Here is a 57671-nt window from a genome sequence, read left to right on the forward strand (position 1 = left end):
GAAGCACTCACATCAGCTACACTGACCCGAGCAGCATAGCTAACCCCCGACGTGTCTACTTTCCGGGGGTCAGGCCCGGCTGTTGGGTTGGTGCGTGCAGGTATGTCGATCAATCAAGCAGCACAGACTGTTGGAATATCGACTGGCTTGCTTCACAGCAGGTTAAAGAAAGCTGGTGTAATCGAAGTGCGGCCTAGACGCGCCCACTTGTCACCTGATGAACGTGCCCAGGCCGTGGAGCGAGTGCTTGCTGGTGAGAGCTGTCAGACAGTGGCTGATGCTATCGGTGTGCATCCTTCTACCGTGTATGGGTGGATAAGGAAGCAGCGGTATGCGAAGTTACGCCGGCAGCGACACCGTCGAACGCCTGATGAGGCGGTGGTGTCTTTGCCAGATACAGGCAAGAAGCTGGGTAAAGATTCTGTTATGCCAGCACCGATGAAAACTCAAGCCGTTGATGGATTTCCTAGCGCCGCTTTAGATAAACAGGGCGTGGTAGGGCGTGGTCGCAGGCTTACTGTTGAAGACCGTGTTGCTATTGAAGCGGGATGTCGTGTCGGTGATTCGGCACGAGCCATCGCGCAGAAAATAAATAGGCACCACAGTGTCGTCGCCCGTGAAATCACCCGTAATGGTTGGAAGATCGTCGATGAGGACAGCACAGAGCAGCTGCGATATAACGCCCACAACGCTGCTGTTTCTACTGCTGGTCGGATGGTGCGGCCAAAACTACGCAAGCTCGATGAAAGCCCAACGCTTCGGGGTGTAATGGTCGATTGCCTTGCCCGCAGGTGGTCACCTGGGCGCATTAGTGCATGGCTTGAGCATGCTTTCAGCGATGATGAAAGCATGCGTATTTCCCACGAAACGATCTACAGTGCCTTATACATTCAAGGCAAAGGCAGCCTGCGAGCCGAGCTTGAAGCAGTCATGAAGACTAAAGACGTACTTATCCGCGGCGGCGCAACACGCAAGCGTCGTGCCCGAAACGCTGGCGTGTTAACCGGTCGCCCTTGGATCAAAGGTGCTGAGATCACCCACCGCAGCCCGGAAGCTGATGACAGGGCTATCCCCGGGCACTGGGAGGGCGACCTTGTTATTGGTAAAGGTGGCAAAAGCGCGCTGATTACCCTAGTAGAGCGCACCAGCCGTTACACCCTGCTTGGACACCTTCCCGATGAGCACAGTTCACACACCGTGGTCGCAACCCTGCAGGACATGGTCAAAGACCTCAACACCGAGCAGCTAAAGACCATCACATGGGACCAAGGCGCAGAAATGGCTGTCACAGCACAAGTCCAGATTAAAGACGGCTGCCAGGTGTTTTTCTGTGAACCGCACTCACCGTGGCAGAGACCAACCAACGAGAACACCAACGGCGAGATCAGGCGCAGGTTCTACAAAAAGGGCACCGACTTTGCCACCGTCACACCCGAACATGTCGCGTGGGTGCAAAATGAGCTCAACGAAACACCCCGACAAATCCTCGGCGCAACCCCACGTGAAATACTCAACGAACTATTCAAGCGTGGCGCATCCACCGCTTGATTCCGCCATGAGTAAATGGCGTTTTCAGCCGTGAAAACGCCTTATGACTGATGCCTTTTGACAGTTGCCTCCAGCATGTCGATGGAGACGCACAGACGATGCCCGCCGTTAGCGCGGAGCGTCCACTCCAAGGCGCGTGGCATCCTCGGCGGCTTGAGCCGTGCCCGGTGCCTCACCGGCGCGGGACATGCGCTGCGAAATCACGCGCGTTACGCCATCGCCGCGCATCGTCACGCCGTAAAGAACGTTGGCCACGTCCATCGTCGGTTTCTGGTGGGTAATGACGATGAGCTGAGAATCCTTACGCAGTTCCTCGAAAAGTGCAATGAGGCGGCGCAGGTTGACGTCGTCAAGCGCGGCTTCCACCTCATCCATGACGTAGAACGGTGAGGGGCGCGCGCGGAAAATCGCCACGAGCATGGCCAGTGCAGTCAGGGACTTCTCACCGCCCGAGAGCAGCGACAATCGTTTGACTTTCTTACCCGGTGGGCGGGCCTCCACCTCGATGCCGGTAGCCAGCATGTCGTCCGGCTCCGTGAGGATGAGGCGACCCTCGCCTCCTGGGAACAGCGTCTGGAAAACCTTGGGAAACTCCGCTTCCACGTCATGCCAGGCGTCCGTGAACAGCTGCAAGATTTGCGCATCCACGTCTTCGATAACGCCAGTCAGATCCTTGCGGGCCTGAATCACGTCATCTAATTGCGTGGACAGGAAGCTATAGCGCTCCTCGAGCGCCTTATACTCCTCCAAGGCCAGCGGGTTGACCTTGCCCAAGGAGTTGAGGTCCTTCTCGGCCTGCTTCAACCGCTTGGTCTCGGCGGAGCGATCGAAGTCCTCGCCCGGGGTGTAGTCCTTGAGCAAGTCCGGGATAGCAATGCCGAGTTGTTCCACGATTTTGCCCTCGGCCTCATCCACGCGCACCTGTGCCTGGCTGCGGGCAATCTCCGAGTTGTGCGCGGAATCGGTCAGGCGATCGAGCTGCTGGCGGGTAGCGGAGACCGCCTGCTTCGCCGACTGCGCACGCCCCTGCAGCACGCCGCGCTGGGTCACTAGCTCATCGCGTTTTTCAGCTGCGCGCTCGAGTGCCTGGGTAGTGCGGGCGGCGAGGTCCTGGGCATGCTTGTTGACGGCCCCCGCCAACCGCGCCTGTGCCTGCCGGCGGGCCATCGCTTGATCGTGGCGGGCCTTGGCCTGGCGCTCGTGTTGGGCTTGGCGCCGCAGGGCCTCTCCCTTGCCGGCTGCCTGGCCTACCTTTTCCTCCGCGCTGCGGGCCGCCAGTTGAGCCTCTACCTCCATGGCCTTGACCTGTTCAAGGGCGGCCGAGGCTGCATCGCGTTCCACCGAGGAAGGTTCATCCGCTTGCTCATCAGCGTCCACGCGCGACAAGCGGTCACGAGCCTCCGCGAGTTCTTCGCGCAGGCGGGCCAACTGCACCTCGATGTCCGTGGCGCGAGCGGCAGCCTTTTCGTGCTCCGCCTTGTTCGCCTCATACTGCTTGAGCAAGCGCTGGTGGTCGCGCTTCCACGCCTCAAGCTCGTGATCATGCTCGCGCAACGCGGCCTTAGCGCTCGCCGCACCTACCCGGGCATCATCGGCGGCTAGCTTCGCTCCTTCCAGCGTGCCTGATAGCTCCTCCAGCTCGTGGGTGGCGGTTTCCAGCTGTTGCTCGGCTTCTGCAATCTGGCCGCTCACCTCGACCGTGGAGACGGCACCAGTTCCGGCCTCGACCCAGCCTTCACCAACCAGCAAGCCCTCGGCGGTGACGGCCCGCAGGCGCGGATCCTCAGCAATGAGCTCGCGGGCCGCGGCATAGTCATCCACCAAAACGACGTCGGAGAGCAGCCGCGTCACCGCCGCCGATACTTCCGGGACCAAGACCATCTGGTCGAGCAACCAGCTAGCACCGGAAGGCAGGTCCGCGTCAAGGCGCCAGGCTGAACCAGTAGGTTCCGTGGAGACGTCGATCAGCGGAGTGCGGCTCGCCTCAGCGAGTTCACCCACGATGTCCATGCTCACCGCACCGGCCTGCGCCTCCGCGAAGGAGCCGAGTGCCGCCGCGACGGCCGTTTCATAACGCGTAGAGATGAACTCCGCGAGAGGTTTAAACCCCTCCCCCAGCTCGAGCGCTTCCGGAGCAGTCTGGCCCAGCGTATCGATCCGGGCTCGCAGGCTGTACACGGTACGCTCGCGCTCCCGCTGGGCATCGCGCAGCTGCTCCAAGCGTTTATCGGCCGCGGCGGACTCGCTGGCCGCGCGTACGTGCGCTTCTTCCAGCGGCTCACGCTCGGCAGCCAGGTGCTCTAGTTTGTCCGCTACCTCATCGGCCTCCACCTGCGCTCCCCTGGTGCGCGCCTTCGTGTTCGCCAGGGTTTCTTCCTGGCGCGCCAACTCGGATTCCGCGGAGCTTACCTGGCCCGCCAGGTTTTCCTCGGCCGCGATGAGGCGGACCACGCCTTCGCGACGATCCGCAATGGCGCGCAGCTGCGCCATATGTTCCTTGTCCGCGGCCTCGAAGGCTTCCCGGCGCTCAGCCACTTCCTCCCGGATCGATTCCAAGCGCTCCGCTGCTTCTTCGGCCGCGGCCAGCAGCTCGTGGTGCTCCTCGTCGGCACGCCGGGCGCGTGCCTCCAGCTCCTCCGGATCCTGGCCGGCATAGGTCACCTGGGATCCGACGTTGCTGGCACGCTCGGCCGCAATACGCTGCGTGGCAGAGATGCGTTCGCTCAGCGTCGATAGCTCGAACCACAATTTCTGCGCGGCCTCCGCGCGCGGCGTGACATCCCCCAACTCGGCCTCTACCTTGAGCTGGATTTCGGTCGCCTCTTCCAGCTGAGCCGTTACTTCCTCGACCTGTTCGGCGAGCACCACCGCGCGCTTCTCCGCATCCTCAAAGGTGGCACGCAGCCTGACCACGCGGTCACCTGCCAAACGCAGGCGGGCATCGCGCAGATCCGCTTGCACAGTGGCTGCACGTTGGGCGGCCTCCGCTTGGCGTGCCAGCGGCTTGAGCTGCTTACCCAACTCATCGGTCAGGTCTTGCAGGCGGTCCAGGTTGGCTTGCATGCCCGTGAGCTTGCGCTGCGCCTTTTCCTTACGGCGGCGGTGCTTAAGCACGCCCGCGGCTTCCTCAATATAGGCGCGACGATCTTCTGGTCGGGACTCCAGGATCTCCGCCAGTTTTCCCTGGCCCACGATGATGTGCATCTCACGGCCAATGCCGGAATCAGAAAGCAGCTCTTGGATATCCATGAGGCGTGCCTTCGCCCCATTAATCTCATATTCGCTCGCGCCATCCCGGTACATGCGGCGGGTGACGGAGACCTCTGAATACTCGATGGGCAAGGCACCATCGGAATTGTCAATCGTCAGCGTGACCTCAGCGCGGCCGAGGGCCTTGCGGTCCCCGGCGCCGGCAAAAATGACGTCCTGCATCTTGCCGCCGCGCAGCGTCTTGGCGCTGCCTTCACCCATGACCCACGCCAGTGCGTCGACGACGTTAGATTTACCCGAGCCATTCGGGCCGACCACGGCGCAGATACCGGGCTCGAATTTCAGGTTCGTCGCGGACGCGAAGGACTTGAATCCTTTGAGCGTGAGCGATTTGAGGTGCATTCGAATAAGTTTAGCGCTCGATGAACCCCGACTCACCGCGCGGGGCGGTCCACTGCTCCACCACGGCGTTCACCACGCCTGGACGGTGGGTGGTCGACGGTTCTTCACGCAGCAAGGCCAGCAGCTTCTCGCAGTCAGCACGCGGGCCTTCAGCAACCACCTGGACGCGGCCATCCTGCAGGTTCGTCGCGTGTCCTGCCAGTCCTAGTTCGAGAGCACGGGAGCGCGTCCACCAGCGAAAGCCCACGCCTTGGACGTGGCCAAGTACGAAAGCTGTGAGGCGTTCATGTCCCGCAGAGGCTGATGCTGTGCCTGCCATCTAGTACTCCCTCAGGTTTGTGCGGTCGCTCAAGTCGAATTCGTGATCGAGACGGCGGCGGTCCTCCGCGCTGCGGCGCGTCACAGGATCGGTACCATCCCAGCACTCGACATTCTGCAGTTCCGGCAGCATATCACGGTGGAAGACGGGATCCAGGCCCTTACGGCGCTGCTCGTTGTAGTTCTTCAGCAGCTTGATGGCCACGCCGCACAGCGGCACGATGGCGCACACGTTGAGCAGCACCATGATGGCGGCACCCGTATCCGCCAGGTCGAACACGGTGCCCAGCGGGGCCACCGCACCGTAGAAGACGAAAGCCAACACGATGAGGCGGAAGGTCCACAGCACCCACTTCTTCCCGGAGAGGTACTCCACGTTGGACTCGGCAAGGTAGTAGTTGCCCAGAATCGAGGAGAATGCCAAGAAGAACAGGATGAACGTGACGAAGTGGATGCCCCACTCGCCGACCACATTGGACAGCGCGTTCTGGGTCAGGGTCACTCCCTCAATTGCGTCGGAGCCAAAGGTCTCGAACTCGGTGCCCAGCAGAATGATGAAGGCAGTAATCGTACACACCACCAGGGTGTCGAAGTACACGCCGAGGGTCTGCACAAGGCCCTGCTTCACGGGGTGGGAGACCGTCGCCGTTGCTGCCGCGTTCGGCGCCGAACCTTCGCCGGCCTCGTTGGAGAACAGGCCGCGCTGGATGCCCTTCAGCATGGCCATGCCCAGTGTCGCGCCAGCAGCCTCACGGAAGCCGAAGGCAGAGCCGACGATGGAGACAAACATGTCCGGCACCTTGTCAAAGTTAAGGACCACCACGATGAAGCCCATGATGAGGTAGGCACCGGCCATAAACGGCACGATGAACTGAGTCATCGAGGCGATGCGCTGAACACCACCGATAATGATGAGGCCAGCTACGGCAACGACGGCAATACCCACGCCCGCCTTGAAGGCACCGGAATCCTGTCCGAAGGAGGCCGCCAAGGAATCAGAGATAGCGTTGGTCTGGAAAGCGTTGTAGAACCAACCAAAAGTAATGGCGATGGCGACGGAGAAAATGGTTGCCAAGGGCTTCCAGCCCAGACCACGGGACATGTAGTAGGCCGGGCCGCCGCGGTAGGTATCCCCCTCGCGGACCTTCCACAACTGGGCCAGCGTGGACTCCACGAACGCAGTTGCGCCACCCAGGATGGCGATGAGCCACATCCAGAACACAGCGCCGGGCCCGCCCACAGAAATTGCTACGGCCACACCCGCGACGTTGCCGGTGCCCACACGCGACGCCGCCGAGATGGTGAACGCCTTGAAGGCAGAAATACCGCCGTAATCGGCGTCCTCATCGACGCCGACCCCCTTGGGCTTTTCGACGACCGCTTTGAACATATCCGGCACCATGCGGACCTGCACCAAAGCGGTGCGGATACCGAAGTAAAGGCCAGCAGCGATAAGCAGCCATGGCAGGACATAGGACCACAGGCTGTCGTTAATGACACCGATCACGGTGCTGAAGATTTCTTGCATACGTTACACACTAGTGACAACCCCCGCCATCGGCCTAGTTGGAGCCTAACTACTTCCCCACCCCACGGCGCTGACAGGACGGGCAATAGTGGGTACCGCGCCCGCCCAACACGGTTTTCACGATGTCCTCGCCGCAGCGATCACAGGGCTGCCCGCCACGCCCATAGGCATGCAAGGAACGGTCAAAATACCCGGATTCGCCGTTGACGTTGACGTACAGCGCGTCAAAGCTGGTCCCGCCAACCTCAAGGGCGGAGCGCATAACGTCGGTGGCCGCGGAAATCACCGCGACGGCATCGCGCTGCCGCAGGGCGCTGGCCTTCTTCAACGGAGAAATCTGAGCCGCCCACAGCGCCTCATCCGCATAGATATTGCCCACTCCGCTGAGCACAGTTTGATCCAGCAGGGCAACTTTCACCGCCGTACGTTTTGCGCGCAGGCGCCTCCCCGCCGCGGTGAGGTCAAAGTCTGCTTCGAGGGGATCGGGCGCGATATGCGCCATGGTGAGCCACGGGCCGAGATGCCAATAGCCAAAAGTGCGCTGGTCGACGAAGCTGATGCGGGTGGCGTCGTCAAGCACGGCGGCGATGCGCACGTGGGGTGAATCCACCTCACCGATCCGCACCTGCCCCGACATTCCGAGGTGGATAAAGAGCACATCGCGGGCAGGATCAGTGCGGTCCTCATCGGCAAACTCCAGCCACATGAACTTGCCGCGGCGCGCCACCGCGGCGATCCTCCTGCCCACGAGCAGCGCGGACAGCGGTGCCTCCTGCTTGCGATTGGCGCGCGGGTGAAGGACATCGACCGCCGCGAAGGATCGCCCCACGACGTAGGGCTCGAGCCCGCGGCGGACGGACTCAACTTCAGGCAGCTCTGGCATCGAGTCCTCGTGGGTTAGTTCTCTTTGCCGGCGGTGCCCTGCACCAGCAACGGGGTCTCACGCAGCGCCTGGCAGGCTTCTTCCGCAGCCTGCTGCTCCGCAAGCTTCTTGTTGTGTCCCGTTCCCCTACCCACGGTCAAACCGGCCACCGTGGCAACGGCATTAAAGGTCTGATCGTGCTCGGGGCCGGTCGAGGTGGCCGAATACACGGGCATCGCTGCCTTCAGCTCGGCGCACAGCTCCTGCAAGGTCGTCTTCCAGTCCATGTGGCGGCCGGATACCACGGCGTTCTCAACCTTGGCGGCAAACAGCCGCAGCACCACCCCGCGGGCGACTTCGAAACCATGCTGGCGGTAGATGGCCCCCAGGATGGCCTCGGTGGTATCGGCCAAGATGGAGTCCTTGTCACGGCCGCCGGTAGATTGTTCACCCTTGCCCAACAGGACGTGTTGGCCCACCCCGATTTCACGGGCTACGTCAGACAAGCCGTAGCGCGAAACAATGGAAGCGCGCATCTTAGAGATGTCGGATTCGGGGCGCGATGGGAACTTTTCGTAGAGCTTGGCCGCGATGGACAAGCCCAAGACCGCGTCCCCGAGGAACTCCAGACGCTCATTGTTGGGCAGGTGACCGTTCTCGTTGGCAAAGGAACGGTGCGTCAGCGCCAAACACAGCAGCTCATCGTTGAGCTCCACGCCGAGCGCCTTGAGCAGCGGACCGTGGTCCACCTCCGCGAATGCTGCGGCAAGTGCCTGCTCGCCGGTGAGTTTCTTCTTCTTGCTCATAGGAATTTCTCCAGTCCGGACCAGCGCGGATCGACGCGCTCTTCTTCCCCGGAGACCCCCGTGGTCACGCCTTCGGGAACATCTACTTCACAGCCATCCTCACACGTCGGCGCGAAAGGAAGCACCAAACCTGCCTCATCGATCACGGTCTGCAGGAGGTCAAGGACACCGTCCTCAATCTCGGGGATCTCATCGCCGGAACCGCGATCCTCTTCCTCTGTTTCATCCCCGCTGATGAAGGACTCATCCGCGGAGAAAACCTGGGATACGTGGAGATCTAGTGCTGGATGTAGCTCAGCTAAGCAGCGTGCGCATTCGCCGCTGAGGGTGCCGGTGATATCAGCGTCCACCAACACGCCGGAGCCCAACGGCGTCAAGGTGGCGTCCACCTTAACCTCAGCACCTTCCGGGATGCCGATCATTTCCACGCCGATGCGCTCGGGGGCGGGTCCGGTTTGCACGCGGTGCTCAGGCAGCGCTTCAGCCCCTTGGCTGCGGAGCAATTCCGTCACGTCGAACTTCAATGGTGATTTCATAACGCCCACCAGCTTACCCTGTGCTGACCCACGCGCCCTAGACTGGCAAGCGCCTGAATGTTGGGTCATAGCCGCTTAAGCGCTTGCCCACAAGGCTCGATTCTTGTGCTTGTGGCTTTTAGCCTAAAACTCCATGAGCTACACCGCGACCGACACGGCGTCTCTGGGCGCCACGGCACGTGAACTCGCGCTCAGCTTTCCCTTGCAGTGCCTTGTCCCCGCCGTAGTCCTGGCCGTCGTGGGAGTGACCTGCCGCCGCCTCATCACGCGAGTCCGCCCCAGCATTTTCGGCGATGCCGGCCTCTCCCTGCACCGCGCGGCCCTCGCCAGTGCCCTTGCGGGATTGGCCGTGGGCGCGGTGTCCTTTCTTCCCCTGCATTTTGGGCCTATCGTCATACTCTCATCGGCGCTGTTCTCGCTGTGTGCCGCGCTCATCGCGTGGAGCGCACGCGAGTCTTTTTCTGCCGCCGGCATGGGGATTGGTGTGATGATGCTGACCGTCGGTGCGGTCGATGTGGTGCTGTTGCTTGTCGACGCCGCCTGGGGCCCCATTCCCGAGCCCCACACCACGGGCACGGACTTCGGCATTATGTGGGTGCTTTATGCACTGCCGGGCCTCGTCGCCGCGGGATTGGCCGCAGCCCTAAGCACCATGTCGGCCAAGGAAGCCGCCCGAATTCGCCGCGCGGAACAGGCGCGCGCTGCGGCACAGGGCTCTACCTCGCTTCACTCGACCTCGCTTCGGCAGAGCCGAAGCGTCACCACTAGGTAGTTGCCCGTGCCTTAATTCAACAATTCAGCTTAGTAATCACGGGGCGCACGCGGTGCACGGCGCACAGGCTCCCGGGTCTCGCGCACAGCGCTTCGTCCCTCACCATGTGATTCACCGCGGGAACGCACGCCGGCGCCCCGCCGCAGCGCGGAGCGATCGTTGTTGACGGTACGCAAGAGGTCGGACAAGGTGGTCTCGAACTCCCCGAGCTTGGCATCAACAAATTCATCGCACTCGGTGCGCAGGCGGTTGGACTCAGAGTGTGCGGTCTCCACAATGCGGTGCGCCTCATCGTCGGCGCGGCGCACAACCTCGGATTCGGAGACCAAGCGGTCCTGCTCGGCTTGGCCTGCCGCGACAGCGCGCTGGTATTCCTCATCCGCCTGGGCGCGGGTGCGCTCGGCGTCGGAACGCGCGTTGTCCACGAGGTTGGCGGCCTCATCTTCCGCCTGGGCCACCAAGGTGGTGGCGCGGTGTTGAGCGTCGGCAAGCATGGCATCTGAGTCCTCACGCGCACGGGCAACGGTGTCATCGGCCTCGGCGGTGGCCTCAGAAATAATCTGCTCCGCGCGCTCCTCAGCACCCTGGAGGATCTCGTCCTGCTTGTCTAGGACGTCCTGGGCGTCATCCATTTCAACGGGGAGGGCGTTACGGAGATCGTCGAGAAGCGCCAGCATTTCGTGGCGCGGAACCATGCAGTTGGAGGTCATGGGAACGGCATAGGCCTGTTCCAGATTGCGAACAAGTTCATCGAGGGACTCAAATACGCGGTACATGGCACCAGCCTATCCAAGCGCACACACACTGCGACGTATCCCACGCGGGAAGAAATGGCAAAACCTCCCCGGTAAGCGAGGAGGTTAAGCGCAGATACAGAGATAAGGAAACGGCTAGATTACGCCTTGGGCCAGCATGGCGTCGGCCACCTTCTTGAAGCCGGCAATGTTGGCGCCCGCCACGTAGTCACCTTCCAGGCCGTATTCCTTGGAGGTCTTGTCGATGTTGCGGAAGATATTGGACATGATCTCATGCAGGCGCTGGTCGGTGTACTCGAAGGACCAGGAGTCGCGGGATGCGTTCTGCTGCATCTCCAGCGCGGAGGTTGCCACACCGCCCGCATTCGCGGCCTTGCCCGGTGCAAAGGCGATTCCGCTCTCCCCGAAGTAGTGCGCGGCTTCCGGGGTACACGGCATGTTTGCACCCTCAGCAACGTAGCGGATGTGGTTCTTTACCAGGAGCTTGGCGTCATCGCCGTCGAGCTCGTTTTGGGTCGCACACGGCAGGGCAACGTCGGCGCTGACCCCCCATACGTTGCCGCCCTCGTGGTACTCCACGCCCGCGCCAGCCTCGCCGGCGTAGGTGGAAATGCGCTCGCGGCGTACTTCCTTGATGTCTTTGAGCAGCTCCAAGTCCACGCCGTTCGGGGTCGTGATGTAGCCGGAGGAATCGGACATCGCCACGACGGTTCCGCCGAGCTGCTGAACCTTCTCGGCGGCGTAGATAGCAACGTTGCCGGAGCCGGAAACAATGACCTTGGCGCCGTCGAAGGACTCGCCGTGGGTCTTCATCATCTCCGAGGTCAGATACACCAGGCCGTAACCGGTGGCCTCAGTGCGCACGAGGGAGCCACCCCAGGTCAGCCCCTTGCCCGTGAGGACCCCGGACTCGTGCTTGTTTTCTAAGCGGCGGTACTGGCCAAACAGGAATCCGATTTCGCGGCCGCCCACGCCGATATCACCGGCCGGCACATCGCGGTACTCGCCGATGTGGTTGTGTAGCTCCGTCATGAAGGACTGGCAAAAGCGCATGACCTCGGCTTCGGACTTGCCCTTCGGGTCGAAGTCAGAACCGCCCTTGCCGCCGCCGATGGGCAGGCCGGTCAGCGAGTTCTTAAAAATCTGCTCGAAGCCAAGGAACTTGATGATGCCCAGGTTCACGCTCGGGTGGAAGCGCAGGCCGCCCTTGTACGGGCCAAGGGCCGAGTTGAATTGCACGCGGAAACCGCGGTTGACCTGAATCTGGCCGTTGTCATCCACCCACGGGACGCGGAAGATGAGCTGGCGCTCAGGCTCGCACAGCCGCTCGACCAAGCCATAATCAGCGTAGTGAGGGTCCTTGTTGAGGACGATCTTGAGGGAATCCAGGACCTCAGCGAGCGCCTGGTGGAATTCCGGTTCACCAGCATTGCGCTTGAGAAGCTTGCTGTAATAGTCGGAGATTTGCTGGTCGATGGACATGGCAATCCTTTCATTCGGCACCGTGTTTAGCAGCTGGTGCGTCATTCATTGAACAACCGACAGTTTTCTATCAATCGACCTAAATTGCAAGACGAGCGTACGGGGAAATTTTTTAAAGGCAGGTCAGAGGGCGAAAATTTTTTCCCGCTTCCGCTTCCATATACTCATGAACATGCGCATACTTGTTGCCCCCGACTCATTTAAAGGCACCGCCACTGCCGCCGAAGCCGCCGCCGCCATTGCTTTGGGCGCGCGCCGCGCCCTCGGCTCTTCCCCGCACGCCGCTACAGCACAGGTAACCACTCTCCCTATGGCCGATGGTGGCGAGGGTACCGCGGAGGTACTCGCCAGCGCCGCCGTTCACCGCAACGACACGGCGGGCCAGACCATTACGCTGCCCACCACCGATGCCATCGGGCGGCTGACTGAGGCCAGCTACCAGCTCGTTGGTGACACGGCCTTCATCGACGTCGCGGCGGCCACCGGCCTGCCCGCTGTCTCCGACGCCCTCGATCCGCTCCACGCGGATTCCTATGGCACGGGAGTGCTGCTTGCCGACGCCGAATCGCGCGGCGCCAAGCACATCGTCTTGGGGCTTGGCGGCAGCGCCAGCATCGACGGCGGCCTCGGCATCCTCGCCGCGCTCGGCGCCGCCGCCCACGATTCCCGCGGCTACGCCCTGCCCAAAGGCGGCGCCCCGCTGGTCAACCTCGATCACATCGACACCGCACAGCTCAACATGAAGGCGGCGATGATGGACTACACCTTGGTTACGGACACCCGCGCCGTGCCCATCCAGGCCGCGACGATGTACGGCCCTCAAAAGGGCGCCGAGGGCGAACAGGTGGCGCTGCTCGCCGGCGCGATGCTGAAGCTATGCGAGGTCACGGATACCGACCCGCAAGCGGAGTTCTTGGGTGCCGCCGGCGGCATCCCCATCGCCTTAAGCTGGCTCTCACGCACACTGTGGGGCACGGCAGAGCACTGCCGCATCGTTCCCGGCGGGCGCTATGTGGCCGATGCGCTCGACCTGCCCGCGCGCATCGCCGAGGCCGATCTCGTCCTCACCGGTGAGGGGCGCTTCGACGAGCAATCGCTCACAGGAAAAGTCGTGGGCACGCTGGCGGAGATGACCGGGCCGCCGACGCTGGGCATCATCGCTGGCTCCGCTACGGCACCGGCGCCGCAAGGCGCACTCCTAGAGGAGCTCGGCGGGGATGAACGCGGGGACGTCGCCCAGCGCTTGAGCGCCGCAGCCGAACGCCTCGTCCGCAGCTTTCTACAGAGCTAGCTCTCTTCGGGGCTAAACCTTCTCTGCAGGACTAAGGGGTTACCTGCACCGCCCACGGGAAGATGGCCGGGCGCTCGTGGGCGAGCTCATCCTCCAGCAACACGTGATCCTTCGGCAAGACCGAATGCGGAGTTAACAGGCGCGCGAGGACCATGGTCAGCTGGTTAACGGACCCCTTCACGCCATCGACGTCGATGGCGTAGCGGTAAACATTTGCGTCTTCGAGGTCACGTTCTTCATGCTCCTCCCGGTAGGTTTGGCGCAGCTGCTCTTCCAGCCCCTCCGGGAGTGCGGGCTCGTGCACGCGAGTAACCTCAGCAGAGGCCAGCGAGTTATTGTCCACCAGCTTGTGGGTGGCAGTACTAAAGATTTCGGCCACACGCTCGGCTTGGGCATCCGGCACCAGAACATCAAAGTGAATCAATGGCATGTAGGTAACCCTACCCAAACTTGGAGGACAGTAACTATGGCAGATCCCACACTTTCCCGTCTGACCGAGCTCTTAGTGGACGATTCCGTCGATCTCAGCTGGCAACGGGCCTTCTACGAGGATCTGCATGCCCACCCTGAGCTCTCCCATGAGGAGGAACGCACCGCCGGGCGGATTCTGGAACAACTAGAAAACTACGATTGTGAACTCGTCACCGGCATCGGCGGACACGGTATCGTCGCTATCTTCCGCAATGGGGATGGCCCCACGGCACTGATGCGGGCCGATTTCGATGCCCTCCCTGTAGCCGAGGAAACCGGCGTCCCCTTCACCTCGACCAACGGCGCGATGCATGCCTGCGGGCACGATGTGCACGCCACCGCGTTGCTCGGCGCGTGCGCGATTCTCGACGCCCACCGCAACGCCTGGCGCGGCACCTTCCTAGCACTGTTCCAACCCGCCGAAGAATCATCCATGGGTGCCAAATACATGATCGCCGACGGGCTCACCGAGCGCGTTCCCGCACCGGAAGTGTGCTTCGGCCAGCACGTCATGCCGGGCCCCGCCGGGCAAGTCCAATCCACCGCCGGCCCCATCCTGGCCGGCTGCGACTCCCTTCGCATTCGCATCACGGGGCGCTCGGCGCACGCCTCCATGCCGCACGAGGCCATCGACCCCTCCTATGTGGCCGCCATGGTGATCACGCGTCTGCAGGCCATCGTCGGCCGCGAAGTTCCTCCCCATGACTTCTTCGTCATCTCGGTGGGCGAGCTACATTCGGGTGATAAGAACAACATCATTCCAGGTGGCGCCGAGCTAGTGCTCAACACCCGTTATTACAAACCGGAATTGGCCGAGCGCGTCTACGCCTCCCTCGAGCGCATGGTGCGCGCCGAGTGCGAAGCGTCCGGGTGCCCGGCAGCACCGACCTTCGAATACTTCGCTCACGGCGAGGTCACCGATAACGACGCTGCCACCCACCAGGCTGTTCGCGCCTCCTTCGATGAGGTCTTCGGCGAGCTCTCCGTCACCGCCGCGCCCTCCACCGTCTCCGAGGACTTTTGCTATCTCCCGCAGGCCTGGGGCGTGCCTTATTACTTCTGGTTCATCGGCTCCACACCGGAAAACCTCCTCGACAACCCGCCCGTTAACCACCAGGCCACCTTCCTACCGGACTATGAGCCCACGATGCGCTCGGCCACTCGCGCCGGGGCCACCGCCGTTCTGTCTTTCCTTGGATGCTAAGCCTCTGTGCCCAACGCCACTCGGCATCACGGTCTGCGTGAAACGTTGGTCAGTGTCCTGGTCTGCAGGTGCATACAGAACTGGTTAAGCTTGGGAGTTGGTATTTTTCCGCATTTATATGCCTAAAGTGAAGGGATTCTCATGAGCCAACCCCAGCACTCCGATTTCCAATCCGCAGTTCCTGGACACGTGCGCGCCGCAGCCGGCGTCTCCCCATCTCGTGCGACCGACCGCAAGTTTTGGTCCGGTCTGTCCTCCTCGGTGATGGAGCAGATTGCAGACAATTGGGAGGCCACCCGCAGCGCCTACGCCGCCACTCGTCAGCAGCACTACTTCTCCGCTGAGTTCCTGCAGGGCCGTGCCCTACTCAACAACCTCACCAACGTCGGTCTCGTCGATGAGGCCCGCGCCGCTACCAAGGCTGCGGGCCACGAGTTGGCTGATGTCCTCGAAGCCGAGCACGATGCCGCACTCGGCAACGGCGGCTTGGGCCGCCTCGCCGCCTGCTTCCTCGACTCCGCCGTCACCCAGGACTACCCGGTGACCGGCTATGGCCTCTTGTACCGTTACGGCTTGTTCCGCCAGTCCTTCGACAACGGTTTCCAGCGCGAGGAGCCGGATGCATGGATGGAAAACGGCTACGACTTCATCATTCGCCGCGCTTCCGAACAGCGCTTGGTCCACTTCGACGACATGGACGTGCGCGCCATCCCCTATGACATGCCGATTACCGGCTATGGCACCGATAACGTGGGCACCCTGCGCCTGTGGAAGTCCGAACCCATCGATGAATTCGATTACGATGCCTTCAACTCGCAGCGCTTCACCGAGGCCATCGTCGAGCGCGAGCGCGTCATGGATATCTGCCGCGTGCTCTACCCCAACGACACCACCTACGAGGGCAAGGTCCTGCGCGTTCGCCAGCAGTACTTCTTCGTATCGGCTTCGCTGCAGCAGATGATCGATAACTACATCGAGCACCACGGCGAGGACCTCACCGGCTTCGCTGAGTACAACTGCATCCAGCTCAATGACACCCACCCGGTGCTGGCCATCCCGGAATTGCTCCGCCTGCTTCTCGACGAACACGGGATGGGCTGGGATGACGCATGGAAGGTCGTCACCGAGACCTTCGCCTACACCAACCACACTGTGCTGGCTGAGGCCCTGGAGAGCTGGGAAGTGTCCATCTTCCAGAAGCTGTTCTGGCGCATCTGGGAGCTGGTGGAAGAGATCGACCGCCGCTTCCGCGAGGACATGGCCCAACGCGGCTTGGATCAGGGCCGCATCGACTACATGGCCCCGGTATCCGACGGCCACGTGCACATGGCGTGGATCGCCTGCTATGCCGCGTACTCCATCAACGGCGTCGCCGCCCTACACACCGAAATCATCAAGGCGGACACGCTCTCCGAGTGGCACGAGCTGTGGCCGGAGAAGTTCAACAACAAGACCAACGGTGTGACCCCGCGCCGCTGGCTGCGCATGTGCAACCCGCGCCTGTCCGACCTGCTCACAGAACAAGCTGGCTCCGATGCCTGGGTCACCGATCTGACCGAGCTGGCGAAGCTGGCTCCTTTGGCTGAGGATGAGAAGGTACTGCGCCAACTCATCAATATCAAGCGCGCCAACAAGCAGGATTTCGCCGCCTGGATTGACGCGCACCAGGGCGCATCCGTAGACCCGGATTCCATCTTCGACGTCCAGATTAAGCGCCTGCACGAGTACAAGCGCCAGCTGATGAACGCACTCTACATCCTGGACCTGTACTTCCGCATCAAGGTCGACGGCGAGACCGTCCCGAAGCGCACCTTCATCTTCGGTGCGAAGGCCGCCCCGGGCTATGTCCGCGCCAAGGCCATCATCAAGCTCATCAACGCCATCGGTGACTTGGTCAACAACGACCCAGCCACCAAGGACGTACTCAACGTGGTCTTCGTTGAGAACTACAACGTCTCCCCCGCCGAGCACATCATCCCGGCCGCTGACGTCTCCGAGCAGATTTCCGTCGCTGGCAAGGAAGCTTCCGGTACCTCCAACATGAAGTTCATGATGAACGGTGCCCTGACCTTGGGCACCATGGACGGCGCCAACGTGGAGATCGTCGAGGCAGTGGGCGAAGAAAACGCCTACATCTTCGGTGCCCGCAACGAGGAGATCCCGCAGCTGCGCGCCGAGTACAACCCGAGTGAGCTCTACAACACGGTTCCGGGCTTGGCACGCGTCCTCGACGCCTTCACCGATGGCACGCTGGGCTCTGAAAATGCGGGCATGTTTGGTGATCTTCGCTCCTCGTTGCTCGATGGATTTGGCGAGCACGCCCAGGACACCTACTACGTTCTTGGGGACTTTGCCGACTACCGCGAGACCCGCGACCGCATGGCAGCCGACTATGACGCTGATGAGTTGGCATGGGCCAAGAAGGCATGGCTTAATATCTGCTACTCCGGCCGCTTCTCCTCCGACCGCACAATCGCCGACTACGCCAACGAGGTGTGGAAGCTGGCCCCGACTCCCATCGCCAACGTCTAGGTAGACGGGGTTAATAGGCGCGCTAGTGCCTATTAACCCTTAGATGGGTAGTCCTTCAAGGCTCCTTCAAGGCAAAAGTGCCGCCCCACTCAATTACCCCCTTCCGCCATTGCGGGAAAGAGGCCGAGTGAGGCGGCGTTGCCTTACTGCGCGAGAGCCCTACTTATCGCGCAGCGTCTGACCCAGCTCGTGGACCTGAATCATGTTGGTGTTACCGGAGATTCCAGGAGGCGTACCGGCGATGACGACGATCATGTCGCCTTCCTTGTACTTATCCATCCCCAGCAGCGCCTCATCGATGGCTTCCATCATGTTATCGGTGGACTCCACCGATTCACTCAGGAAGGTCTCGGCGCCCCAGGTCAAGGCCAGCTGCGAGCGCACGGCCGGGTGCGGGGTAAAGGCAAGCAGCGGCAGCGGCGAGTGCAAACGAGCCACGCGCTTTGCGGTATCACCGGAGGTGGTGAACGCTACGATTGCCTTCGCGTTAAGGCGCTCAGCGATATCGCGTGCGGAGTAGGACACGACACCGCGCTTGGTGCGCGGAACGTGCGTCAGCGGAGGAACGCGGCCACCCTGCTCGGCATTCGCGACGATCTTGGACATGGTGCGCACGACATTCTGCGGGTCGATGCCCACGGACGTCTCGCCGGAGAGCATGACTGCATCGGCACCGTCGAGCACCGCGTTGGCAACGTCGGACGCCTCCGCACGGGTCGGCCGCAGATTGGAAATCATGGAATCGAGCATCTGCGTTGCCACGATTACCGGCTTGGCGTTCTCACGCGCAATCTGGATGGCTCGCTTTTGGAACAGCGGAACCTGCTCCAGCGGCACCTCGACGCCGAGGTCACCGCGGGCAATCATGATGGCATCGAATGCCAGCACGATGGATTCGAGGGCATCGACAGCTTCCGGCTTCTCCAGCTTGGCGATGACCGGAACGCGGCGGCCTTCCTCATCCATAATCTCGTGGACCTTGTCCACGTCGGCCGGGGAACGCACGAAGGACAGAGCAATCAAGTCCACACCAAGCTTCAAGGCGAAGCGGAGATCTGCGATGTCCTTTTCCGACAGAGCCGGGACGGAAATGTCCATGCCCGGCAGGGACACGCCCTTGTTGTTCGAGACCGGACCGCCTTCGGTGACCTCACAGACGACGTCGTTGCCATCGACTTCCTTGCACACGACGGCGACCTTGCCATCGTCGATAAGCAGGCGGTCACCCGGCTTCGCGTCCTTCGCCAGGTTCTTGTACGTGGTGGACACGCGGTCGTGCGTGCCTTCCACGTCCTCAACAGTGATGCGGACGATCTCGCCGTCCTTCCACATCTCTTCACCGTTGATGAAGCGACCCAGACGGATCTTCGGACCCTGCAAGTCCGCCAACACACCGACGGCGTGGCCGGTCTCATCGGTGGCCTCGCGGACCCAGCGATAGTTCGCTTCATGATCCGCGTGCTCGCCGTGAGACATGTTCAGACGTGCCACGTCCATGCCCGCTTCAACGAGGCCAAGGATTCCTTCCTTGCTTGCTACCGCGGGACCCAACGTACAAACGATTTTGGTTCTTCTATCCAACATGGAATGCCTTACTCACATCGGGAGCTTCTAACGGTTCCCAAACTACCCCGGTTTACTGGTCTCGGCCACTACGAATGACGCTCATAGCACGTTTTCAAGCCTCGTCCCGAGTGCTCTCCAGGGCCGAGCAAAGCCCTAAATATTCGGCAACAAACGGGAATAACCGGGCACATCTGGGCATTTCGTACTCATCATTCGGAACCTCAGGCTTCCGAATAAGAGCTCAAAAACACCGTGTGTGATCCCGGCTACTTTTTCTGTTTTCAGCGCCTAAAACAGGCAGACGCTACGAAAGCTGTACCTAATTAAAGCCTGCGGAGCCACCATTCTTCTCAACTTCCGCGGCACGAGCGGGATCCACTTCCTCCGGTGACTCCTGCCCACGTGGCAACCGGAAGTACACGATGAGCGCAACAACGAAGCAGACCACCGAAACGATGACGTTGACGCGCAACCCGAAGATGTGCGTGGCCTCATCAGCGCGCATGTTTTCTACAACGAAGCGCCCCGCCGTGTATCCGGCAACGTACAGCGCGAACACTCGGCCATGGCCGAGTTTGAACGCCTTGTGCGCCCACAGCAGGAACACACACACCGCCACATTCCACAGCAGTTCATAGAGGAAGGTCGGATGCACTGAGGTCACTACTTCCCCGGTCGAGCGTCCGCTGATTGGTGCGTACGCGCCGCTGTCATTTACTCGGTAGTAGATGTCCAAGGCCCACGGAACCGTGGTTTCACGGCCGTAGAGCTCCTGATTGAACCAATTACCCAAGCGCCCGATAGCTTGGGCCAAGACAAGTCCGGGCGCGACGGCGTCCGCAAATGGCCCCAATGGGATGCCTTTAATCTTGAACATGATCCACACCGCTATTGTGCCTAGCGCCACTGCGCCCCAAATGCCGAGGCCGCCGTTGGTAATCTTCAGCGCATCAACTGGATTGCACGTGGAACAGAAGTACTTTTCGTTATCCGTAATCACGTGGTAGAGGCGCCCACCAATAATTCCGGCCGGTATCACCACCAAGGCCGCATCCCACACCACATCCGGGTTTCCACCGCGGGCGGTATAGCGGCGCAGCGTCATCCACATCGCAACGAGGATGCCGACGATGATGCACATGGCATAAGCGCGAATTGGGACCGGACCTAGATGCCACACGCCTTGCGGCGGAGAGGGAATGTTGGCGAGATTGTAAATTTGCACGGGAAACAGTGTGCCTGAAAATAACGCCCACTACAACGCGTCTAGCTCCTGCGCGAAGGGCACGCCGGATGCTGGCCGGTAGCCACCAAAGAACGCGCCAAGGCCATGGGGTCTTGGGCAGCCATGATGGACTCACCGACCAAGATGGCATCAGCGCCCTGAGAAGCATAGGACAACACGTTTCGCGGGCTATTGACCCCACCCACCGCGATGCGCGTCATGCTCTCAGGAAGACCCGGCGAAATAGTAGAAAAGGCCTCCCGATTAATAGCATCGGAGGCCAAAGACCACGCGTTGATCGCCACGACAGTTCCTCCTGCCTTAATGACGCGATCCACCTCAGCGCACGTACGAACCTCCAGGATGGCGGTCATGCCGAGAGATTCCACGCGGTCTAGGAGAGACTCGAGGCGAGCCTGGTCGAGCAGCTCTACCTGCAGGGGAATCGCATCCGCCCCATAGCATCGCGCCTCATGGATCTGATAGGGATCAACGATGGTGTCGCGGCATAGCATCGGTATGTCAACGGCGGACCGGGCCGCCCGCATGTCTTCGAGAGAACCGTGGAAGCGGCGGCGATCCGTTTGGCAGGCCATCACATGCACTCCGGCTTCCTCCAGGCTATGCGCCAGCGTTGCCACGGACTGCGGGCTCTCCAAGTGCGCAATTTCACCGCCATAAGGTACGGCGCGCTTGATTTCGGTAATGATAGAGCATCCCGGACGCAGCAAAGCCTGTGCAGCATCACGCGGGGCATCCATGTCTCGGGAACGCGCCTTTACTTCCTTGAAGGGAACGCGGGCCTCCCGCGCGGCGACATCAGCTAGTACGCCGGCCACGAGGTGATCGACGGCAATCGGGGTAGGCATGGAGCACCTCCCTTCCCCGAAGGAAACTCAATGAAAGAAACAGGATGGAGTTCGAGATCACACTTAGGCTAGCGCGCTCTTACCTCCAACCAGAAATCCGGGGTCCCCTTCTATCAGCGCAACACCCCGTGGTGGAGATGAGACGAGCCGGTAGCTCGTGCCGCCGCCTCCCCTAGGTGGCGCGAGGATCTGTGGGGTCGATATCGGCGTCCAAAGCGTCCCACATCACGCGGCCAGAATCCTGGGAGGTTTCTAGATCTTCCTGCAGGCGCTCCTGCCGTACAGCTGGTGTCTCATATTTGGCGGAGCGGGGCTTATCGCCTCCCGGGTTGCTGGCCACCATGACCGCACCAAAGAGCGCGAGTGCAGCGCCGACGAGGGCGAGGACAGGGCCGGCAGTCGAGGCATCCGCGGAGAGCACCGTGGCCCAGTCAGAAATGGTTGTGGACTCCACGGAGGTATCATTCGTGCCTCCCTGCAGCAGTTCCTCGGCGCGCTCCGCCTCCGGGCCGGCGGTCAGCAACGCAACAGGGCGCCATCCCGCAGCCGCCGCGGCAAGTGCTGTGAGGCCAGATACGATTCGGCGGCCGGTGCGCCGTAGCGCGAAGGCCGCAACACCGCCAGCGAGGACCACAACGCTCAACGCGATGAGCTCGAGGGACCACAAGGAACCCGATAGCTCCGCAACGCTGGAGCCGGCCTTATCATCCTCAACCGCAGCCTTTACCCACGTCATGCGGGAAGACAGCCACAATAGGATGGCACCGACAAACATCAACAAGGGCCCAATGCGCTTAGCCATCATTCTCCTCCCCTATGAGATCACGTGCATCGAAACAGGTCCGGTCACCGGTATGGCATGCCCCGCCGCGCTGACGAACGGTGAGCAGGATGGTGTCACCATCGCAATCCAAGCGCGCGCCGACCACTTCTTGGGTGTTGCCGGATGTTAGGCCTTTGATCCAATACTCGCGGCGGGAACGTGAATAGTAGGTTCCGCGGCGCGTCGCCAACGTGTAGGCCAAGGCATGGTCATCCATCCACGCCAACATGAGCACCTCACCGCGCTCCGACTGCACAATGGCTGGAACAAGCCCCGACTCGTTGCGCTTAAGTTGCTGAGCAATCTCATCACTCAGCTCATAAGCCCCGACAGCCGTTGGGTCGGTGGTGGGGTTGCCACTGTTCCTCGTCACTGTCGCACCTCCTTGCCTGCCGCGGCTAGCGCCTGCTTGACCTCGGAGATCTCTACTTCTCCGAAGTGGAAAATGCTGGCGGCCAGCACCGCATCTGCCCCAGCGTCGACAGCCGGTGAGAAGTGCTCGGCCTTTCCCGCACCGCCGGAGGCGATGATCGGAACGGAAACTTTCTCGCGCACTGCCTCGATCAATTCGATATCGAAGCCCGCCTTGGTTCCGTCGCCGTCCATGGAGTTCAGCAAGATTTCGCCGACGCCCAATTCCTCACCGCGCTTGGCCCATTCCACGGCATCGAGGCCCGCAGAACGCGTTCCGCCATGCGTGGTGACCTCGAATCCGCTGGGGAAATCTGCAGCACGGCGCGCATCCACCGACAACACAATGCACTGCGAGCCAAACACATCCGCGAGCTCGCGCAGTAGCTCTGGGCGCGCGATGGCAGAGGAGTTGACGGAGACCTTATCGGCGCCGGCACGCAGCAGTTCGCGGACGTCGTCGACAGACCGCACTCCACCGCCAACGGTCAGCGGGATAAAGACCTGATCGGCTGTGCGGCGTACGACGTCAAGCATGGTACCGCGGCCGTCCTTCGACGCTGACACATCGAGAAAAGTCAGCTCATCAGCACCCACGCGGTCGTAATGGGCGGCCAACTCGACTGGGTCGCCGGCATCACGCAGGTTTTCAAAGTTAATGCCTTTGACCACGCGGCCATTATCAACGTCAAGGCACGGGATCACTCGCACGGCAAGAGCCATGGTGACAATCCTCCTAAAGCTCAAAGCGAAATGAAAGGCAGCTCGAATCGAACTGCCGATTGATGTAATTCAAGTCCGGTATGCGGCGCCAGCGACGAGCACTAGCGTCCTAGGCAAGCCAAGCGCCTATCAACGGCTTCCGCGGGGGTTTCGGGCGATGGCATCCAAGATCGTGGCATGCACCTGCGGGGTACCGCCCACGAATCCCTGTGAATGCGCGGTCCACTCGTTGCCTTCTGGATCACTCACACGGCCACCGGCAGCCTTGATCATGAGAGCACCCGCCGCGTTATCCCACGGGTGCGGCGAGAAATTCACCGCGCCGTCAAACACGCCTTGAGCCACAAAAGCATTATCCAGCCCCACGGACCCGGTCATGCGGGGACGCAGCCCGGTCTCCCGGAGATCATTGAACAGGCCCGTCGGCAGGTGCGAGGAGCAGCCCACGTGGCCACGAGCCTCGTCGAATCCCTGGGCTTCTTCGCCACCACCGAAACCAGTGGAGGGGCCGCCGCTGGTTCGCAGCTGCATGCCCTGCGCCGCAACGACGCGGCGGTGTAGCAGGGGGAAATCCGCTACTGCAACAACCGGCTTTGCTTCGTGGATAAGCGTGACAAGAATGCCGCAGCATGGATTCCCGGCTGAGTAGTTCGCGGTTCCGTCCACGGGATCCACAACCCACACCGTCTCTTCAAGGCTGCCGCCTGATTCTTCACCGAGTACCGGGATACCGGTGAGCTGGTTCAGCGTCAGTCGCAGCTGCTGTTCAATCAGCAAATCCACCTCTGTGGCAAAGTCCCCTTCGCCCTTGAAACGCGCGGGCGCTGCACCGAGGCCCCGGCGGAAGAGATCATCAACCTGGTCCACCGCTGCTTCTGCAAAGGCCACGAGTTCGCGCGGATCCGACGCGGAGGTTCCTGACATCGGGGCCATTGGCCTACCTCTCCTCGATCGGGTCAATGTATTCTTCGCCCGGCAACGGAGTAACTTCCGCAACCGCCGCGAGCGCCTCCTCCAGTGTGAAGCGCTCCTCATAGAGAGCCTTGCCGATGATGGCGGAATCAATTCCCTCATTTTCGTAGAGGGCCAATTCACGCAGATCATCAAGGGTGGAAATCCCACCGGAGGCTGTTACCTTTGCCTCCGTGGCGGCCGCAACCTCACGCAGCAGTTCGATGTTGGGGCCTTGCAGCGTCCCGTCCTTGGACACGTCCGTCACCACGAAGCGAGTGCAACCAGCGGCGTCAAGGCGCTCGAGCACCTCCCAGAGGTCGCCACCATCGGAAACCCAGCCGTTACCGCGCGTGCGCCACTCGCCGTCCACCATCCGGACTGCGAGATCGACCGCGATGCGGTCACCATGCTCTGCCAAGACCTTGGCAATCCATTCGGGGTTCTCCAAAGCCGCGGTACCAATATTGACGCGGCGGGCTCCGGTGGCGAGTGCACGGGCCAAGGAGTCATCATCCCGGATACCTCCGGTCAGCTCCACGTTAAGGTCCACGCTCGTGGTGATCTCAGCGAGCAGCTCGTGGTTGGAGCCGCGGCCAAAGGCTGCGTCCAGATCTACTGCGTGCAGCCACTGCGCGCCTTGGGCCTGCCACTTAAGGGCGGCCTCACGCGGCGAGCCATAGGGCTTTTCAGTTCCGGCCTCTCCCTGATCAAGGCGAACCGCCTGACCGTCGACGACATCAACCGCGGGCAACAGTGTAAAGCTCATGGTGGGTAGTCTACCTTTCGAGTGGGCTCTTTAAAGCGTTCCAATCCAGTTCTTTAGCAGCTGCGAGCCGACGTCACCCGACTTCTCCGGATGAAATTGCGTGGCCCATAGCGCACCGTTTTCTACCGCGGCGACAAAACGGTCACCGCCATATTCGGACCACGCCACCTTCGGCGGCTCAGTGATTTCAGTCTCGAGCTCCCAGCTCCGCGCGGCATAGGAGTGCACGAAGTAGAAGCGATCCTGCGCGCTCACGCCATGGAACATAAGGCTATCGTCGGGAAGCTCAACGGTGTTCCAGCCCATGTGGGGCAGAACTGGCGACTGCAAGCGGGTCACCTCCCCCGGCCACTCACCACAGCCTTCCGTAAAAACGCCGTGTTCTGTACCGGACTCAAAGAGAATCTGCATACCTACGCAGATACCGAGAACTGGGCGGCCGCCAGCTAGGCGTTGGCCAATGATCCGTGGGCCCTGGGCCGCACGCAGGCCTTCCATGCAGGCGGCGAAGGCGCCTACGCCGGGCACCAACAGGCCATCGGCTTCCACCGCCAGCTTCGGGTCTGCGGTCACCGTCACGGTGGCACCGACCCGTTCCAGTGCGCGCACAGCCGAGCGGACGTTGCCGGCACCATAATCAAGGACAACTACGTCGTGTGAGCTCATCGTGGCTCCTTTCCGGGCCTCCTCGGCCTTCTAATCCTGCGCAAGCGCGTTTGGATGTCATTGAGTTCGCTCACGCGGGTCTTACCCAAAGCTAGGTCAGCAGCAGTCATGAGCAAGCCCACCGCAATGATGGCGGCACCTGCGGCAAAAGCGCCTTTGTATCCTGACATCGCCACGACGGCGCCAAGGACCGTCGAACCAAGGCCAGTACCACCGTCGTAGAAGATGTTCCACACCGCGGAACCCTCGGAGAGCCGCTCGCGTGGGAGGCGGTCAAACATCGACAACAGCGCCTCATTTTGAACGATGCCGAAGCCAGCACCGTAAATGACCGTACCGAACACGAGCAGCCATACCGACCACTCTTGCCACAGCACGGCGGCGATGAGTCCCACACCCACAACCGAGGAAGCCTGGGCCGGAATCATGAGTGTGCCAGGCTTGCCCACCCGGTCCGCCACGACACCGGCGACGTAGCGCGCAATCATGCCCGCGCCACCAATCACGGACAGCATGAAGCCGCCCAAAACCGCTCCGCGTTCAGGATCCAATTCGCGCACGGCCGGTGAAATGAAATTCGAGGCCACGCCGTAGCTCACGGAGAAGCTCATCAACGCCAGTGCCGGCACGAGCACAAGCTTCCACATTGGGGCACGCGGAGTGGTATCCGATGGGTCCGGCACTCCCACCGGGGCAGCCTTGATCTGCGGTACCAGGATGCAGGTGAAGAAACCCAGAAGGCCGAGGCCGGCGGCCAAGAGGTACACCACGTTATAGTTGTACGCTGCGGCGACGGCAAGGCCGACGGGCAAGAAGGCCATCTGTGCCGCGCCGATAAAAAGGCCGAAGATTCCAGTGGCCTTGCCCAACAAGCGCCGCGGCGTGATTTCCGCGATGAGCGCGTTTTCTGACACCGTCAGGGCACCAAAGCCAATACCGCGCAGTGCGGAAAAGCCTAGGGCGATTGGGGCGGCGTCGCCCAGCATGTGGCCCAACGCCGGCACGCCCAAGAGCAGCGCCGACGCCGCCATGATCGGCCGGTAGCCAAAGATGCGCAGCAGCATCGGAGTCGCCATTTGGGTGAGCACGGTGGCCAGCATGAATACGCCGGTTGTGGCGCCAGCCAGCGTGGCCGATCCGCCGGAATCCAACACAGCCAACGGCACCACGGGTAGCAAGACTGACCACGCACCGAAGGCGGAAACCACCGCGATCATGGTTTCCTTGAAGCCGGCAACCTTCCACACACTCTGAGGGGCGTTATCTGTCACTTTGCCGCCAATCCTGCCGAAAAGATGTCGAGGAACCAGACCAACGCGGCGGCCACGGCGACCGCCGCGAGCGCGCCCGCGACCACAGTCAGCAATACTGAACCGTTCTGATACGCCGCCCACGCGCCACCGACGAGCAGACCGGCGACAAGAAAGAGAATGAGAACCATGACATTCATAGCGTCTTAGAGTGCTCCCTTCGTCGAAGGAACTCCGGTTACTCGCGGATCCCGCTCAGTTGCCTGGCGCAGGGCGCGGGCCACTGCCTTGTACTCGGCTTCCGTGATGTGGTGCGGATCGCGCCCATAGCGCACGTTGACGTGCAGAGTCGTCGCCGAGTGTGTGGCAAAGGTTTCGAAGAAGTGCCGGTTGATCACCGTGGCGTAGTGCCCGCCAATAACCTGCCACTCCAAATTCTCCGGCTCGCCATTCATGACAAAGTAGGGCCGCCCAGAAATGTCAACGACGGCCTCCACCAGCGTTTCATCCATGGGCAGAAGCTGGGAACCGAAACGGCGGATGCCGGACTTATCCCCCAGTGCTTCGAGGAAAGCGCGGCCAAGAACAATCGCGGTGTCTTCCACCGTGTGGTGGGCATCGATATCGATATCGCCCTCGGCATGGACCTTAAGGTCGAAGGAGCCGTGAGTGCACACAGCGTTGAGCATGTGGTCAAAGAACGGCAGCCCCGTTGAAATATCCGCCTGGCCGGTGCCATCGAGATTGATTTCAACGGAGATCTTTGTCTCCCCAGTCACGCGCTCTGCGCGGCCAATGCGGTCGCCTAAGTCGTGGCGTGTAGCTTCACCAGCGCTCATTGTCCCACGCTCCTTCTTTTCATCATGAGCCTTTGTCTGGGCTCAAGTTTCAGTTCTCAGTTAGTCATCTCTACTGTATCTGCCAAGTCCGCCGCGGCCGAAAGGAAGGCGTCATTCTCTTCGGGCAGCCCAATCGTGGCGCGCAGGAGGCCCGGCACGCCGTTGTCTCGGATCAGCACATCGCGGTCGAGGAATCCCTGCCACACCGCGTGTTGGTCGGCAAAGCGTCCAAAGGAGACGAAGTTGGATTCGCTCGGCACCACGTAATAGCCAAGCTCCTGAAGGCGGGCGACAACCCGATCCCGCTCCGCCGAAAGCTTCGCCACGGTACCCAAGGTCTCCTCCTTGTGAGCAAGAGCCACGGTGGCCGCGATCTGGGATAGCACGGAGAGGTGGTACGGCAAGCGGACGAGCATCACGGCTTCCACGAAAGCGGGATCCGCCACGAAGTAGCCCAAGCGCCCGCCGGCGAAATCGAATGCCTTGGACATCGTGCGCGAGACCACGAGCTTGGTCGGGTACTTCGCCAGCAGTGTTGTAGCTGACGGCGAGGGCGAGAATTCCATGTAGGCCTCGTCCACGATGACGATGCCCGGCGCGGCCTGCACGATCTTCTCCACTAGTTCGATCGGGGTGACATCACCGGTGGGGTTGTTCGGGGTGGTGATGAAGACGACGTCGGGGCTGTGCTTGGCGACGGCCCCCAAAGCCGCCTCCTCATCGATGCGGAAGTCCTCATCGCGCGGGCAGGAAATGAATTCGGTCTGTGTACCTGCGCACAGGATCGGATGCATGGAGTAGCTCGGCGTAAATCCCAGCGCGCTGCGGCCCGGCCCACCGAAGGCCTGCAGCAGCTGCTGGAGCACCTCGTTGGAACCGTTGGCTGCCCACACGTTCTCCACGCCCACGGTGACACCGGTCTGCTCGCTGATGTATTCCGCCAGCGCCGTGCGCAGCTCGACGGCATCGCGCTCCGGGTAGCGGTTGAGTTGGCGTGCGTGCTTCTCGACGGCCTCCACCATGTCCTTCACCAGCGCCTCCGACGGCGGATAAGGATTCTCGTTGGTATTGAGTTGGTTGGTTACCGTCAGCTGCGGGGCGCCATAGGCGCTGGAACCACGCAATTCTTCACGAAGGGGAAGATCCTTCAGCTCAGCCATGGTTTAAGCTTCTCCTTTCTGGGCATCTGTGTCTTCGGCGAATCGTGCGGCGATTGCTTCGCCGTGGGCGGGCAGCGCCTCCGCTGTGGCGAAGGCGATAACGTTCTCTGCTACCTCGCCGAGTGCCGCGCGGTCATACTCGATGAGGTTTACTGGGCGAAGGAAGGTGTGCGTCGACAAGCCGGCGCTAAACCGCGCGGTTCCAGAGGTTGGCAAAACGTGGTTGGAACCCGCGGTGTAATCACCAAGAGGTACGGGCGAATAGTCGCCAACGAAGATGGCACCGGCGTGGCGAATGCGCTCCGCAACTGCCCGGGCGTTCTTCGTGTGAACCTCCAAGTGCTCGGCGGCATAGGCATCCGCGACGGCGATTCCCGCCTCAAGGTCCTCAACCACGACAATGCCCGACTGCTCACCGCGCAGCGCCTCGGCGGCGCGTTCGGCATTGGCGGTGGCGGTATAACGCTGCGCTACCTCCGCGTTCACGGCGGCGGCAAACTCCTCTGAATCAGTAATGAGCACGGAAGCAGCCATGGGATCATGCTCTGCCTGGGAGATGAGGTCATAGGCCACGTAGACGGGGTTGGCGCTATCGTCTGCCAAAATGGCGATCTCCGTGGGCCCGGCCTCCGCATCAATGCCCACCACGCCCTGCACTGCCCGTTTAGCGGCGGCAACAAAAACGTTGCCTGGGCCGGTAATGATATCGACAGGCTCCAGTGCTTCCTCACCGGTAACCGGTTCATCATCGCCATAGGCCAACAGCGCAATGGCTTGCCCGCCGCCTACTGCCCACACCTCGTCCACGCCGAGCATGTGGCACGTGGCCAGCACCGTCGGGTGCGGCAGTCCGCCAAACTCCTTTTGTGGCGGGGAGGCCACGACCATCGCCTCAGCGCCCGCTTCCTGGGCGGGGACGGCGTTCATAATGACGGAAGATGGATACACCGCCTTGCCGCCCGGGACGTACAGCCCCACCCGCTCGATGGGGTGAAAGACCTCGGTGACCGTTGCCCCCGGTGCCAGGGTGGTCGTGTGCGAATCCGGCCTCTGGTCAGCGTGGACAGCACGCACGCGTGCGATGGATTCCTCGATGGCTGCCCGCACTTTCGGGTCCAGCTCTTCGGCTGCTTTCTTTAGCTCCTCCTGAGGCACTCGCACCGCGGCCGGGCGTATACCGTCAAATTTTTCGCCGAAGTCGAGGGCGGCCGCCGCTCCGCCGTCACGGACCTTCTCCACCATGGGGATAACAGTGCCCATCACCGAGGACACGTCCGTGCCGCCTCGCGGCAATACTCGGCGCAAACGGGAGGTAGTAAGTGCCTCTCCACGCAGGTCGATGGTTCGTAGCATGCTGGGACCTCTTTTTATAATATGCAGTGGTTTCTATACCTTCCCATTACTATACCCGGACCGAAAAGCCAGCGAACCGGCAGGTGCGGGTTATAGAATGTGCCACTAGTAACACATTCCGGCATCCCGAATCGGTAGAGGGAGGTGGCGAAATGAGCAACGGCGCCGACGGCCTGGACCGCCAGTCCCCGTCAGACCTGCTCGCCCGCGTCGAACGCCTCACGCGCCGGGAAAACCTTGACTGCATACGGGTAACCGCACACGAACTCCTCTTCCCGCACTCGCCACTCGGGGAAACCCGCGCTTTCATGGACACTGAGGGCGAGCCGATCCTGCGTTTCTACACCACCCACCATGGCATTCTTGGTTTCGGCGATATCCCCAGTCTCAGCGAGTTCGTCAACGACTGGAACCACGACTGCCTCTCGCCGCACCTCGTGCTCAACTATTCCTCCCCTACCGAAGTCGAAGTGTGGGGTCACTCCTTCCTCGTGGTGCACCAGAAACCCACGAGCGCCCAACTCTCCGCTTCGGTAGTGCCAGCGCTCCACAACGCCGCGGCCTGCCTCGAAGAACTGGCTAAACATTTCCCCGTTCTCACGCTTCCCCGCCCGGCAGTCCCGGAAGAACAGACAGAACTCGACGGCCCCGTCGCCAGCGTCGATACGGCCCGCCTCGAAGCTCTCTTACCCGCTCTGGGAATTTCGCGCTTCCAATCAGATGGCGATGAAGCAGTTTATGCCTGGATCAATGACGTCCTCTTTGCCTTCGCCATTGACTCCGGCCCAAGCCTCATCATCAAAGGCCATTGGGACCCGAACCTACAGGGCAGCGAGTTCTCCAAGATCTTCCTCATTTGCAATGATTGGAACCGGAACAATCACTCGGCCTCGGCCTTCTGCCACTCCAACGTTGACGGGCTGCAGGTGCGCATTGATTACGCGGTCATGACGGGCGCCGGGCTTTCCGACGCCCAACTGATAACCGCCCTCGGCCGCGGCATCAAGCACGTCCTCCACGGCATCGACGACATTTCACGCGATGCCGTGGGCTCCTCCCCCGTCGCGTGGCCCTAGCGCACGTCGACCGCTGCCTCATTTTCTTCCGTTTCACTTTCGAGCGCCACGCTGGGCGGCTCAAAGAACAGCGCGGACCAGTAGACAAACATGGCCATAAATGGTCCCACAAGCCACGCGATGCCGGGCGAAAACTTCGGCACGAACTCCACGAATTCCCCGGGGTTCTCCGGAACATCAGTGGCCGTCGCCCCACCGAAGACATAGAAGGACGCCGCACCGGCCAAAGCCGCCAGCGCCACCCACAGCAGCACACCGACGCCACGGTAGCGCTCTCCCCAACGGTGGGCGATTGCTCCCAAGGCCATACCGAGGACTCCGGTGATCAGCACGAAGGTGATATAAGAATCGAATTGCACGTCGGCAACGTTACGCAGGACATAGCCGCCATCCTCCATGCGATGGCCCTCCAGAGTAGGCCGCCACAGCCCCCAGACAGCGCCAACAGCGGAGAAACCAAGGAGCGCTAACGCGAGCAACCCCGCGCCGAATCCAATGGCGCGGGGTATATGAAAGCTAGGTGCACGCAGTGCAGGCACGATAATCTCTAGCCGCAGAAGGTCCAGTTACCGTTCTCGCGCTTGAAGCGCATGGTGGAGCTATCCATGCCCTGGCTGGTGTTGACGTTCACGGTCGCGGAGGCGTCATCGCCGTTAACCACGACATCGTTGATGGACTCAACGCCGGTCTTGGACCAGTCGAAGCCCTCCATCTGGGAGGTGTCCTGGCCAGCTGCGGCCATCATGTCCTTGAGCTGGTTCATCGGCACATCCGGGACCTGGTTGTAGTCCACCTGGTCGAGGCCGGAGTTCGGATCATTACGCACGGCCGCGCAGGTGTGCTCCGGAAGGTACTTCACAAAGGAGCGCATGGTCTGCTGCTCATACATGCCACGTACCAGGGTGTTGATGCCGTCGATATCCTCCTGGCCTGCGGCCTCGCCCTGAACCGGTTCGACCTTTGGCATGTTCTGGAACGGGTCAGCACCCTCTTCGAAGGGGTTGGCCACGGCTTGGTCGCCGCCCTCAGGGTTCCCTCCCTCCGGCTTCGGAGCAGCGCTCTCGCCGTCCTTATTCTCTTCCCCCTCCTTCTTATCCTCAGAAGTCTTCTCTTCCGTCTTCTTCTCAGACGTCTTTTCCTTGGACTTCGTCGTCGTGGTGGTCTTTGCCGCAGAGGAAGCGGTGTCGCCTGCGTTCTCGTCATCGGAACCACAAGCAGCCAAGGAAAGCGGTGCAACGAGTGCAACAGCGATGAGGGACTTCTTGGCAGGTGTCAAAAAGGACAAGGGATAACTCCTCAAATTAAATAGAGAGCGATAGGTGAATCCACGCTAGGCGTGGTGGTTGCTCTTGGGCATCTCCGACAACCCTAACAAGGGCTGTTTGAAGAAATCATATTTTACACCTTGAAGCTTCCTGTGAGCCCCACTAGGGGTTTCTTGCGCCGCGTAGAGTTGGTCGTGTGCATCTATCTCGCGACGCTATCGTTTCCACTGCCCTCGAACTCTTGACCCGCTACGGGCTTGCCGACGTCACTATGCGTCGCGTCGCTACCAACCTCGACGTGGCCCCCGGCGCCTTGTACTGGCATGTAGCTAACAAGCAATCGCTCATCGCCGCCATGACCGCTGAGATCCTCTCCCCCGTCGCGGGTGAAACCACGGCGGAGTTGGTCAGCTCGCTACACCGGGAGCTGCGCCGCTGGCGCGATGGCGCCGAGGTAGCCATTGCTGGCGCCGCTTTCCCAGAGTCTTCAGTCAGCGCTGACTTAGAAGAGCTATTCACTACGGCACTGCAGAAAGAAGCCCCCGATGCATCGAAGGAAGATAGTGCCGTCGCCGCCCGCACGCTGATCCACTACACACTGGGCGCTACTTTCATGGAGCAATCCCGCGAGCAGCTCAGTGGGGCGTCGTCCAGCGAGGCGTCGCCAAGCACGGTCTTTCCCTCTCCAAGTATCTCAAGCACCGCGCCCGTGGACGCCACCTCTGTGCGCGCCGCGGAACTCATGGTTGCCGGTTTAAAGTTACTGCGAACCGATCGCTGCGAATAGAATTGACTAAGCTGAGCCTCATGACTGAGACCCGTGCTGATCTAACGCCATCTCGCCAGGTGTGGCCTGGTTCCCCCTCCCCGCTCGGCTCCACCTTCGATGGAGCCGGAACTAATTTTGCTATCTTTTCCGAAATCGCGGAAAAGGTTGAGCTCTGCCTCATCGACCACGATGGCAGCGAAGAGCGCATTGAGTTGACTGAAGTCACCGCCCATGTCTGGCACGCCTACCTCCCCAACGTCAGCCCCGGACAGCGCTACGGTTACCGCATCCACGGCCCTTATGAACCGGAGCACGGCCTGCGCTGCGATCCCTCGAAGCTACTTGTCGATCCTTATGCCCGCGCCTTCGACGGTGATTTTGACGGCGATGCCTCGCTGTACTCCTACGATATCTTCGCTGAAGAGCCTGGCACCGGGCGCAACGAAGATGATTCCTTGGGCCACACGATGCTGTCGGTGGTCATCAACCCCTTCTTCGAGTGGCACGGCGACAACCGGCCGCATACCCCGGATAACGAAACCATCATCTACGAAGCCCACGTCAAGGGCATGACGATGACGCACCCGGATGTGCCGGAGGAGCTGCGCGGCACCTACGCCGGCATGGCGCACCCAGCGATCATCAACTACTTCAAGGACTTGGGTGTGACGGCCGTCGAGCTGCTGCCGGTCCACCAGTTCCTCCAGGATGACCGTCTGCGCCAGCTGGACCTGCGCAACTACTGGGGTTATAACACTTTCGGTTTCTTCGCGCCGCATGCGGACTACGCCTACGCCAAGAAGCCAGGCGAGGCAGTGGCTGAGTTCAAGGCTATGGTTCGCGCTTACCACGAGGCAGGGATTGAGATCATCCTCGATGTCGTCTACAACCACACCGCCGAAGGCAACCACATGGGGCCAACCATTGCCTTCCGCGGTATTGATAACCATGCCTACTACCGCTTGGTCGATGACAATCCCGAGCACTACATGGACTACACCGGTACCGGTAACTCCCTGAATGTCCGTCACCCGCACTCCCTCCAGCTGATTATGGATTCGCTGCGTTACTGGGTGACGGAGATGCGCGTGGATGGCTTCCGGTTCGACCTCGCGTCCACTCTGGCGCGCGAACTCGATGATGTGGATAAGCTCGCCACTTTCTTCGATTTGGTCCAGCAGGACCCGGTGGTCTCCAAGGTCAAGCTCATCGCCGAGCCCTGGGACGTGGGCCATAACGGCTACCAAGTTGGCAACTTCCCGCCCATCTGGAGCGAATGGAACGGCAAGTACCGCGATACCGTCCGTGATTTCTGGCGCGGGGAGCCGGCGACAATGGGTGAGTTTGCCTCACGCCTGACTGGTTCCTCCGATCTCTATGCCAACAACGGCCGCCGCCCCACCGCGTCTATCAACTTCATCACCGCGCACGATGGCTTTACGCTTCGTGATTTGGTGTCCTATAACGAAAAGCACAATTCCGAGAACGGTGAAGACAATCGCGACGGTGAGTCCCACAACCGCTCGTGGAACCATGGCGTGGAAGGGCCGACTGACGACGAAGAGATTAAAAAGCTCCGACGCCGCCAGGTCCGCAATTTCCTCACTACCCTCCTGCTATCCCAGGGCACCCCGATGCTGTGCCATGGTGATGAGCTGGGCCGCACCCAAGACGGCAATAACAACGTGTATTGCCAGGACAACGAGATTTCCTGGATCGATTGGTCGATGTTGGAGCAGGAAAAGAACGTCGCCATGCACGGCTTTACCAAGCGCCTGATCAACATCCGCAAGAACCACCCGGTGTTCCGCCGCCAGCGTTTCTTGGCTGGTGGCCCCTTTGGCTCTGAGGTGAAAGATCGCGATATTGCCTGGCTCGTGCCCTCCGGCAAACTCATGACCCCGCAGGACTGGGATTTTGAGTTCGGCAAGGCCCTCATGGTCTATCTCAACGGTAACGCGATTACGGAAACCACTGCCCGCGGTGAACGCATTACGGATGATTCCTTCATCATGATTTTCAACGCTCACCACGAAGACATCGAGTTCACGCTGCCCAAGAAGGACCTGGGTGCTAGTTGGAGGCTCATCGTCGACACCTCTGATTCCGGTGGCTATCCGGACGAGGAGAAGCTCATCGCAGCCGAAGGTTCCATCGTGGTACAGCCGCGCACAACGCTGATCCTGCGCCAGACTGAGCCCCCAGTTTTCGACGACAGCGATGACTCTGCGCAATCCGCTGCCACGGCAGAAGAAAGCCGATAGCTAGACTGCACTCCACCGTCTGCTGTCCACCATTAACCCCGTCCTTGAAAGGAAACCGTGTCCTATACCGCCCACGGTGCTGTCATTGATGTCACCACCGATGCACTCACCGTCCAACGCTCCCAGCTAGCCGCTTCCCTTGGCGCCCCAGCCCGCGAGGCTCTCTCCTTAGCTGATGCCACGGGCGTGGAGTGCACGGAACCAACGGAGACAGGATTTGGGCAGGTCATAGTGCGCGGCACGAGCGATTCTGCAGGGACCGTTGGGGACACGATCATCCGCTTCGCCCCCGGCCAAGACGCGGCCGCATTCGCCCGCGCGGTTGAGGCAGCGCTACGCGGCGAAGCACCGGCTGCCAGCAGTGGTGTGCAGGGGCTCAACTTCACCGCCGTCGATGTGGAAACCGCCAACGATAACTGGGGCTCAGTCTGCCAGATCGGTGCGGTCCGCTTCCGCGATGGCGAAGAGACCGAGTCCCGCACGTGGCTGTGCACTCCCCCACCGGGGCTCGCGCACTTCGACGAGGTCAACATCAGCATCCATGGCATCACAGCGGAGGACGTCGCTGAGGCTTCACCTTTCGCTGATGCCGCCGCCGAGCTCTTCGAGTTCCTCGGCACAGACACGCTAGTAGCCCACAACGCGCAATTCGATTCCACGGCCCTGCGCAGTGGCCTCAAGAAGGCCGACGCGCCGGTGCCAGAACTTCGCTTAGCGTGTTCCCTGGCACTGGCCCGCGACGCCTCCCGTGCAGGCGTCATCGACGTGGCCAACCATAAACTTCCCACCGTTGCCTCCTACCTCGGTGCCGAGGATTTCCGCCATCACGAGGCCACAGCCGACGCCCGCGCGGCGGGCGAGATTGTCAGTGCCCTAGCGCAGCGCTTTGGTCACTCCGGAAGCATTGAAGACTTGTTCACCACCCGTGATTTTGCGCTGGGCACGTTGAGCGAGGACTCCGTCATCCCGGTCCTGCGCGCCAACACCGCTCCCCTCTCCGCTGCCGACTTGGGCGCTGGTACGGATTTCCGCGACAAGACGCGCATGGCGGGTACAGCCTCGGGCTCGAAGAAGAAGGGCTCCGCCGCTAAGGAGCGCCGTGGTGCAGCCCCGTGGCAATCCGTATCCACTCCGGACACCATCCCGGATCCCAATCCTGATGCGGATCCGGAAGGCGCGCTATTTGCTCAGAATGTCACTCTCACCGGTGACTTCGAGCCTTTCGACAAGGGCCTTTTGTGGTCCAAGATTGCTGAACGCGGCGGCCAGGTGGGCAAGAATGTCACGAAGAAGACCACCATCCTGGTTGTGGGCCAGTGGGCTACCAAGACCTCTAAAGAAAAACGCGCTGAGGAGCTGCAGGGCAAAGGCCAGGACATCGCGATCTGGCAGACGGACAAGCTGTTAGAGGAGCTGCAACTTGATGAGGCTCCGCCGTTCTAACCTGCGTAGCTCTTGAGCACGGAGGCGCTAGAACATCAAGGCTCTAGCGCGTGGTGGGTTTTCTACGAACTAGTGGGAACCTGTGGGCATAAAGCCCAGTCCAATAAGGGCAAGGAATCTGCACTTGCCTACCTTTCGGAGTAAAACCACCATGACCATCGCGCTGCCCACCTCCCTCCGCATCGACCACCTGCTCCCCTCGCTCTGCCCGAGCGAGGAGCTCAACGGAATCAAGCTCTGTGATGATGGCTTCGGTGATTCACCTGCTAGCCTCCAGCTATCGCGGACGCTATCGATGTCCTTGGTCCACGGCACAGGCGCCGAAGCCAAGCGCGTGAGCCAGCGCGCTGTGGACGATATGGGTTTGACCGTGCGCCAAGCTTGGGATGCTGCCGCGCTGAATCTGCAACGCCGCGCACTGACGCAGCAGGGGCTGCGCTTCTTTACCCGGCCTGCCGAACTCGGACTGGGTAGAACGGAAAAGGGCCTAGAGGTGCGGGTGCATCGCTGCGCTGTCTCGTCGTGGTTGGCTCACCCGCAGGCCTTCGTTATCCTGGACAATCATCTGCAGCGGCTTAGCCAGGCTCGGAGTATTACCTACCTCGTGCCTGATGCGCACACTCTCTACGCGCTGCTCAACATTTCCCCGCAGCGCGCCACGGAACTGGCCTACCGCGCGGCCGAATTGCGCCCGCGCCATCGACCACCGCTGAGCTTGCAACCACTAGTATTGGCTAACGGCTTTCCGCTGGAGGTGTAGACACACCTCCATACTTCCTCCGCTGTGGCCGAAAGGAGTCACGTTCTTAAGATGGCTGAATCACCCATGTCCCGCCTGAGCAACCAGTACCATTCCTGGGTACACGCGCATCCCACCGCGGCGCAGGACTTCCGCGATGCCATCGAGGACTTGCTTAACGACGCCGGCATTATCTTCGACCGCGTAGCGACCCGCGTGAAGCTGTGGCCTTCTCTCAAGGCGAAAGCGAAGAAGCGCCGCGACAACGGCGAGCTGATGTACCCGAAGCCGTGGGAAGATATCCACGATGTTTTGGGCGTGCGAATTACCGTCTTCCATTCCACGGTTATCCCGGAAGCACTGGAGGTTTTGGGAGAAACCTTTACCGTGCTGCGCTCGGTGGACAAGGCGGCGGAAACGCGGATTTCTGGTGGTTTTGGTTATGGCTCGCACCATTTGGTGCTGACGGTGTCCGAGGACAGCGCCGCCACACTGGAGGAACTTGAGCCTTATATCGGCTGGACCTTTGAGATTCAAATTCGCACAGTGCTGCAGCACGCCTGGGCGGAATTTGAGCACGATATCCGGTACAAGCAGGGCCCGAACCCGCCTTCCCCGCAGGTGGATCGCCTCTTCACACTGGCTGCGGGCCTGATTGAGCTGGCGGACCAGCAATTCGATGAAATCGCCGCACTCAAAGCCCCCAGTTCTGAGGCAGGCGATGACGTGGAAATTACAGCCGAGACCCTCCCTGGTGTCCTCGCAATTATTCTGGGCAGCCGCTTCCCTCGTTCACGCTCGGAGCATTATCGCTTCCTTGCCGAGTTGCTCGACAACAACGGCATCACACGCTTGAGCCAGCTCAAGCAGCTGCTCGACGATGACGCCATCGCCCACGTGCACGATGCCATGCGCTACCGCTTCCGCCCGGGCCAGGTCAGGCTTATCGACGACTTGCTGCTCAACAAATTCGGTGCCCAGCACATCGAAGCCACGGCCGAGGCCGGTGACCGCAAAGACCGCAAGCGCCGCTTGAATGCTCGGCTGAAGGCCTTAAAGAACTTCCGAAATAATTAGCGGAATCCACCGCGGAATTTCTCCATCTGCCGGCGCTCCTTCTTCGTCGGGCGGCCGGCACCGCGCGGGCGGACCGGGACGGAGGGCATGAATTCCTTCGGCGGTGGCGGCGGGGCGTGGTCGATGTAGCAGGTGCGCGCAATCGGGGCGCCGACGCGCTTGGACACGGTGGCGAGCACCTCAAGGTCATGCTCGTGGTGGTTGCGCCACACGCGCACGCGGTCACCAGGAACGACCTGCTGCGCGGGCTTGGTGGCGTTGCCGTTGAGTTTGACGTGCCCGGCGCGCACCGCCGTGGCGGCCTCCGAGCGGGTCTTGAACATGCGCACGGACCAGACCCAAGCATCAATGCGCACGGGCCGCCCGTCGGGCTGATTCACCATGGGCTTTTATAGGTTGTGGTTCTCGTTCACGATCTTCTGGAGTTTGACCCAGTTGTACGCGCCACCCACCACGGCCACGATGAGACCAATCGCCATCCAGGTCCAGAATCCGGTGAGTGCCCAGCCTAGGAGGACACCGCCGGCGACGCCGCCCACGACGCAGATAGCGCCGTTGCGTGCGTGGGTGCGCACGGCTTGCTTGCGTTGCTCAATGGGGTTGTTGGGGCGTCGCTGCATAGTCATGGGGCTTATTCTACATGGCCAAAAACTCGCGGCCTTCTCGCGGCCTTAAAGCTCCACCCAGGCAGTTCCAGCTTCCTTCGGCTCTACCCCACCCTGGGTCAGCGCCGCGAGCGTCGCCGCGAGTTCCTCCTCGCCGCCAGGCTCCACAGACACGGTGAACGTCACCTCCTGGCCGTAGGCAGTATCCACCATGTCGACGCCGCGGTTGCGCAGCTCCGCCTCCAGCCGGCCGGCCTCCGCATGGGAAACCTCGACGGTATAGAGCTCACGCAGGGCACGCGTGACATGCTCAACCTGCTCCATCGTCTCGCTCACGGCGCCGCCATAAGCGTGAACGAGCCCGCCTGCGCCCAGCTTGATGCCACCGAAGTAGCGCACCACGACCGCGCAAATATCAAGCAGGCCGGAGCCTTTCAGAACATCGAGCATTGGTTTACCCGCCGTGCCGGAAGGCTCGCCATCATCGGAGGAGCGCTCCACGGGATTCGAGCCGTCCACGTGGTAGATGTAGGCCGAGCAGTGGTGGCGGGCATCGGGGAAGCGGTCACGGGCGGCGTCGATAAGCGCGCGTGCTTCCTCTTCCGTCGTGGCGCGACCGATGAGGGTGATAAATCGCGAGCGTTTAATCTCAATCTCGTGCTCGACGACGTCACCGGCAACGGGGCGCTGATAGCTCTCCAGCATTATGCGACGAGGAAGTCGTACTCAGGCGTGCCGGGCTGAAGCTGCTGGCAATTGAGCTTCGATTTCTCCATGCGCTCCAGCAGTCCGTCGATACCTGCGGCGTTGCCCAGCTCAATGCCCACCAGCGCAGCACCGGTCTCGCGGTTATTGCGCTTGAGGTACTCGAACAACGTGATGTCATCCTCAGGACCGAGAACATCCTGCAGGAAGTGGCGAAGCTGACCGGGCTCTTGCGGGAAGTTCACTAGGAAGTAGTGCTTCAGGCCGCGGTGTACTAGGGAGCGCTCCATGATTTCGGCGTAGCGCAGCACGTCATTGTTGCCGCCGGAGATAACACAGACCACCGTTGAGCCTGGCTGCAGGTTGAGCGTGCGCAGGCCGGTCACGCTCAGCGCGCCGGCGGGCTCGGCGATGATGCCTTCGTTCTGGTACAGGGCCAACTGCTCCGTGCACACAGCGCCTTCGGAGACGATGTCATAATGCAGGCGTCCCTGGTTGGCTTCCAATACCTTGAACGGCAGGTCACCAATGCGTTTGACGGCTGCGCCATCGACGAAAGGGTCGACGGTGTCGAGCGTTACCGGCTCGCCGGCAGCGAACGCGGCGCTCAGCGATGCCGCCCCGGCCGGCTCAATGCCCACCACCGCTGTGCGCGGGGCCATGTCAGCGAGGTAAGAGGTGATGCCGGAAATGAGGCCTCCGCCGCCCACGGGGACCACCACGGTATCGAGGGATTTACCGATGGACGACAGCTGAGAGACGATTTCCGCAGCGACGGTTCCCTGGCCGGTAACGGTATCGCGCGAATCGAAAGGCTCGATGAAGAAGGCGCCGCGCTCCGCTGCATCCGCATGCGCGGCAGCTGCTGCCTCATCGAAATTGGCACCGGTGACTACGAGTTCCACGAAATCACCGCCGTGAACCAAGATGCGGTCGTGTTTTTGCTTCGGGGTCGGTTCCGGCACGTAGATCTTGCCGTGGATTCCCATGGTGCGGCAGGCATAAGCCACTCCTTGGGCGTGGTTGCCAGCAGAGGCGGTAACGATGCCCTGTGCCCGTTGCTCTTCGCTGAGGTTTGACATGCCGTAGATAGCCCCGCGGATCTTGTAGGAGCGCACGTCTTGCAGGTCCTCGCGCTTTAAGTACACCTCATAGCCGGTCTCCTGGGACAGTCGCGGGCAGTATTGCAGCGGAGTCGGGGCAATCTCCGAGCTAATTCGCGATTGGGCCAGTTGGATATCAGAGGCGTGGATTGGCTCGAAGTCTTGCGGGGTGCTTGTCATGGTGGCTCATTTTAGCGCCCCGCCTTTCTCCCGTCGCGCATTACCTAGCATTCGACCGATTCACTGAACGTTTACCTAGATCTCGCTTGGCCGCAACGCTCTGTTCCCCAAAAGTGTCATGGGCGGCACGTACGGTGGTGCGGAATCTTTTTCGTCTCGCTTCAAGGAGTCTTTCTCAATGTCTCGCTCTGTCACCTGCCGCTCCCTCGCACTCTGCGTGGCGACCGCAACCAGCCTCAGCGTGGCCGTACCGGCCTCCTCGGCCGCGATTGTAGACAACGCCATCGAGCACTCTGCCGCAGACGCCAGCCTCAAGCTCACCCCGGTTGGCACCTATGAGTCCGGGGTTTACGCGGAGTCGGCTGCGGAGATCGTGGCCTTCCACCCAGCCTCCAAGCGTATCCTTACGGTCAATGCGCACGCAGGTCAGATTGATGTTCTCGATGCATCGGATCCAACCAAGCTTTCCTTGCTCGGCTCGATTTCTGCCGGTGAGGGCAAGGAGATCAACTCCGTCGCCGTGCGCCCCGATGGCCTAGCTGTAGCCGCCGTCCAGCAGGCGGACAAGACCGAGGACGGCGAGGCACTCTTCTTCAACGCCGCGGCCGAGGACCTGGCTACCGCTGAGCTAGGCCGCGTCATGGTGGGCTCTTTGCCGGATAACGTCCACCTGACCGCCGATGGTGGCTATGCTCTGGTGGCCAACGAAGGCGAGCCCTCGAATGAGCTCAACGCCGAGGGCACCGACTACGTCACGGACCCAGAAGGTTCCGTCTCCGTTATCAAGCTGCCACAGACCGTTGAGGCCCCAACCCAGGCAGATGCCCGCATCGCTGGATTCACAGCTTTTGACGGCCAACCGCTGCCGGAGGGCGTGCGTGTCTTTGGTCCCTCCGAGCACGAGGCCAAGCCTTCCATCGACTTCGAGCCGGAGTACATCACCTCCCAGGATGGAAAGGCTTTCGTGACGCTGCAGGAAGCCAATGCAATCGGTGTCATCGATATTGAGTCCGCCACCGTGGAAAAGATTCTGCCGGCCCACATTGCGGATCACTCGCAGGTGCCGCTCGACTCCTCCAACAAGGATGATTCGGCTGAGCTGCGCACCATCCCGGTCAAGGGGCTGTCCATGCCGGATTCCATCGGCGCTTTCACCGCCGGCGGCCAGACCTACTTTGCTACCGCGAACGAAGGCGATGCCCGCGAGTGGGGTGTCAAGGAAAAGGACGGTGGTTCCGGCGTCTACACCGATGAGGTCGAACTCAAGGACCTCATCGAGGACGGCAAGGTGTGCGAGGGCGCGCTGGGCGACGTCAATCCGGACGAGCTCGCCGACAAGAAGCAGGCCGGCAACCTGAAGCTCAGCAACGCCTCCGGGTGGAATGAAGAGAAGGGCTGCTTCGATGAACTCTATGCCTACGGCTCCCGGTCTTTTAGCATCTACGATGCAGCAGGCAACGTTGTCTTCGATTCCGGCGCCGAGTTTGAGAAGATCACCGCTGAACTCAACGAACCAGGTATCTTCCACCACAACGCCGACAATGAAGAGGCAACGTTTGATGATCGCTCCGATAACAAAGGCCCGGAGCCGGAGGCGCTGACCATCGGCACCGTCGGCAAGCGCACCTATGCCTTCATCGGCGCCGAGCGCGTCGGCGGCGTCTTCGTCTACGACGTCACTGACCCGGCCAACGCCACCTTTGTCACCTATGTCAATAACCGTGACTTCTCCACCGATGAGTTCGCCGCTGCTGGCGACTTGGGCCCGGAGGGCTTCGCCTTCGTCGACAAGGCCGACTCTCCCAACGGCGAGCACCTGCTCATCGTGGGCAATGAGGTCTCCGGAACCACCACCGTCTACAACGTCGAAGACCTGCTCAATGACGACAACAATGCCGATGACCAGGACGACGAAGGACAGAGTAGCCAAAGCTCCCTCTCCTCCACGTCGACCATCGTCGCTGGTTCTGTCATCGGAGTCATCGCCGCAGTGGCTGCCGCGGTAGGCCTGCTGAACACTCCGGGTATCCGCGAAACCGTCCTCAGCCTTGCACCGGCGCCGCTGCGTGAGCAGCTGGAGAAGTTCCTATAAAACCTATCTTCACTAAGGGGAGGGCTGCTACATTGAAGTGGGCTTGAGGCAAACCCTCCCTTTTCTCGCATCCCTTCGCACCCTTTCCAAGGAGAACCCCTGATTATGCGCCTTTCCACCTCACTAATCGCAGTGTGTGCTACGACGATGGCTTTGGTCACACCGCTGGCCACAGCCGCTGAATCTGCTGAGAGCAGCCAGTCCTCCTCGTCCTCCCAAAGCCAAAGCTCGTCCGGCGGAAGCTCCCAGGGCCCTAACGGCGGAAGCTCGATGAACGTTGGTCGAATCGACACCTCTGATCTTTCCGAGGAGTGCGCAAACGAGGTACGCACGGCGCGCGAGGAGCATGAAAAGGCGGTTGCCGATGGCACCGCGGGTTCTTCCTTCATGGGGCCGCAGGAGCTGGGGCTCGGCATCCTTAACGGTTATGGTTCCTCTGGCATGCCAGCAGAGCCAGACTGCGTCCAAGCGGAAAAGGACGCCGAGCTGGAGAAGGAATGGGACGAGATGCCCGAATGGGTACAATCCGCCCGCCCCAATGACACAGCCGAAGAGGTCTTTGCGTGGGTCGGCGGCACGATCGCTCTGGTCGCCGTCGCTATTAATGCGCTGACCGTGGTCGCACAATTCGACCCATCCGTTCTCGATGGTCTGCGAGCCTTCCTGAAGAGCCAGGGCTTCTACTGGGATAACTCCCAGAAGAAGGAAGGCGAGAAAGCGGCTGCGAAGTAACCGCCTCCCCACCAAAAATTAAACGCGCGAACCTGCTCGGTTCGCGCGTTTATTTAGTTTGCTCGCTGGTTCAAGGCCGCTCGCTGATTAGAACAGCTCTTCGGTGGCAATCTGCGCACCCTCCACGAGGGACTCCAGCTTGGCCCACGCGATCTGGTGGTGCAGACGGCCGCCGAGACCACAGTCCGTCGATGCAATCACGTTTTCTGGGCCGACCAGTTCAGCGAACTGGATGATGCGGTCTGCTACCAAGCGTGGGTGCTCCACAGCATTGGTGGAGTGAGAAACCACACCCGGGTAAATGACGGTGCCCTCCGGCAGCTTGTGATCCTTCCACACGCGCCACTCGTGGGCGTGACGCGGCGAGGCACCCTCGAAGGAGAAGCCGCCGACCTTGGCCTGCAGGATCTCCTCAATGATGTCCTCGAACGGAATATCCGTCACGTGCGGGCCATGCCAGGAACCCCAGCAGATGTGCAGACGGGTCTGCTCACGCGGGATGTCCTTGATGGACTCGTTGAGGATCTCAATGCGCTCGCGCAGGAAGGCCTGGAAGTCCGCGACCGTCGGCTCCGGGACCACGGAGTCCCAGGCCTCAGCCAGGTCCGGGGCGTCGAACTGCACCGTCAAGCCGGCATCGGTGATGGCCTTGTACTCCACCTTGAGCGCCTCGCCACACGCACGCACGAGATCGGACTCATCCTCGTAGTACTTGTTGGGCAGGCGGGCCGCAGCGCCCGGGGACAGTGCGGCGACGAAGCCTTCGGTGCCGTCGGGGAGGGCGTCGGCAAGCAGCTTCACGTCAGCCTCGACCTGCTCCTGGCCGATGTAGGTAACCGGACCGGTGAATTCTGGGTTTGCAACCTTCTTGCGGCCGGTAAAGATACCCGAATCCGGATCGTTGTAGGCCTCCGCGAACAGGGCGCGGTCGCGGCGGTCCTTCATCGAGGAGAGGCGAATCTTGCCTGGCTCGGAGCGGATCTTGTCACCGATTTCCCAACGGTCCTTGTCCGTCATGGTCAGACCACCCAGGCGGGTAAAGGAATAATTCCACCAGGCGCCATAGTCCACGGCGCCGGAGGTGATGTGGCCGTATTCGCCCTCGTTAATAATGTCGATGCCGAGATCGACCTGGCGCTTGACGACGTCTGCGACCGAGCGCTCCAAAATCTCGTGGAACTTCTCATCAGAGATGGTGCCTGCAGAACGCTCGAGGTTAGCGTCCAACAGCTCCTGCGTGCGCGGCAACGAGCCGACGTGGGTGGTACGGATCTTATTGACCATGAGGAAACGGTCTCCCTTTCAACTAGACTGTGCTGTCTAGCGTAACCCACGGGCGTAGCACAGCCCGCTTCATTCTGTACTTTTATTCAGCACGCGAATGCGGGGTGTCACCTCAGCCGAGAATTCCGGCGCCCATCGTCGCTTTGAGATCACCCATGAGGTTGCTGGAGCGCTCCACACGCAGATGTTCGCCGAGGACCATCATGGTGGACTCTTCGCCGTCGACAAGCGTGAGGTACACGTCGGACTCACCCTTGTTGTTGACCAAGACCTGCTTCAGCCGCGCAATGTTGTCCATCGTGCACTGATCCGTGCGCATGGTCAGGCGCAAAGGAAGGCCGGCACCGTTACCGGGACCCAAGTCAGGAACGCGAATGTCGGAGCAGAACAGGGACATGCGCTCATCGCGGATCTTCACCTGGACCTTGGCCAGGATGATGTTGTCTTCTGCGATCTGCGGGGCCACCAGGGAGTAGACCTGATTGAACACGAGGATATCTACCTGCGCGCCGTTGTGGTCCTCGATGCTCACAATGGCCCAGGGCGAACCATCGCGCTTGGAAAAGCGCCTGTCCACACCCGAAATGATGCCGCCAATCACCAACTCTTGGCCGTTGCCCACCTCACCGTTGAGGATCTTCGTAATCGGTGTATCGGTCTGCGCGTTCAGGGCTTCCTCAAAACCATCGAGCGGGTGGCCGGACACATACAGGCCCAGCATCTCCCTTTCCAAAGCCAGCTCGTGCTTGCGGTCCCAGTTCTCGTCTGGGATATCGATGGCGAAGGCGGAGACAGAGTCACCTTGTTCATCGCCACCGCCGAATCCAGCGAAGAGATCGAATTGGCCCTTGTCAGCTGCCTTCTTAGTCGTCTGGACCGAATCGACGGCGTCTTCATGAATGAGCATGAGGCCCTTGCGCGGGTGTTCCAGGGAATCGAAAGCACCGGCCTTAATGAGGGATTCGGTGACGCGCTTCGAACAGGCCGCCAGCTCAATCTTGTCCAGGTAGTCGGAGAAGGATGTGAAAGCACCCTTCTCGCGGCGGGTCTTCACGATGGAATCCACCACTTCCCCGCCGACGTTGCGGATAGCGCCCATGCCGAAGCGAATATCCTCACCCACGGCCTGGAAGGTCTCCACCGACTCGTTGACATCTGGGGAGAGCACGCGGATGCCCAGATGGCGGCAGTCAGCCAGGTAGATGGCGGACTTGTCCTTCTTGTCACCCACCGAGGTCAACAGCGCGGCCATGTATTCCGGCGCATAGTAGGCCTTGAGGTAGGCCGTCCAGAAGGATACCAAACCATAACCCGCGGCATGGGACTTGTTGAACGCGTAGGAGGCGAAAGGCTCAATGGTGCCCCACAGAGCATCCATTGCTTCCTTGGAGTAGCCATTGTCCTTCATGCCGCCCCAGAACTTGTCATACTGCTGGGCCAGCACTTCTGGCTTCTTCTTACCCATGGCTTTGCGGAAGCCATCTGCCTCACCGGCGGTGTAGTTTGCCACTTTCTGCGAGATACGCATGATCTGCTCCTGGTACACGATAAGACCGTATGTCTCATCGAGGATCTCCTTGAGCGGCTCCTCCAGCTCGGGGTGGATCGGGGTAATTTCCTTGCGGCCGTTCTTGCGGTCTGCGTAATCCCAGTGCGCGTTCACGCCCATCGGGCCCGGGCGGTAGAGCGCAAGCGACGCCACAATGTCCTTAAAGCCAGTCGGCTTCATGCGCTTGAGCAGCTCCTGCATGCCGCCCGAGTCGAGCTGGAACACGCCCAGAGTATCGCCGCGCGAGAGCAGGTCATAGACCTTTGAGGCATTCGGGTCATCGGCGTGCAGGTCTTCCAGGTGGACTTCCTCGCCGCGGTTTTTCTTGATGTTTTCCAGGCAGTCACCAATCACGGTGAGGTTGCGCAGACCCAGGAAGTCCATCTTCAGCAGGCCGATGGCCTCACAGGCCGGGTAATCCCAGCCGGTGATGTAAGCGCCATCGGCTGGGCGCTTCCACATCGGGATGTGGTCCATGAGCCGGACCGAGGCCATAATCACCGCGCAGGCATGCACGCCGGCCTGACGGACCACGCCCTCGAGGCCGCGGGCGGTCTCGTAGATCTTCTTGACGTCCGGGTCAGTCTCGATCATCTGCCGGACCTCGGTTGCCTCCGAATAGCGCTCGTGCTCTGGGTCCATGATGCCGGCGAGCGGGATGTCCTTGGCCATGATCGCGGGTGGCAGGGCGCCGTTGATGCGGTCCGCCATCTGGAAGCCCGGCTGGCCAAAGTGCACTTTGGCGGAGTCCTTAATGGCCTGCTTGGTCTTCACGGTACCGAAGGTGATCACCTGGGCAACCTTGTCCTCGCCCCACCGCTCGGCGGCGTAGGTAATCATCTCGCCGCGGCGGCGATCATCGAAGTCGATATCGATATCCGGTGCGGACGGACGCTCCGGGTTCAAGAATCGCTCGAAGAGCAGGCCATGCTCGATAGGGTCAATGTTGGTAATCGTCAGCGCGTAGGCCACGAGCGCACCGGCCGCCGAACCACGGCCCGGACCAACGCGAATGCCGATGGAGCGCGCGTGCTTGATGAGCTCGGCCACGATGAGGAAGTAGGAAGGGTAGCCCTTCATATCGATGACGCTGATCTCGTACTCAGCACGATCGATGTACTCCTGCGGCACATCCCCACCGTTGAAGCGATCCTTCAGTCCCTCCATCACCTCGTGGGTTAGCCAGGAGGTTGGGGTGTAGCCCTCGGGGACGTCGGCAATCGGCATGCGGTCATGGGTGTGCTCCTCCCAAATCGCGCCATAGTCCTGCACCCGCTCGGCAATCCACAGGGTGTTATCGCACGCCTCCGGCACCATGTGATCCCACAGCTCACGCATCTGTTGAGCGGTCTTGATGTAGTAGCCGGTGCCGTCGAACTTAAAGCGATCCGGGTCCATAAACGTCTTGCCCGTCTGCACGCAGAGCATGGCCTCGTGGGAAGGCGCCTGGGATTCCAGCACGTAGTGGCAGTCATTGGTCACCAACGGCGGCAAGTCCAGCTTACGGCCGATCTCCAACAGGCCATCGCGCGTGCGCTTCTCGATGTCCAGCCCATGGTCCATGAGCTCCAAGAAGAAATTGTCCTTGCCATAGATGTCCTGCCACATGGCGGCTGCTTCCAGCGCTTCGTTGAACTGGCCCAGGCGCAGGCGGGTCTGCACATCGCCGGAAGGGCACCCGGTGGTCGCGATGATGCCTTCAGCATGCTCGGCAATCAGCTCCGCGTCCATGCGCGGCCACTTGCCCAACTGCCCCTCATAGGAGGCCAGGGAGGAAAGCTTGAACAGGTTGCGCAGGCCGGTTTCATTCTCCGCCAGCATGGTCTGGTGGAGGTAGGCGCCGGAAGCGGAAACGTCATCGCGCTTCTGGTCCGGAGTTCCCCACAGCACGCGCTTCTTGTTGAAGCGCGATTCCGGTGCCAAATAAGCCTCGATGCCAATGATGGGTTTCACGCCAGCGCTGGTCATCCTTTGGTAGAAGGCATTGGAACCATACATGTTGCCATGGTCTGTCATACCGACGGCAGGCATACCTTGGCGAACCACCTCATCCGCCAACATATCCACCTTTGCCATGCCATCCAGCATGGAGAATTCGGTGTGGTTGTGAAGGTGAACGAAGGAGGAGTTTTTGGCCATGCGGCTCATCTTAGCGGGGACGTCAAACTTCGCCCGTAGGTCCTCGCTGAGGTACATTTTCTTAAATGTTCTACACCATTGCTGCCTATCTCATGTGGGGCTTCTTCCCAGCGTTCTTCCCGCTGCTGCGCCCCGCTAGCCCATTTGAGATTTTGGCCCACCGCATCGTGTGGACCGCCGTTCTCGTCACCGCAGTGTTGCTGGTGACAGGTGGCTGGCGCGAGCTGAAAGCGTTCAGCTTGCGCACTTGGGGGTGGATGCTCGCCTGTGGCGTGGCCATCACCATCAACTGGGGCACCTATGTCATCGCCATCAACAGCGATCACGTGGCCGATGCCGCACTGGGCTATTTCATCAACCCTCTTGTCTCCGTGGCCCTCGGCATTATTTTCCTCAAGGAGAAGCTGACGAAGGCGCAGGTGGCGTCGGTCAGCATCGCCTTCATCGCAGTGTTGTGGCTGACCTTCATGACCGGTCAGGCCCCCTATTATTCGCTGGCTTTGGCCTTCAGCTTCGGAATCTATGGTTTGCTCAAGAAACGCATCACGGTTTCCTCGATGGGCTCGGTGGCCGCGGAAACCTTGGTCATGCTCCCGTTCGCGCTGATCTACCTGGGCTACCTCCAGGCACAGGGCGAATCCACCTTCACTACCGAAGGACCTGGGCACATCGCACTGCTGGTTACCTCCGGCCTCGTCACCGCTCTGCCGTTGCTGTGCTTCGCGCAGGGCGCTAAGCACCTGCGTCTGTCTACCCTCGGCATGCTGCAGTACATGACCCCCATCATGCAGATGCTGTGGGCGCTGTTTGTCACCCAGGAACACATGTCCACGGAGCGTTGGATCGGTTTTGCCATCATCTGGGTAGCGGTCATCATTTACCTGGCGGACTTGGTGCGCATGGGCCGTGCTTCTCGACGCCGCGCCCGCCTCCACCCCGCAGAGAAAACAACCCCCAGCCGGGACTAGCGGCGCTTCAGCTCTTCGCGCGCCTCCCGAGCCCGGGCACGCCGGGCGGATTCCTCGCGCGCGTTGAGCGCCCACCGCGGCATGAGGATGGCCATGGCGATGCAGTAGATGGCCACCACGACGAGAATGCCGAAGGTGAGTTTGTCTGCTCCCCAGATCCCCTGCGCAATGGCGGCCCCGGAGGCGATGAACGCGCCCGCCCACATCAAGAGGTAGGCAAAGCGGTAGTTCGGCGGCCACTCGGAGGTATTGGGAAACAAACGCATGTCTTCTCCTTGGCAGTTCTAGCGGTTCTCATTCTGTCCGACGTTGGTGGGCGGGCGCACGCCGAAGGAGCCCCACGCGGCATCCTCGGGCGCGGCCTCCACGGTATCGACCCGCGGGTCGGAAGCGAGGGCGCGTAGCTGACTCCCACCGGAATACACCACGACGGCGTCGACCTTCGCTGGGGCTTCCTCCCCCATGTCACCGGCATGATCGGCCACGCGGGCCAGGACGGTATCGATGACGTCGGCGCGCTCGGCTCCTGCGACGGGTTCGGGAACGGCGATGGGGGCAGCCAGCCCGATCACGATGGCATCCATGCGTTGGATTGGTCTCAGCGCATCGGAGACCTCCTGTGCGCTCAGCGGCTCGCTAAAACCCACCAGCGCATAGGCTGGCTCGTCCGCCTGCGCTAGTGAGGCCTCCGCGCGTTCGCGATATTCAGCGGCAGTCTCGGTTCCATCCGGCCCCAGCTGGTCTCCTTGCAGCGCCGTGCGGGGCTGGGTGCCAAGGAGGCCGAAAGCGAGAACCACCACCAGCGCCAGCACCGCCAACAGCACCAGCGCCGCGGCCCGGCGGCGCCGATAGATGCGCTGGCGCGTGCTCCGCTGCGGGCTCATCCGCGCAAAACCTCCACGGCGTGCTTCAAGTCCTCGGGATAAGGTGCGGTGCATTCAAACCACTTGCCGGTACCCGGGTGGGTAAATCCGAGCTCTACCGCATGCAGCCACTGGCGGTTAAGTCCCACGCGCTTCGCCAAGTTCGGGTCACAGCCATACATCGGATCGCCCACACAGGGATGCCCGGTGGCGGACATGTGGACGCGGATCTGGTGGGTGCGGCCGGTCTCCAAGTGGACTTCGAGGAGGCTGGCCTCGCGGAAGGCCTCCAACAACTTGTAATGTGTCACCGCCGGTTTGCCATCATCGACGACCCCAAACTTCCAGCCCGCGGAAGGATGACGCCCGATCGGCGCATCAATGGTCCCCACGATGGGATCGGGCAGGCCCTGGACCACGGCGTGATAGGTCTTCTTCACGGTGCGCTCACGAAAGGCGTTCTTCAATTGGGAATAGGCCCGCTCGCTGGCGGCCACCACCATGACGCCGGAGGTGCCCACGTCGAGGCGGTGGACGATACCTTTGCGTTCGGTAGGTCCGGCGTCGGCAAGCGCATAGCCCGCCGCCCGCAGCCCGCCAATGACGGTGGGGCCATCCCAGCCCAAAGTCGGGTGCGCCGCAACACCCACCGGCTTGAATACACAGATGACGTCCTCGTCGCCATAGAGGACATCCATGCCCTCCACCAGTTCCTCCTTCGGGATGAGCGGTTCCTCAGGCGCTGGCATCATGACGTCAATCCAACCGCCGGCGCTTAAACGCTCGGATTTGCCCACCGCCACGCCGTCAATTTCTACATCGCCCGCCGTGCACAGCTGTGCAACTCGGGCTCGGGAAATGCCCAGGAGCTTGGCCAAGGCGGCGTCCACCCGCATGCCATCGAGCCCTTCGGGTACCGGTAACCTACGGCTTTCGCGCATTACACTCCCCCGTTTCCTGTTCCTCCGACTTCTCGTTCATCTCTGCCCAGAACATCGCGATGATGAAGACCACGACGCCACAGGTGATTGCCGCGTCCGCGATATTGAACACGGCGAAGCTGCCCACGGAGATATAATCCACCACGTGGCCGAACCAGAACCCTGGCTCACGGACCAGACGGTCGATAAAATTGCCCAAGGCGCCGCCGGCGATCATTGCCAGCCCGATGGCCTGCCACTTGTCATGAATGCGCGGGGCGGCGATTGCTACACCAACAACGAAGGCGAGTTGGATAGTGGTAAACAGCCACGTCGAGCCTTCCCCTCCCATAGAGAAGGCGGCGCCGGGGTTAAAGAGAAGGTAGAAGCGGAACCAGTCACCGATTACCGGTAGGGCTTCGCCTTCCGTGAGGATGGACAGCATCAGTGCCTTCACGGCTTGGTCGACGGCGGCCACACCGAGCACCACCGCAACCATCACTCCGATATAACTCCTTGCTTTCACTCGTTCCATTCTAAACAGGCTCATCCGGTAATTTGGAATGCGTGTTTCGTGTGAGAGCTCTAGCAGTCCTGTCCGCCACCGTCTTGGGAGTCAGCGGCGCGCTCGCCGGCTGTTCCTATTCCCAGCCGGCCAAGCCAGTAGAGGAGCCAGTGGGCTTAGGCCTCGATGCCCCGCGCGTCACCCTCCTAGAACCCGGTGACGACGCAAGCCGCGTTGTGGCTTATAAGGATCTCGATGCCACTCAGGAGCTGACCTATGAGGTCGCCACGGGTTTTGACCAGCAATTGCGCAAGGACGGTAGCTCGGCTCCTGCACCAGCGTCCAAGGACAAGGTCGCCCTTCCGCTACAGGCCTCGGTGGAGGCTGCCACCGAGAATGTTGAGGGCCAGTTGCCGGCCAGCCGCAACGCCTTCGTTACCGTGGGCAAGCCTAAGGCCGAAGGCGCGGACGTCTCCTCCGCCGAGGGCTTCCAATTTGGGTGGCGCGGCACGGATAGCGGGCAAATGAACTCGCTGCGCCTTGCCGCCCCGCAGGCCGCAACCGACGAGGCCCGCAGCACTGTGGAGCGCGCCATCACCAGCCTGACCTCGCTGCCCATCGTCTTCCCGGATGAGGAAATTGGCTCCGGTGCTCAGTGGGTCGTGGAATCGCGCGTTACCGGCGAGTCCACACTGCTGCAAACCACGACCTATACCTTGGATAAGCTCGACGGGGATATCGCCACGCTCAACGTCGAGGTTGAGCAGCGGCCATCCCTGGGCGCGCTCTCCTTCGACGGCGCTGACGCCCCCGAGGAGCTGCGGGGCAAAGAGCTCAAGGTCATGGACACCACGTCGACGTCGAAGGGCACGGTCACCGTTGATCTGACCAAACCACTTCCCACAGCCGGCGATGTCTCCGTGACTACTGCCATTTCTTATGGTGCGGACAGCTCCGATCTTCGCGTGGTGCAAACCAGCGCCACCGATATGACGTTCACCACCGACTAGTCCGCTGCGCGCCGCGCCTGCCCCGCATCAGGCAACCGCGCGCCGACCTTCGGACAGCACAGCGCCCGCCACCCACTGGCTCTCAATCCAGTGTGGTGGCAGGCGCTGAAGCTTGAATCCCAGTCTTACTGAGCCGGGGCGTCGGCTGGGGCCTCAGCGCCTTCTGCCGGGGCGTCGGCAGGAGCTTCGGCACCTTCAGCGGGGGCGTCGGCAGGCGCCTCTGCGCCTTCCGGTACGGAATCAGCACACATCTCCGGCACCTCTTCCGGCGGGACGATGTTGGTGACCAGGACACAGGCCCACGTCTTGGACAGCTTCCACGTGCCGCCCTCGTTGATGAACTCCACCTGGTCGGCGGTCTGCTGCTGGCCGTCCGGGGTATTGATGTGGACGGTCGCGAGCGCGGAATCCGGCACGAGGCCCGGGATGACCGGGGCAACGACCTCGAAGGTGGCGCCGGACTCGGCCTGGGACTGCGACATGACGTCGAAAAGCTCCGGCGCCGTCTCGCTGCCCTGGACCAGCTGGACCTTCTCTTCCTGCGGAAGGTTCGGGTCTGCGGCCTTGGTCAGGATCTCATTGAGCTGCTCCACGGTAGGCATCTCGGTGGAGGCCACCTGCGATGCGGAGGTTTCGCCCGAAGGCTTAGCGGCGGTGCTGTTCTCGGTGTCTGCATCCTCGGAAGACGAGCAGGCAGCCAGGGCAGTCGCGGCGCCCAGGGCCACAACGGCGGCGCTCAGCTTGAAGGATTTCACAAATACTCCTCACGTAGGGGATCGTGGTTTATCCCTTTTACTTTAGCGTCCACGACCGCCGCCCTGGGGTTCCCGCGCAGGTGCGTGCCTGTAGTAGCCTGCTGTCATGACTTTCGCCCTCATCGCCACCGGTGGCACCATCGCCTGCACGACGGTCCGTGACGGATCCCTGGTCCCCACCGTCAGTGGGCAACAGCTAGCCCAATTCCTCGACGCTGAAGTCGGAACACACGACATTGAGGTGGTGGAATTCCGCGCGCTGGATTCCAGCTCGATTACTTTGGCAGACCTCGATGAGCTACTGCTGTGTGCGCGCCAGCACCTTGCGCGCCCAGAGATTGATGGCGTCCTCATCACGCACGGCACCGATTCCATGGAGGAAACCGCGCTGGCGTTATCCCTCTTCGACCTCGGTGAGGGGCCCATCGTGCTCACTGGCGCGCAGCGCGCCTTCGACCACCCGGCTGGTGATGGCCCGCGCAACCTGCGCGATTCCTATGAGCTCCTGTGTTCCGGAAAGGCCGGCGTGTGGGTGCAATTCGGCGGCAAGACCATTCCCGGACGCGGCGCGCGCAAGTGGCATACTTCGCAGCTCAACGGCTTTGAGGAGCTACCGGTGGGTGACTCCGCTCTGGCGCCGTTGCCGCTCTCCCCCATGGCGCAACACCCCGTTGAGATCATCGCCGCCTACCCGGGTGCCGGCGCCGCGCTTGTCGACGCCTCCCTCAACCACACCCATGGCCTCGTCATCGAAGCCATGGGCTCGGGGAACATGGGTGAAGAGATGGGAGCTGGGGTTGCCCGCGCGCTGCAAGCGGGCGTGCCCGTGGTGATTAGCACCCGCACGCCCTACGGAACTACCAAGCTGGCCTATGGCGGCGCAGGTGGCGGTGCCACCTTGGGCGAGATGGGTGCGGTAGCCTCCGGTGGATTCCGAGCCGGCCAAGCCCGCATTATGCTCGCCGCGGCACTCGCTACCGACACACCGGTGGCAGAGATGTTTAGCACTGCCCCCTCCGCCACTGCTTATACCGCGGGCTAGCTATCCTCGCGTGGCGGTTCCTCCCCAGCGGTGTCAGTCACAGGATCATCGGCCTCGGTGGCGTCGCCTGGCAGCGCCCCCTCCCACGCCAGTGAGTCCAATGGATCGGCCGGGTGGAGATCTTCATCCTCAGCCGCAAAAGAGCGCACAAACCCCGGGCCCGTAGCGCGAGTTTCAAAGCGCACGCTGACCACCCCATGGCCGGCGCCTTGAATCCAGCCGTGTCCAAACTCGGGGTGGTGGACGTCCTGCGTAGCGTGCCAGCGGCGCATCGAATCCGATCCCGCTTCTCCCAGCGTTTCCGACTCTGCTCTGGGCTCCGTCTCCGTTTCCGGCGCGCCGGGCAGGTGGTCGCTGACGCCAGTCTCGTAATCCGTATCCGGAGCTGGACGCACGACCTCGCGGTCGAGCTCAGGAAATAGCACGTCTTGGCGGGCCTCCTCCAAACCCGAGTAGCTCACCCCGACCAGCCTGATGGGCCCGAGCTCCTCCGGGTAGCGCGCCAAGCTCAAGGCCTTAGCCTCGAGGACCTTCAGGTCATCCGTGGCATAGGGCAGCGTGGCCGAGCGGGATTCGATGTGGAAATCCGCCATCCGCAACTTCACCGTCACCGTGCGCGCGCCGCGGCCGTCCTTGAGCAGGCGGGAATGCGCGCCCTGCGCCGCGCGGATTAGTGCCGCATCCACCTCCGCCGCCGTGCGCAGGTCCGTGGGGTAGGTGAACTCGGTGGAGATTTGTTTAGCAATCGCGCGCGGGGCGACCGGACGCTCATCAATCCCTTGGGCGAGCTTCCACAGCTGCACGCCCACCACGTTGCCCAGTGAGATCTCGACTTCCTTGCGGCTCATCGCCGCCAGCTGTCCGATAGTCTCCACGCCAATGGCTGCTAGCTTCTGCTGGGTGACTGGGCCCGCTCCCCAGAGCTTGCCCACCGGCAGCGGGTGTATGAGCTCATCGAAGCGCTCCTGGGGCACGATGAAAGTCCCGTCCGGTTTGGCCTCCCCTGACGCAATCTTCGCGCTTTGCTTGCCTGCACCGGCGCCGATGGAGCTGGGAAGGCCCGTCTCAGCTCGAATCACTCGGCGCAGATTCTCCGACCACTCACGGACTTCGGCGGGCGTGGCTCCGGCGAGTGCGGCCGGTTCCATGAAGGCCTCGTCGATGGAGAGCTGTTCGATGACCCCCGCATGCTGCGCAATAATTCCAAATACCCGGCGCGAGGCCGCCACATACACCGCCCGGCGCGGCTGCACCACCACGGCTTTATAGCCCACGAGCTGCTGCGCGCGGAACATGGGCATTGCGGAATGAGCTCCATATGCGCGGGCTTCATAAGAGGCACCGGCGACGACGCCGCGTCCGCTCGTTCCACCCACCAACACAGGCCGGCCGCGCAAGGTAGGGCGGGTGAGCTGCTCCACCGACGCAAAGAACGCGTCCATGTCGATGTGAAGAACCCAGCGTTGCATGTGCTCCAGTTTAAACACCGCGTGTCCGTCACCCATTATTCATGTTTCTTTACCACCTTCGTAACCCCAACGCCCCCATCCGCTTACTTTACCGCCCTAACCTTTTTCGCCGTGACTTCTCAACTCTCGCCCCAACAACCTGCCTCCCAGGCCCACGTGGTCGTTACCGGCATTAAGCGCGAGTTCGCGGACAACACTGGTCTCCATGCCACTGACCTCGTCATTAACTCCGGCGAGTTCATCTCCATCCTCGGCCCCTCCGGTTGCGGTAAGTCCACGCTTCTGCGCTGCATCGCAGGCCTGGAAACCCCTGATACTGGAACCATTACCTTCTCCGATAAAGAAGTGTTCGGCCCACACACGAACGTTCCCGTTAATAAGCGCAACCTGTCCATGGTGTTTCAAGATCTGGCGCTGTGGCCGCACATGACTGTGGAGAAGAACATCGAGTTTCCCCTCACCACCGCGGGTAACAAGCTGTCTTCAGCGGAACGCGCAGAACGAGTGCGCACGTGCATGGACATGGTCGGCATCACCCCGAAGGCACAAGCTCGCCCCAATCAACTCTCCGGTGGCCAGCAGCAGCGCGTAGCCATCGCCCGCGCACTTGTGTCCAACCCGCAGTTGCTCCTAATGGATGAGCCACTCTCTGCGCTCGATGCTGCCCTGCGTGTTCAGATACGTGCCGAGCTCACTGCCTTGGTCCACGACTTAGGCCTCACGGTCATCTACGTCACCCATGATCAGTCCGAGGCTCTGTCCATGTCGGACCGCGTCGTCGTCATGAAGGACGGC

53 protein-coding genes and 2 pseudogenes (1 of these 55 running past the window's edge) are annotated in these 57671 nt (G+C 61.5%); 18 read left to right on the plus strand and 37 right to left on the minus strand.

Features of this window, described 5'->3' with window-relative positions; translation table 11 throughout:
- Positions 1–102: 102 nt before the first annotated feature.
- Positions 103–312 (plus strand): annotated as a pseudogene (locus QP999_RS10780) (helix-turn-helix domain-containing protein); the annotation flags it as partial.
- A gap of 19 nt (positions 313–331) precedes the next feature.
- Positions 332–1548: pseudogene (locus QP999_RS10785) on the plus strand (IS30 family transposase).
- A 108-nt stretch (positions 1549–1656) separates the two neighbouring features.
- Here QP999_RS10785 and smc read toward each other — a convergent pair.
- From smc to QP999_RS10815, 6 genes are read right to left on the minus strand one after another with little or no spacing between them, the layout of a single operon-like run.
- Entirely contained in the window at positions 1657–5160 is a 3504-nt protein-coding gene (smc, locus tag QP999_RS10790) for a chromosome segregation protein SMC (RefSeq protein WP_070526891.1), read from the minus strand.
- Between the two features lie 10 nt (positions 5161–5170).
- Positions 5171–5479 (minus strand): acylphosphatase, encoded by a 309-nt coding sequence (locus QP999_RS10795; protein ID WP_070526888.1) that lies wholly within the window; start codon positions 5477–5479, stop codon positions 5171–5173.
- Entirely contained in the window at positions 5480–7006 is a 1527-nt protein-coding gene (locus tag QP999_RS10800) for an alanine/glycine:cation symporter family protein (RefSeq protein WP_070623157.1), read from the minus strand.
- A 49-nt stretch (positions 7007–7055) separates the two neighbouring features.
- Positions 7056–7889: a bifunctional DNA-formamidopyrimidine glycosylase/DNA-(apurinic or apyrimidinic site) lyase gene (mutM, locus tag QP999_RS10805; protein WP_070533235.1), complete on the minus strand. Its 834-nt coding sequence runs from the start codon at positions 7887–7889 to the stop codon at positions 7056–7058.
- Positions 7890–7903: 14 nt separating this feature from the next.
- On the minus strand, positions 7904–8674 hold the full coding sequence (rnc, locus tag QP999_RS10810) for a ribonuclease III (protein WP_070596874.1): 771 nt from the start codon (positions 8672–8674) through the stop codon (positions 7904–7906).
- On the minus strand, positions 8671–9210 hold the full coding sequence (locus QP999_RS10815; protein WP_070519975.1) for a YceD family protein: 540 nt from the start codon (positions 9208–9210) through the stop codon (positions 8671–8673). The genes rnc and QP999_RS10815 overlap by 4 nt, the downstream gene beginning before the upstream one ends.
- 133 nt (positions 9211–9343) lie before the next feature.
- Here QP999_RS10815 and QP999_RS10820 point away from each other — a divergent pair, with 133 nt between their 5' ends.
- Complete coding sequence (locus QP999_RS10820; protein ID WP_284848283.1) at positions 9344–9982, plus strand: hypothetical protein; 639 nt, start codon at positions 9344–9346, stop codon at positions 9980–9982.
- A gap of 29 nt (positions 9983–10011) precedes the next feature.
- On the opposite strand, the gene QP999_RS10825 is transcribed toward QP999_RS10820, so the two are convergent.
- Positions 10012–10758 (minus strand): DivIVA domain-containing protein, encoded by a 747-nt coding sequence (locus QP999_RS10825; RefSeq protein WP_070565523.1) that lies wholly within the window; start codon positions 10756–10758, stop codon positions 10012–10014.
- 114 nt (positions 10759–10872) lie between these two features.
- Positions 10873–12219: an NADP-specific glutamate dehydrogenase gene (gene gdhA, locus QP999_RS10830; RefSeq protein WP_070565521.1), complete on the minus strand. Its 1347-nt coding sequence runs from the start codon at positions 12217–12219 to the stop codon at positions 10873–10875.
- 172 nt (positions 12220–12391) lie between these two features.
- Between gdhA and QP999_RS10835 the strand changes: the two genes are divergently transcribed.
- The gene (locus tag QP999_RS10835; protein WP_284848284.1) at positions 12392–13510 is read left to right on the plus strand and encodes a glycerate kinase; all 1119 of its coding nucleotides are present in this window, start codon (positions 12392–12394) and stop codon (positions 13508–13510) included.
- Between the two features lie 31 nt (positions 13511–13541).
- On the opposite strand, the gene QP999_RS10840 is transcribed toward QP999_RS10835, so the two are convergent.
- The gene (locus tag QP999_RS10840) at positions 13542–13940 is read right to left on the minus strand and encodes a hypothetical protein (RefSeq protein WP_070596871.1); all 399 of its coding nucleotides are present in this window, start codon (positions 13938–13940) and stop codon (positions 13542–13544) included.
- A 36-nt stretch (positions 13941–13976) separates the two neighbouring features.
- On the opposite strand from QP999_RS10840, the gene QP999_RS10845 reads away from it, so the two are divergent.
- Positions 13977–15185: an amidohydrolase gene (locus tag QP999_RS10845; RefSeq protein ID WP_284848285.1), complete on the plus strand. Its 1209-nt coding sequence runs from the start codon at positions 13977–13979 to the stop codon at positions 15183–15185.
- A 141-nt stretch (positions 15186–15326) separates the two neighbouring features.
- A complete protein-coding gene (locus QP999_RS10850) occupies positions 15327–17717 on the plus strand; it encodes a glycogen/starch/alpha-glucan phosphorylase (RefSeq protein WP_239248935.1) in 2391 nt (796 codons plus the stop codon).
- Between the two features lie 159 nt (positions 17718–17876).
- Here QP999_RS10850 and pyk read toward each other — a convergent pair whose 3' ends face one another.
- From pyk to hisD, 14 genes are all read right to left on the minus strand, one after another.
- On the minus strand, positions 17877–19298 hold the full coding sequence (gene pyk / locus QP999_RS10855; RefSeq protein ID WP_070520168.1) for a pyruvate kinase: 1422 nt from the start codon (positions 19296–19298) through the stop codon (positions 17877–17879).
- A 304-nt stretch (positions 19299–19602) separates the two neighbouring features.
- Entirely contained in the window at positions 19603–20508 is a 906-nt protein-coding gene (gene lgt, locus QP999_RS10860; protein WP_193633964.1) for a prolipoprotein diacylglyceryl transferase, read from the minus strand.
- Between the two features lie 41 nt (positions 20509–20549).
- The gene (locus QP999_RS10865; protein WP_193633965.1) at positions 20550–21377 is read right to left on the minus strand and encodes an indole-3-glycerol phosphate synthase TrpC; all 828 of its coding nucleotides are present in this window, start codon (positions 21375–21377) and stop codon (positions 20550–20552) included.
- A gap of 172 nt (positions 21378–21549) precedes the next feature.
- Positions 21550–22179 (minus strand): TIGR02234 family membrane protein, encoded by a 630-nt coding sequence (locus QP999_RS10870; protein WP_193633966.1) that lies wholly within the window; start codon positions 22177–22179, stop codon positions 21550–21552.
- Positions 22172–22573: a phosphoribosyl-AMP cyclohydrolase gene (gene hisI, locus QP999_RS10875; RefSeq protein ID WP_070565509.1), complete on the minus strand. Its 402-nt coding sequence runs from the start codon at positions 22571–22573 to the stop codon at positions 22172–22174. The genes QP999_RS10870 and hisI overlap by 8 nt, the downstream gene beginning before the upstream one ends.
- Entirely contained in the window at positions 22570–23334 is a 765-nt protein-coding gene (hisF, locus tag QP999_RS10880; RefSeq protein ID WP_070565507.1) for an imidazole glycerol phosphate synthase subunit HisF, read from the minus strand. Before hisF ends, hisI begins: the two co-directional genes overlap by 4 nt.
- Before the next feature lie 129 nt (positions 23335–23463).
- Positions 23464–24267 carry an inositol monophosphatase family protein gene (locus tag QP999_RS10885; RefSeq protein WP_070533252.1) on the minus strand — a complete coding sequence of 268 codons (804 nt, stop codon included), beginning with the start codon at positions 24265–24267 and terminating at the stop codon, positions 23464–23466.
- Positions 24268–24271: 4 nt separating this feature from the next.
- Positions 24272–25054 (minus strand): bifunctional 1-(5-phosphoribosyl)-5-((5-phosphoribosylamino)methylideneamino)imidazole-4-carboxamide isomerase/phosphoribosylanthranilate isomerase PriA, encoded by a 783-nt coding sequence (gene priA, locus QP999_RS10890; RefSeq protein ID WP_070519945.1) that lies wholly within the window; start codon positions 25052–25054, stop codon positions 24272–24274.
- Positions 25055–25084: 30 nt separating this feature from the next.
- On the minus strand, positions 25085–25720 hold the full coding sequence (hisH, locus tag QP999_RS10895; RefSeq protein ID WP_070596862.1) for an imidazole glycerol phosphate synthase subunit HisH: 636 nt from the start codon (positions 25718–25720) through the stop codon (positions 25085–25087).
- The gene (locus QP999_RS10900; protein ID WP_502870664.1) at positions 25717–26991 is read right to left on the minus strand and encodes an MFS transporter; all 1275 of its coding nucleotides are present in this window, start codon (positions 26989–26991) and stop codon (positions 25717–25719) included. Before QP999_RS10900 ends, hisH begins: the two co-directional genes overlap by 4 nt.
- The gene (locus QP999_RS10905; protein WP_070519941.1) at positions 26988–27170 is read right to left on the minus strand and encodes a CG2302 family histidine operon protein; all 183 of its coding nucleotides are present in this window, start codon (positions 27168–27170) and stop codon (positions 26988–26990) included. Before QP999_RS10905 ends, QP999_RS10900 begins: the two co-directional genes overlap by 4 nt.
- A 6-nt stretch (positions 27171–27176) precedes the next feature.
- Positions 27177–27809 (minus strand): imidazoleglycerol-phosphate dehydratase HisB, encoded by a 633-nt coding sequence (hisB, locus tag QP999_RS10910; RefSeq protein ID WP_070519938.1) that lies wholly within the window; start codon positions 27807–27809, stop codon positions 27177–27179.
- Positions 27810–27865: 56 nt separating this feature from the next.
- Positions 27866–28969 (minus strand): histidinol-phosphate transaminase, encoded by a 1104-nt coding sequence (locus QP999_RS10915; RefSeq protein WP_070533258.1) that lies wholly within the window; start codon positions 28967–28969, stop codon positions 27866–27868.
- Positions 28970–28972: 3 nt separating this feature from the next.
- Complete coding sequence (gene hisD / locus QP999_RS10920; RefSeq protein WP_070562719.1) at positions 28973–30322, minus strand: histidinol dehydrogenase; 1350 nt, start codon at positions 30320–30322, stop codon at positions 28973–28975.
- 152 nt (positions 30323–30474) lie between these two features.
- Here hisD and QP999_RS10925 point away from each other — a divergent pair, with 152 nt between their 5' ends.
- Positions 30475–31398 carry a YbjN domain-containing protein gene (locus QP999_RS10925; protein ID WP_070519932.1) on the plus strand — a complete coding sequence of 308 codons (924 nt, stop codon included), beginning with the start codon at positions 30475–30477 and terminating at the stop codon, positions 31396–31398.
- Here QP999_RS10925 and QP999_RS10930 read toward each other — a convergent pair.
- Positions 31395–31937, minus strand: a complete 543-nt coding sequence (locus tag QP999_RS10930; protein WP_284848286.1) for a hypothetical protein — start codon at positions 31935–31937, stop codon at positions 31395–31397. The genes QP999_RS10925 and QP999_RS10930 overlap by 4 nt on opposite strands.
- Before the next feature lie 8 nt (positions 31938–31945).
- Positions 31946–32683, minus strand: coding sequence for a hypothetical protein (locus tag QP999_RS10935; protein ID WP_284848287.1), 738 nt, complete (start codon positions 32681–32683; stop codon positions 31946–31948).
- Between the two features lie 176 nt (positions 32684–32859).
- Between QP999_RS10935 and QP999_RS10940 the strand changes: the two genes are divergently transcribed.
- From QP999_RS10940 to QP999_RS10960, 5 genes are all read left to right on the plus strand, one after another.
- Positions 32860–33450 carry a TetR family transcriptional regulator gene (locus QP999_RS10940; RefSeq protein WP_070623179.1) on the plus strand — a complete coding sequence of 197 codons (591 nt, stop codon included), beginning with the start codon at positions 32860–32862 and terminating at the stop codon, positions 33448–33450.
- 20 nt (positions 33451–33470) lie between these two features.
- Entirely contained in the window at positions 33471–35696 is a 2226-nt protein-coding gene (glgX, locus tag QP999_RS10945) for a glycogen debranching protein GlgX (protein WP_284848288.1), read from the plus strand.
- 57 nt (positions 35697–35753) lie between these two features.
- Entirely contained in the window at positions 35754–37139 is a 1386-nt protein-coding gene (locus QP999_RS10950) for a 3'-5' exonuclease (RefSeq protein ID WP_284848289.1), read from the plus strand.
- A gap of 124 nt (positions 37140–37263) precedes the next feature.
- Positions 37264–37899: a hypothetical protein gene (locus QP999_RS10955; RefSeq protein ID WP_284848290.1), complete on the plus strand. Its 636-nt coding sequence runs from the start codon at positions 37264–37266 to the stop codon at positions 37897–37899.
- A 51-nt stretch (positions 37900–37950) separates the two neighbouring features.
- Complete coding sequence (locus QP999_RS10960; protein WP_284848291.1) at positions 37951–38955, plus strand: GTP pyrophosphokinase; 1005 nt, start codon at positions 37951–37953, stop codon at positions 38953–38955.
- On the opposite strand, the gene QP999_RS10965 is transcribed toward QP999_RS10960, so the two are convergent.
- Genes QP999_RS10965 through ilvA form a run of 4 tightly spaced genes read right to left on the minus strand, consistent with a single transcriptional unit; the run spans position 38952 to position 41548 of the window.
- Positions 38952–39338 carry an RNA-binding S4 domain-containing protein gene (locus QP999_RS10965; protein ID WP_010190494.1) on the minus strand — a complete coding sequence of 129 codons (387 nt, stop codon included), beginning with the start codon at positions 39336–39338 and terminating at the stop codon, positions 38952–38954. The two genes, QP999_RS10960 and QP999_RS10965, sit on opposite strands and share 4 nt — an antisense overlap.
- Positions 39339–39344: 6 nt before the next feature.
- The gene (locus tag QP999_RS10970; protein WP_284848292.1) at positions 39345–39581 is read right to left on the minus strand and encodes a hypothetical protein; all 237 of its coding nucleotides are present in this window, start codon (positions 39579–39581) and stop codon (positions 39345–39347) included.
- A 45-nt stretch (positions 39582–39626) separates the two neighbouring features.
- Complete coding sequence (locus tag QP999_RS10975) at positions 39627–40265, minus strand: YigZ family protein (protein WP_284848293.1); 639 nt, start codon at positions 40263–40265, stop codon at positions 39627–39629.
- Positions 40265–41548: a threonine ammonia-lyase IlvA gene (ilvA, locus tag QP999_RS10980; protein ID WP_284848294.1), complete on the minus strand. Its 1284-nt coding sequence runs from the start codon at positions 41546–41548 to the stop codon at positions 40265–40267. The genes QP999_RS10975 and ilvA overlap by 1 nt, the downstream gene beginning before the upstream one ends.
- Before the next feature lie 178 nt (positions 41549–41726).
- Here ilvA and QP999_RS10985 point away from each other — a divergent pair, with 178 nt between their 5' ends.
- Positions 41727–43640 (plus strand): choice-of-anchor I family protein, encoded by a 1914-nt coding sequence (locus tag QP999_RS10985; RefSeq protein WP_284848295.1) that lies wholly within the window; start codon positions 41727–41729, stop codon positions 43638–43640.
- 105 nt (positions 43641–43745) lie between these two features.
- The gene (locus tag QP999_RS10990) at positions 43746–44372 is read left to right on the plus strand and encodes a hypothetical protein (protein WP_284848296.1); all 627 of its coding nucleotides are present in this window, start codon (positions 43746–43748) and stop codon (positions 44370–44372) included.
- A gap of 87 nt (positions 44373–44459) precedes the next feature.
- Here QP999_RS10990 and QP999_RS10995 read toward each other — a convergent pair whose 3' ends face one another.
- The gene (locus QP999_RS10995; RefSeq protein WP_284848297.1) at positions 44460–45656 is read right to left on the minus strand and encodes a cobalamin-independent methionine synthase II family protein; all 1197 of its coding nucleotides are present in this window, start codon (positions 45654–45656) and stop codon (positions 44460–44462) included.
- Between the two features lie 112 nt (positions 45657–45768).
- On the minus strand, positions 45769–49344 hold the full coding sequence (gene dnaE / locus QP999_RS11000; RefSeq protein WP_284848298.1) for a DNA polymerase III subunit alpha: 3576 nt from the start codon (positions 49342–49344) through the stop codon (positions 45769–45771).
- Between the two features lie 65 nt (positions 49345–49409).
- Between dnaE and rarD the strand changes: the two genes are divergently transcribed.
- Positions 49410–50312 carry an EamA family transporter RarD gene (gene rarD, locus QP999_RS11005; protein ID WP_284848299.1) on the plus strand — a complete coding sequence of 301 codons (903 nt, stop codon included), beginning with the start codon at positions 49410–49412 and terminating at the stop codon, positions 50310–50312.
- On the opposite strand, the gene QP999_RS11010 is transcribed toward rarD, so the two are convergent.
- From QP999_RS11010 to lspA, 4 genes are read right to left on the minus strand one after another with little or no spacing between them, the layout of a single operon-like run.
- Complete coding sequence (locus QP999_RS11010; protein ID WP_284848300.1) at positions 50309–50578, minus strand: permease; 270 nt, start codon at positions 50576–50578, stop codon at positions 50309–50311. The two genes, rarD and QP999_RS11010, sit on opposite strands and share 4 nt — an antisense overlap.
- Positions 50579–50596: 18 nt before the next feature.
- Positions 50597–51196, minus strand: coding sequence for a hypothetical protein (locus tag QP999_RS11015; protein ID WP_284848301.1), 600 nt, complete (start codon positions 51194–51196; stop codon positions 50597–50599).
- Positions 51193–52116, minus strand: a complete 924-nt coding sequence (locus QP999_RS11020) for an RluA family pseudouridine synthase (protein ID WP_284848302.1) — start codon at positions 52114–52116, stop codon at positions 51193–51195. Before QP999_RS11020 ends, QP999_RS11015 begins: the two co-directional genes overlap by 4 nt.
- A complete protein-coding gene (lspA, locus tag QP999_RS11025) occupies positions 52100–52630 on the minus strand; it encodes a signal peptidase II (protein WP_284848303.1) in 531 nt (176 codons plus the stop codon). Before lspA ends, QP999_RS11020 begins: the two co-directional genes overlap by 17 nt.
- A gap of 32 nt (positions 52631–52662) precedes the next feature.
- On the opposite strand from lspA, the gene QP999_RS11030 reads away from it, so the two are divergent.
- Positions 52663–53610: a DUF6263 family protein gene (locus tag QP999_RS11030; protein ID WP_284848304.1), complete on the plus strand. Its 948-nt coding sequence runs from the start codon at positions 52663–52665 to the stop codon at positions 53608–53610.
- Positions 53611–53735: 125 nt separating this feature from the next.
- On the opposite strand, the gene QP999_RS11035 is transcribed toward QP999_RS11030, so the two are convergent.
- The gene (locus QP999_RS11035; RefSeq protein WP_070519893.1) at positions 53736–54365 is read right to left on the minus strand and encodes a WKL family lipoprotein; all 630 of its coding nucleotides are present in this window, start codon (positions 54363–54365) and stop codon (positions 53736–53738) included.
- Between the two features lie 106 nt (positions 54366–54471).
- Between QP999_RS11035 and QP999_RS11040 the strand changes: the two genes are divergently transcribed.
- The gene (locus tag QP999_RS11040; RefSeq protein ID WP_070512484.1) at positions 54472–55407 is read left to right on the plus strand and encodes an asparaginase; all 936 of its coding nucleotides are present in this window, start codon (positions 54472–54474) and stop codon (positions 55405–55407) included.
- Here the strand turns inward: QP999_RS11040 and QP999_RS11045 are convergent.
- Positions 55404–56876 (minus strand): DNA polymerase IV, encoded by a 1473-nt coding sequence (locus QP999_RS11045; RefSeq protein WP_070563154.1) that lies wholly within the window; start codon positions 56874–56876, stop codon positions 55404–55406. The genes QP999_RS11040 and QP999_RS11045 overlap by 4 nt on opposite strands.
- Before the next feature lie 111 nt (positions 56877–56987).
- On the opposite strand from QP999_RS11045, the gene QP999_RS11050 reads away from it, so the two are divergent.
- Positions 56988–57671, plus strand: the 5' portion of a protein-coding gene (locus QP999_RS11050; RefSeq protein WP_284848305.1) for an ABC transporter ATP-binding protein. 309 nt of this gene lie beyond the right edge of the window; only the first 684 of its 993 coding nucleotides appear in the window; it begins with the start codon at positions 56988–56990; its stop codon lies beyond the right edge, outside the window.

The sequence above is a fragment of the Corynebacterium sp. MSK004 genome, assembly GCF_030232515.1.
GTDB lineage: Bacteria > Actinomycetota > Actinomycetes > Mycobacteriales > Mycobacteriaceae > Corynebacterium > Corynebacterium hesseae.

What these genes read in the sequence shown, in the direction of transcription:
- smc (WP_070526891.1), bottom strand. Translation starts at nt 5,160, where the DNA reads ATGCACCTCAAATCGCTCACGCTCAAAGGATTCAAGTCCTTCGCGTCC.
- QP999_RS10795 (WP_070526888.1), bottom strand. Translation starts at nt 5,479, where the DNA reads ATGGCAGGCACAGCATCAGCCTCTGCGGGACATGAACGCCTCACAGCT.
- QP999_RS10800 (WP_070623157.1), bottom strand. Translation starts at nt 7,006, where the DNA reads ATGCAAGAAATCTTCAGCACCGTGATCGGTGTCATTAACGACAGCCTG.
- mutM (WP_070533235.1), bottom strand. Translation starts at nt 7,889, where the DNA reads ATGCCAGAGCTGCCTGAAGTTGAGTCCGTCCGCCGCGGGCTCGAGCCC.
- rnc (WP_070596874.1), bottom strand. Translation starts at nt 8,674, where the DNA reads ATGAGCAAGAAGAAGAAACTCACCGGCGAGCAGGCACTTGCCGCAGCA.
- QP999_RS10815 (WP_070519975.1), bottom strand. Translation starts at nt 9,210, where the DNA reads ATGAAATCACCATTGAAGTTCGACGTGACGGAATTGCTCCGCAGCCAA.
- QP999_RS10820 (WP_284848283.1), top strand. Translation starts at nt 9,344, where the DNA reads ATGAGCTACACCGCGACCGACACGGCGTCTCTGGGCGCCACGGCACGT.
- QP999_RS10825 (WP_070565523.1), bottom strand. Translation starts at nt 10,758, where the DNA reads ATGTACCGCGTATTTGAGTCCCTCGATGAACTTGTTCGCAATCTGGAA.
- gdhA (WP_070565521.1), bottom strand. Translation starts at nt 12,219, where the DNA reads ATGTCCATCGACCAGCAAATCTCCGACTATTACAGCAAGCTTCTCAAG.
- QP999_RS10835 (WP_284848284.1), top strand. Translation starts at nt 12,392, where the DNA reads ATGCGCATACTTGTTGCCCCCGACTCATTTAAAGGCACCGCCACTGCC.
- QP999_RS10840 (WP_070596871.1), bottom strand. Translation starts at nt 13,940, where the DNA reads ATGCCATTGATTCACTTTGATGTTCTGGTGCCGGATGCCCAAGCCGAG.
- QP999_RS10845 (WP_284848285.1), top strand. Translation starts at nt 13,977, where the DNA reads ATGGCAGATCCCACACTTTCCCGTCTGACCGAGCTCTTAGTGGACGAT.
- QP999_RS10850 (WP_239248935.1), top strand. Translation starts at nt 15,327, where the DNA reads ATGAGCCAACCCCAGCACTCCGATTTCCAATCCGCAGTTCCTGGACAC.
- QP999_RS10865 (WP_193633965.1), bottom strand. Translation starts at nt 21,377, where the DNA reads ATGCCTACCCCGATTGCCGTCGATCACCTCGTGGCCGGCGTACTAGCT.
- QP999_RS10870 (WP_193633966.1), bottom strand. Translation starts at nt 22,179, where the DNA reads ATGGCTAAGCGCATTGGGCCCTTGTTGATGTTTGTCGGTGCCATCCTA.
- hisF (WP_070565507.1), bottom strand. Translation starts at nt 23,334, where the DNA reads ATGGCTCTTGCCGTGCGAGTGATCCCGTGCCTTGACGTTGATAATGGC.
- QP999_RS10885 (WP_070533252.1), bottom strand. Translation starts at nt 24,267, where the DNA reads ATGGCCCCGATGTCAGGAACCTCCGCGTCGGATCCGCGCGAACTCGTG.
- priA (WP_070519945.1), bottom strand. Translation starts at nt 25,054, where the DNA reads ATGAGCTTTACACTGTTGCCCGCGGTTGATGTCGTCGACGGTCAGGCG.
- hisH (WP_070596862.1), bottom strand. Translation starts at nt 25,720, where the DNA reads ATGAGCTCACACGACGTAGTTGTCCTTGATTATGGTGCCGGCAACGTC.
- QP999_RS10905 (WP_070519941.1), bottom strand. Translation starts at nt 27,170, where the DNA reads ATGAATGTCATGGTTCTCATTCTCTTTCTTGTCGCCGGTCTGCTCGTC.
- hisB (WP_070519938.1), bottom strand. Translation starts at nt 27,809, where the DNA reads ATGAGCGCTGGTGAAGCTACACGCCACGACTTAGGCGACCGCATTGGC.
- QP999_RS10915 (WP_070533258.1), bottom strand. Translation starts at nt 28,969, where the DNA reads ATGGCTGAGCTGAAGGATCTTCCCCTTCGTGAAGAATTGCGTGGTTCC.
- hisD (WP_070562719.1), bottom strand. Translation starts at nt 30,322, where the DNA reads ATGCTACGAACCATCGACCTGCGTGGAGAGGCACTTACTACCTCCCGT.
- QP999_RS10925 (WP_070519932.1), top strand. Translation starts at nt 30,475, where the DNA reads ATGAGCAACGGCGCCGACGGCCTGGACCGCCAGTCCCCGTCAGACCTG.
- glgX (WP_284848288.1), top strand. Translation starts at nt 33,471, where the DNA reads ATGACTGAGACCCGTGCTGATCTAACGCCATCTCGCCAGGTGTGGCCT.
- QP999_RS10960 (WP_284848291.1), top strand. Translation starts at nt 37,951, where the DNA reads ATGGCTGAATCACCCATGTCCCGCCTGAGCAACCAGTACCATTCCTGG.
- QP999_RS10965 (WP_010190494.1), bottom strand. Translation starts at nt 39,338, where the DNA reads ATGGTGAATCAGCCCGACGGGCGGCCCGTGCGCATTGATGCTTGGGTC.
- QP999_RS10970 (WP_284848292.1), bottom strand. Translation starts at nt 39,581, where the DNA reads ATGACTATGCAGCGACGCCCCAACAACCCCATTGAGCAACGCAAGCAA.
- QP999_RS10975 (WP_284848293.1), bottom strand. Translation starts at nt 40,265, where the DNA reads ATGCTGGAGAGCTATCAGCGCCCCGTTGCCGGTGACGTCGTCGAGCAC.
- ilvA (WP_284848294.1), bottom strand. Translation starts at nt 41,548, where the DNA reads ATGACAAGCACCCCGCAAGACTTCGAGCCAATCCACGCCTCTGATATC.
- QP999_RS10985 (WP_284848295.1), top strand. Translation starts at nt 41,727, where the DNA reads ATGTCTCGCTCTGTCACCTGCCGCTCCCTCGCACTCTGCGTGGCGACC.
- QP999_RS10990 (WP_284848296.1), top strand. Translation starts at nt 43,746, where the DNA reads ATGCGCCTTTCCACCTCACTAATCGCAGTGTGTGCTACGACGATGGCT.
- QP999_RS10995 (WP_284848297.1), bottom strand. Translation starts at nt 45,656, where the DNA reads ATGGTCAATAAGATCCGTACCACCCACGTCGGCTCGTTGCCGCGCACG.
- dnaE (WP_284848298.1), bottom strand. Translation starts at nt 49,344, where the DNA reads ATGGCCAAAAACTCCTCCTTCGTTCACCTTCACAACCACACCGAATTC.
- rarD (WP_284848299.1), top strand. Translation starts at nt 49,410, where the DNA reads ATGTTCTACACCATTGCTGCCTATCTCATGTGGGGCTTCTTCCCAGCG.
- QP999_RS11010 (WP_284848300.1), bottom strand. Translation starts at nt 50,578, where the DNA reads ATGCGTTTGTTTCCCAATACCTCCGAGTGGCCGCCGAACTACCGCTTT.
- QP999_RS11015 (WP_284848301.1), bottom strand. Translation starts at nt 51,196, where the DNA reads ATGAGCCCGCAGCGGAGCACGCGCCAGCGCATCTATCGGCGCCGCCGG.
- QP999_RS11020 (WP_284848302.1), bottom strand. Translation starts at nt 52,116, where the DNA reads ATGCGCGAAAGCCGTAGGTTACCGGTACCCGAAGGGCTCGATGGCATG.
- lspA (WP_284848303.1), bottom strand. Translation starts at nt 52,630, where the DNA reads ATGGAACGAGTGAAAGCAAGGAGTTATATCGGAGTGATGGTTGCGGTG.
- QP999_RS11040 (WP_070512484.1), top strand. Translation starts at nt 54,472, where the DNA reads ATGACTTTCGCCCTCATCGCCACCGGTGGCACCATCGCCTGCACGACG.
- QP999_RS11045 (WP_070563154.1), bottom strand. Translation starts at nt 56,876, where the DNA reads ATGCAACGCTGGGTTCTTCACATCGACATGGACGCGTTCTTTGCGTCG.